Here is a 51,360-nt window from a genome sequence, read left to right on the forward strand (position 1 = left end):
TTGGCGAGGACGACGGAGTCCTCATCGACGACACCGGGTTCATCAAGAAGGGCACCACCTCCGCCGGGGTCCAGCGCCAATGAACCGCCCCGGGTCAGGTGGAGGCTCGATTTCATGAAAGGATCGAGTCATGGCACGACCTTCCCGTTACCCGCTTGAGCTGCGCCGACGTGCGGTGCGCATGGTCGCCGAGGTCCGCGGCGACCACCCGACCGAGACCGCGGCCTTGCAGGCGGTGGTCGAGAAGCTGGACATCGGCTCCCGCGAGACGCTGCGGAACTGGGTCAAGCAGCACGAGATCGACGCCGGGCAGCGGCCGGGGACGACGACAGAGGAGTCCGCCCAGCTCAAGGCGTTGAAGAAGGAGAACGCCGAGCTGAAGCGGGCCAACGAGATCCTGAAGGCCGCGGCGTCTTTCTTCGCGGCCGAGCTCGACCGGCCACACACACGCTCGTAGCGTTCATCGACGAGCACCGGGACCGCTTCGGCGGCGTCGAGCCGATCTGCAGGACGCTCACCGAGCACGACTGCAAGATCGCCCCTTCCACCTACTACGCCTACAAGAAACGGCTGGCCTCTCCGTCAACACGTTCGGTGCGGGACGCGGTGCTCAAGGAGCTGATCAGCCAGGTCCACACCGCCAACTACCGTGTCTACGGGGCCCGGAAGATCTGGCGCGAGCTGAACCGGCAGGGGCATACCGTGGCCCGCTGCACCGTCGAGCGCCTCATGCGCGAACTCCGCATCCAGGGCGCGGTCCGCGGCAAACGCGTGATCACCACGCTCCCCGGCGGGCAGGTCGACCGGGCTCCGGACCGTCTCGACCGTGACTTCGTCGCCCAGGCCCCGAACCGGTGCTGGGTGGCGGACTTCACCCACATCAAGACCTGGTCTGGCGTCGTCTATGCCGCGTTCGTCGTGGACACCTTCTCCCGCCGAATCGTCGGCTGGTCGGCCGCCACCGTGAAGGAGACCGTTTTCGTCCTGGACGCCCTGGAGATGGCCATCTGGCAACGCGATCGCGACCAACACCCCATACAGCCGGGCGAGTTGATCCATCACTCGGACGCCGGGTCGCAGTACACGAGTTTCAGGCTCGCCGAGCATCTGGACGCCGCCGGCATCGCCGCCTCCATCGGATCGGTCGGTGATGCCTACGACAATGCCCTGATGGAGAGCGCGATCGGCCTCTACAAAACCGAGTTGATCAAACCCCAGCGGCCCTGGAAGACGCTCTCCCAGGTCGAGCTCGCCACCGCCGAGTGGGCCGACTGGTACAACCATCGCCGGCTCCACGGAGAGATAGGGCACATCCCACCCGCCGAGCACGAAGCCAACTACTCCAAGGAACTCACGAAACCCCAGGTCACAACCACAATCTGAGATCTCTACCGAACCCGGGGCGGTTCATCGAGCACGCTGCCGAGCCTTGTGGTCAGCATGCTCACGCTGGGGGAGCTGTGGGAAGGACACCGCCTCCTCGATGTCGGGACCGGCACCGGCTACAGCTCCGCGCTGGCGTGCGCACGGCTCGGGGACAGCGCAGTGACCACCGTGGACGTCGACCGCTACCTGACCGAGTCGGCCGCCAGCCGGCTCGTCTCCATCGGGCGCCGCCCGATGGTGGTCACCCAGGACGCGACGGAGGAGCTGCCCGACGAGTACGACCGGATCGTGTCCATGGTGTCCGTGCCCCGCATCCCCGCGTCCTGGCTGTCCGCGTTGCGGCCCGGGGGGCGCCTGGTGACGACCATCGCGGAGACCGGGCTGATCCTGACCGCCGACAAGACCGACGACGGCGGGGCCTCCGGCCGGATCGAGTGGGACCGGGCGGCGTTCATGCAGACCCGGTCCGGCGCCGACTACCCGCCCCAGCTCGACGGGCTGTTCCAGAAGATCCGCGACCAGGAGGGCGAGGGCTTCGCTGTCTCGCCGTTCCCGGTGCTCGACGTCATGCAGGCCTGGGAGGTGTGGTCGGCTCTCACCCTGCACGCGCCCGGCATCGAGCACCGGACCGGTGTCGACGACGACGGCACTCGGACATCGTGGATGCTGCACCTGGACGGCTCCTGGGCGCGCGCCGAGACCATGCCGGGCGCCCGTACGTCGACCGTTCACCAGGGCGGCCCGCGCCGCCTGTACGACGTCCTGGACCAGATCCGCTGGTACTGGGTCGAGAACGGTGAACTGCCCGTGTACGGGGCGCGGGCGGCCATTGCGCCGGACGGGACAACGACTCTGTCTCGCGGGGGCTGGACCCTCACCTTGTGACCCGGCGGGGATTTTTTGTTGGCCCTGGACTGGGCAGACTGGGTGATTCAGGAGCAGGGAAGGGGAGCCCATGGACGATGAGCCGTTGGACGAGTGGGCTGCGCGTCGGGACGCCCACCGGCCCGCGCCCGGTGCGCGCAGGGCGGTTCCTCTCGGTGAGGGCCCCGCGCGGGGTGATCACGTTGACCCGGCTGCGACACGCGGGATGCTGGAGTGGGACGGGCACCAGTGGGTTCCTTCTGGCGTAGCTGAAGACCATGCTGCGGCTCTGAAGGAGACCGGCCCCCAGGACGCGGCGGAGTGTGTTCGTCTCCCGCCGTCCAGTGCGCTGCCCCCTGCTCCGGAGCCGTGGCGGCCCACCGAGGAGTGGTGGCGACCCTGATCCGACCGCACGAGAGGGCCCGCACAGCTTCGGCTGTGCGGGCCCTCTCGTCGTAATTTTTGCTTCTGCGTATTTGCTCCCTGGCCCTTTTTGCCCCTTCCTCTGGGAGAGGAGTGGGAGATGATCATGGCGCGCGGCTGCACGAAGGTGCTAGAAAACGCTAGATCGGGATGGAAGTGGATACCGAGTTAGCCTGCGGATTCGCCCGCGTGCGGGCTCAAGACCCCCGCGCCGACCAGGATGAACAGCAGAATGCCCAGAATAATCCGGTAGATCACGAACGGCATGAAGCTCTTGGTCGTGATGAACTTCATGAACCAGGCGATGACCGCGTACCCCACGCCGAACGCGATGACGGTCGCGAAGATGGTCGGCCCCCACGACACATGCCCCTCGCCCGCGTCCTTCAGTTCGAAGACGCCCGAGGCGAGGACCGCCGGGATCGCGAGCAGGAAGGAGTACCGGGCCGCGGCCTCACGGGTGTAGCCCATCAGCAGACCACCGCTGATGGTCGCTCCGGAACGGGAGACGCCCGGGATCAGCGCCATCGCCTGGCAGAAACCGAAGATCAGGCCGTCCTTCACGCCGAGTTCCTTGAGCGTCTTGCGCTCCTTGCCGGCCCGGTGCTTCCCGCCCACCTCGTCACGGGCGGCGAGACGGTCGGCGATGCCGAGGACGATGCCCATCACGATCAGCGTGGTGGCGATCAGCCGCAGATCACGGAACGGGCCCTCGATCTGGTCCTTGAACGTCACCCCGAGCACACCGATGGGGATGGAGCCAACGATGACCAGCCAGCCCATCTGGGCGTCGTGATCGCTGCGCATCGACCGGTCGGTCAGCGAACGGAACCAGGCCGAGACGATCCGGACGATGTCCTTGCGGAAGTAGATGAGGACTGCCGCCTCCGTGCCGATCTGGGTGATGGCGGTGAACGCCGCACCCGGGTCGTGCCAGCCGGCGAAAGCTGCGGTGAGCCGCAGATGTGCGCTGGAGGAGATCGGCAGGAACTCGGTCAGTCCCTGAACGAGGCCCAGGACGAACGATTCGAACCAGCTCATGGGGCTTTGGCCATCCCGGAGGTGATCGTGCATCGGCCGAGGGCAGCTAGGGCCGTCGGCAGTGTGCGCATTGCGGTCAATTGAGGGCAGGGCCGTGATGGGCCCGGAGATCTTCGGTCGGTCGCGGGCAGGGTACCGCCCTCAGATGAACAGCGTTACGCACGTCCCCCTGGGCCCGCCATCGCCTCGGGCCGGGCGCCGGGAGCCGGGCGCACCGGTTCACTCGGCGGCCAGCCGGTGGCGCTTGCGCCAGGCGACGACGGCCGCGCCGATCCCCGTCAGCACGATGAAGCCCATCGCGGCCAGGAACGCGGGCGACGTCGGTGAGGATGCCTCGCTGCCCGCGACGACATAGGCGGCGGTGTTCGGGATCGAGCCGAGCCCGGTGGCGACCAGGAACGGCGGATACCCCATGCGCGACACCGCCGCGCAGTAGTTGGCCGCCGCGAACGGCACTCCCGGGAACAGCCGCAGCGCCAGCATCGAGCGGAACCCGTGCCTGCTCAACTGGCCGTCCGCCGCCTTGAGCCAGCGCCCGCGCAGCAGCGTACGGAGCGCGTCCTGCCCCAGCACCCTGCCCAGCCCGAACGAGATGCCCGCGCCGAGCACCGTGCCCGCCAGCGCGGCGGCCAGCCCCGCCTGCGTACCGAAGAGCGCGCCGGCGGCGAGATTGAGCAGCGGGCGCGGAACGAAGGCCACGGTGCACACGCCGTACGCGACCCCGAAGAGGATCACCGCCACGGCGCCACCACTGAACCGGGCGGGCCAGCCGGTGGCGAGCAGCCGTTGGGGTTCGAGGAGGAGCATCGTCGCCGCGGCGCCCAGCAGCACGGCCACGAGCAGCGAGAACCGGGACCAGGGCGAGAGCAGGGCCCTTGTGCAGCGCACGGCGAGGCCGGTGGCGGGCCGGGATGCGGGGACGGGGTCGAGCATGCCGGGAGAGTAACCGACACCGGTGTGTGATCGCCGTAACGCACGAGGCGGGAACCGGTCCGCCGGTCCCGCGCGCACCGTCCGCACCGATCCCCGGTGCGGGCCGAATTTCCTTGGCGGAGCCGCGATGCGCGCCGGAAAACCATTCGACGCGGCCAGGCCCTTCGGACATGATCGGACCCATGTTCCGGTACGCCTTCCCCGCAGCGCCGTCCGCAGTCGCGGACGCGCCGAAGGCTGCCGTGAACCCCGTCACCGCGGCGGTTGTCGCAGCAGCGCCCACCGCTGCCGCAGCGTTCATCGGCGGCGCCCGAAGCTGACCCTCCCCCGACAGTCCGGCGGACCCCGCAAGGGGAGGGTCGGCCGGGCCCCGGGGTCTTCTCTCTCAGCTTCGAACACCAAGGAATGAACCATGCCCAAGACGGCATACGTGCGCACCAAGCCCCACCTCAACATCGGCACCATGGGCCATGTCGACCACGGCAAGACCACGCTGACCGCCGCCATCACCAAGGTCCTCAGCGACCGGGGGACCGGCACGTTCGTCCCGTTCGACCGGATCGACCGGGCGCCGGAGGAGACGCAGCGCGGCATCACCATCAACATCGCGCACGTCGAGTACGAGACCGACACCCGCCACTACGCCCACGTCGACATGCCCGGGCACGCCGACTACATCAAGAACATGGTCACCGGTGCCGCCCAGCTCGACGGGGCGATCCTGGTCGTCTCCGCGCTCGACGGGATCATGCCGCAGACCGCCGAGCACGTGCTGCTCGCCCGTCAGGTCGGTGTCGACCACATCGTCGTCGCCCTGAACAAGGCGGACGTCGGCGACCCCGAGCTGACCGACCTGGTCGAGCTGGAGGTCCGCGAGCTGCTCTCCGCGCACGGCTACGGCGGGGACGCCGTTCCCGTCGTGAGGGTGTCGGGCCTGAAGGCGCTGGAGGGCGACCCGCGCTGGACCGCGGCCGTCGAGGCGCTGCTCGACGCCGTCGACACCTACGTGCCGATGCCGGTCCGGTACACCGACGCGCCGTTCCTGCTGTCGGTGGAGAACGTCCTGACCATCACCGGACGGGGCACCGTCGTCACCGGAGCCGTCGAGCGCGGCACCGTGCGGACCGGCGACCGGGTGTCGGTGCTCGGGCCGGACCAGGACATCGAGACGGTCGTCACCGGCCTGGAGACCTTCGGGAAGCCGATGGAGTCCGCGGAGGCCGGCGACAACGTGGCCCTGCTGCTGCGGGGGGTGGAGCGCGACCGGGTCCGCCGCGGCCATGTGGTCGCGGCGCCGGGCAGCGTGACGCCCAGCCGCCGCTTCACCGCGCAGGTGTACGTCCTGTCGGCGCGGGAGGGCGGCCGTACCACCCCGGTCACCACCGGGTACCGGCCGCAGTTCTACATCCGCACCGCGGACGTCGTCGGCGACGTCGACCTCGGTGCGGTGGCGGTGGCGCGCCCCGGTGACACGGTCGACCTGACCGTCGAGCTGGGACGTGACGTCCCGCTGGAGAGCGGACTCGGCTTCGCGATCCGCGAGGGCGGCCGCACGGTCGGCGCCGGAACGGTCACCGGACTGCTCTGAACCGCCGCGCACCGAGGGCCCGCCTCCCGTGCCCCACGGGAGGCGGGCCCCATGCCGTGCGCAAGACTGACGGCATGACGGACACAGCGTTGGTGCTCGGTTCCGGTGGTGTCACCGGCAGTGCGTGGGAGACCGGGATCCTGCACGGGCTCGCGAAGGCGGGCGTGGACCTCGGTGCGGCGGATCTGATCATCGGCAGTTCGGCGGGAGCGGTGGTCGGCGCACAGCTGGCCTCGGGGCTGCTCGGCCTTCCCGGGCTCTACGAACTCCAGCTCGCCGACCCGCAGGACCTGATGGGCGGCAGGCTCGGCCCGGCCATGCTGCTGCGGTACACGGCGGCCGTACTGTCCGCACGGACCCCCGAGGCCTACGGCCGGAAACTGGGCCGGATCGCGAAGGACGCCCGACCCGGCGTCACCGGGGAGCAACGGCGCGCGGCGATCGCGAGCCGGCTCCTGTCGCCCGAGTGGCCGGAGCGCCCGCTGCTCGTCACCGCCGTCGACGCCACGAGCGGTGAACTCCGCACGTTCGACAAGGACAGCGGAGTGCCTCTCGCCGATGCCGTCACCGCGAGCTGCGCGGTTCCCGGCGTATGGCCCGTCGCCCGCATCGAGGGGCGGACCTGGATCGACGGCGGGGTGCACTCCACGGCCAACGCACAGCTCGCCGCCGGATACGGCCGGGTCGTCGTCATCGCGCCCTCGGCCGGCGGCAACCGGGCCATCGCCGCACCGCACGCGCAGGCGGCCGCACTCGCCGCGAACGGTGCCCGGGTCGAGGTCATCACCCCGGACGCGGCCGCGAAGAAGGCCTTCGGCCGCAACCCCCTCGACCCGAGCCGGCGCGCGGCGGCGGCCCGCGCCGGACTCGATCAGTCGGCGGCACACACCGAAGCCGTCGCCGCGGTCCTGAACAGCTGATCCGGCACCCCACAATGGGGGAGTGAACGACTCGATACCCGTCATCCGGGACGTGGACCAGGGCAGCGCCAGACTCCTTCCCGACGTGGACCGGGACCGGGCCTGGCTGCTCACGGTCGACGGCGCGCCCCAGTCCTACGTCGACCTCGACGCGCCGGACCACATCGAGTTCGAGTACGCGCGACGGCTCGCCCATGTCGTCGACTGCGCGGCGGCACCGGGCGCACCGCTGGACGTACTCCACCTCGGCGGCGGTGCCCTCACCCTGCCCCGCTACACCGCCGCGACCCGGCCCGGCTCCCGCCAGGACGTCGCCGAGGCCGATCTCGGGCTCCTCGAACTGGTCGCCGAACAGCTTCCGGTCCCCGCCGGCAGCGGCATCACCGTGCACGGCACGGACGCCCGGGGGCTGCTGGAACGGACCGCGCCCGGCTCCCTCGACATCCTGATCGCGGACGTCTTCGGCGGCTCGCGGGTGCCCGCCCACCTCACCTCCGTCGAGTACGCACGGGCCGCCCGGCGCTCGCTGCGGGACCACGGGATCTATGCGGCGAACCTCGCGGACGGTGCGCCCTTCGGCTTCATCCGCTCCCAACTGGCCACCTTCGCGGCCGTCTTCGAGGAACTCGCACTGATCGCCGAACCCGCGGTGCTGCGCGGCCGGCGCTTCGGCAACCTCGTCCTGGTCGCCTCCCCGAGCCCCATCGACACCGCTGCGCTGACCCGCCGCTGCGCCGCCGACGCCTTCCCCGCCCGGGTCGAGTACGGTGCCGCGCTGGACCGGCTGGTCGGTGGCGCCGAGCCGGTCGGCGACGGTGAGGCGGTCGCCTCACCCGAGCCGCCCGACGGAGCCTTCAGCATCGGCTGAGGCGGGCCCCCGCTCCTTCCCCGTCGCGACCTCGGCGGTCTCGGGGGCCCGGGTCAGCCGGCGTACCTCCGGTACGAACAGCACGGCCCCGGTGACCAGCACGATCAGCGCCGCGCAGCCCCACAGGGCCTCGCTCCGCCCGACCAGCGACTCCACCGGACCGGCGAGCGCGGTGGCCACCGGCATCATCGCCACCGAGCCGAACCAGTCGTACGCCGAGACGCGCGAGAGCTTCTCCTCCGGGATCTCCTGGTGCATGGCCGTCATCCAGGAGACCCCGAACACCTCGATGGCGACGCCGCTGACGAACATCACCACGCAGAGCCCGCCCACCGGCAACGGCACCGCGAGGCCCGCCGAGGGCAGCGCCAGCGGGAAGACACAGAACGTGCCGGCCAGCAGCAGCCGCCTGGGCTTCCAGCGCGTCATCAGCAGCGCCCCGCCCAGGGTGCCGGCCCCGAACGCGGCGAGCGCGAAGCCCCAGGGGCGGGCACCACCGAACTCGTCCCGGGCGACCAGCGGACCGTACACCGACTCGGCCGCACCCACCGCGGCGACCACCACCGAGAACTGCGCCACGATGCTCCACAGCCAGGGGCGGCCGATGAACTCGTGCCAGCCGTCCCGCATGTCGGCGAGCAGACCGCCGCCCGGCGCGCGCGGGGGAATGTGGCCGACATCCAGGAACGCGCGCAGCGCACCGGCCACCGCGAACGCCGCGGCGTCCACGGCCAGCACCCAGCCCGGGTCCATCGCCGCGATCATGGCGCCGCCGAGCGCCGCACCGCCGATCGTCGCGCCCTGCATGGCCATCCGGAACAGCGCGAAGGCCCGGCTCGCCTGCTCACGGCTGACGCTGGACATCAGCATGCCTTCGGCCGCCGGGTTGAAGAACGCCTGCCCGGTGCCGCACAACGCGGTGAGCAGCATCATCTGCCACAGCTTCGGATCACCGGCCAGGACCAGCCAGGCGAACGCGGCCTGTGAGAGGCAGTTGAGGGTGTTGGCCGCGACCATCACCCGGTGGCGCGGCAGCCGGTCCGCGATCGCCCCGCCGATCAGCAGGAAGAGCACCAGGGGCGCGGTCCTGGCGGCGGCCACCAGACCGACGTCCCCGCCGTCACCGCCCGCCTGCAGAACGGCGAACGCCGCCGCGATCAGCGCGCCATGGGTACCCAGGCCGGTGATGATCGCGGCGGCGGTCAGCAGACGGTAGTTGCGGCCGGGGTGAGGCGGGCGGGATGCGGCGGCGGTGGTCACCAGGGGACTATCGCCGCCGCACCCCCGCGGTGCCAACTGCTTTCCCGGGGGAGGGAACGGGTCAGGGAGCGGGGGTGACGTCCACCAGCCGCACGGTGCTCAGGATCTTCTGGATCGTCGTGTCCGGGAGCTCGTCCTTGACGGAGTCGGCTCCGTACAGGACCCAGGAAGCGAACTCACCCTTCTTGTTCTTGAAGGTGAAGGCGATGGCCTTGCCGTCGCTGTCGCACTTCTCCTTCTTCGTGACATTCGGAGCGGTGGCGGTGACGACCTGGCCGGTGAGTCCCGACTTGGTGGTGTACTGCTTGGCGTCGGTGAACTTGATGGTGCTCTCCGGCATGTGCTGTGCGTAGGCGGCCCACACCCAGGTGCCGGCCTCGCTGTGGGCGTTCTTGGCGGCGTCGGTGGCGCCCTGGGCGCCCCTGGTGCCGGCGCTGGCGAGGCTCATGTCCTCCTCGACGCCGTCCTTGTCGGGGTCGTCCACGCACCACTTCTTCTGGAAGAACGCCGGTGCGGAGAAAAGGATGAGGGGCGAGCCGTCACCCTTCTTCTCATCCTCGAAGTACGAGCCTGTGTCGGGCCTCCCGACCTCCCAGTCCCCGGGTACGTCGAACTGCGTGCCCCACTTGGGGTTGGTGACGACCTTCCAGCCGGGGATGAGGGGCTTGGGGTCCCCGTCGTCGCCGCGCGGGTTCGCCTCGGCGGAGGAAGCGGATCCGGACGGCTTGACCGGCGCGGACGACTGCTTGCCGTCGGCGACGTCCTTGCCCTTGTCGTCCTTGTTCATCACGACGACACCGGTCACCACGGCGGCCACGACCACGGCGGTGGCCGCGACGATGGCGACGGCGGTGGTCTTCTTCTTGTTGTTGTCGCCGGGCTGCGGAGCACCGGGCGGACCGGGCACCGCGTACTGCGGCACCGTCGGCTGCTGGTACGCGTTCGGCTGCGCATAGCCGGGCTGGTACCCCGGCTGCTGTCCGGGCTGTCCCTGCTGCTGATATCCCGGCTGCTGATAGGGATTCGGCTGCTGGTACCCCGGCTGCTGATACGGGTTCTGATTCTGGTCCTGCGGGTTTTGCTCGCCCCCGGGCGGCTGCTGTCCTGGCCACATGGCGAGTAACGATAGAGGGGTGGTGGCCGGTCTGCTACGCCCGCCCCCGTGTGCGGACGGTGAAGGAAGCGATCGGAGAGGTTTGCCGGGGGTTCCGGGGATGGCCAAAAAGTTCTACTCATGAGTAACATCTGGCCATGAGCGCTGAACAGATGACCGTGGGCGAGATGCTCGTCGCGACGGTCCCGATGGCCCGCACCCTCAACCTGGAGTTCCTGGAGACGACCGCCGAGCGCGCGGTGGTCCGCCTCCCGGACCAGGCCGAATACCACAACCACATCGGCGGACCGCACGCCGGAGCGATGTTCACGCTGGCGGAATCGGCGAGCGGAGCCATCGTCATCGCCGCCTTCGGCGACCAGATGTCGCGCGCCGTGCCGCTCGCGGTGAAGGCGGAGATCGGCTACAAGAAGCTGGCCAAGGGCGTCGTCACCGCGACGGCGACCCTGGGCCGCCCGGTGGCCGAGGTCGTCGCCGAACTCGACGAGGGCAAGCGGCCGGAGTTCCCCGTGGCCATCGAGATCCAGCGCGCCGACGGCGCCGTGACCGGAGAGATGACGGTCGTCTGGACGCTGCGGCCCAACGCCTGATTCCGGCCGGTTCCGAGAGGAGCCGCCACACGCCCCGGCAGAGGGCGCGTGGCGGCTTTTCGAGCTGTTCGGGCGCACAGCGGGACAGGTAGGCTTCCCGCCGTGCGCCGAGGAGTTGCCCGGCGGGTAACATGCATCAGCTACGGGAGGAACCGGCGTTGCACATCCAGGAATGGCTGGAGACCATCCCCGCGGTCAGCGTCTACGCCCTGGTGGCCGGGGTCATCGGGTTGGAGAGCCTCGGTATTCCGCTGCCCGGCGAGATCGTCCTGATCAGCGCGGCGCTCCTGTCCGCCGGACATGACGGAATCAACCCCTGGCTCGTCGGCGCCTGCGCCTCGGCCGGCGCGATCATCGGCGACTCGATCGGATACGCCATCGGCCGCAAGGGCGGACGGCCGCTGCTGGCCCGGCTGGGCGGGAAGTTCCCCAAGCACTTCGGTGAGAGTCAGATCGCCATGGCGGAGCGGTCGTTCGAGAAGTGGGGCATGTGGGCGGTGTTCTTCGGCCGCTTCGTGGCGCTGCTGAGGATCTTCGCGGGCCCGCTGGCGGGCGTACTGCACATGCCGTACTGGAAGTTCCTGATCGCCAATGTGCTCGGCGGCATCGTCTGGGCGGGCGGCACCACGGCCGTCATCTACTCGGTGGGAGTCGTCGCCGAGGCCTGGCTCAAGCGGTTCTCGTACCTCGGCCTCGTGGCCGCGGTGCTGATCGGCGTCGCCTCGATGCTGATCGTGAAGAACCGGGCCAAGAAGGCGGCGGCTTCCGCCGCCCGGGCGCCCGAGTCGGCGGCGGTCGCGGCCACCGACTGACCACACGGGGGCGGCACGGACCGGGCGGTGCGACCCCGCACCGCCCGGTCCGTCGCGCTCTCAGCCCTCGTGGGCCTGCCGGTGCGCCTTGGCCAGCTCCACATAGCCGACCGCGTTGAACTTGATGCCTTCGAGCTCCTCCTCGGTCAGCTGCCGCTTGACCTTGGCGGGGACACCGGCGACCAGCGAACCCGGTGGCACCCGCATTCCCTGCGGGACCAGCGCCTGCGCCGCGATCAGCGAACCGGCCCCGATGTGCGCGCCGTTGAGGACGGTGGCGCCCATGCCGACCAGGACGTCGTCCTCGACGGTGCAGCCGTGGAGCACGGCGTTGTGCCCGACCGAGACGCGCTCGCCGACCGTGACGGGGAACCCGGGGTCGACGTGCACGCTGCAGTTGTCCTGGATGTTGCTGTCGGCACCGATGACGATCGGGCCGCAGTCGGCGCGCAGTACGGCGTGGTACCAGACACTGGAGCCCGCGGCCATCGTGATCTCGCCGATGACGACCGAGGTCGGTGCCGTGAAGGCATCCACGTCGATGTCCGGCTCCTTGCCGCCCATACCCGTGATCAACGCCTGCTCTGCCATCGCCCGTTCCTCCGTGCTCAGGTGTGGTGCGGCCGTGGTCGTCCGGTCCCGGCGACCCGGCCGCGGCTGTTCCGTCGCGCCACAGGAACGGTAGGCGACGGCCGCCGGACCGGGGCCGAGTGGGGTGAACATCACAGCTCGCCGCGGTGATCGGCTCGGGCGCCGCCGACTACCGTGTGCGAGTGCCCAAGAACAGGAACGCGTTCTCTTCCCTCGCCGCCTGGCGGCGGCGCGCCCTGTCCCGGGCCGTCCACCGCGGCTGGCGCTGGGTGCAGGAGTCGGGCGCCGTCACCGCGGACCGCCCCGGCGCGCTGCGCTTCGGCCGGATCGGCGCGGGCACCCGGCTGGCCTTTCCGCAGGGCACGGTCTTCGGGGAGCGGTGGATCGAGCTCGGCTCGCACTGCGTGATCGGTGAACAGGTCACACTGACGGCCGGACTCATGCCCGACCTGGACCTCGGCCCCGATCCGATCCTGACCCTGGGCGACGGGGTGGTGCTCGGCCGCGGCAGCCATGTGGTCGCCGACACCACGGTGACCATCGGCCCGGACACGTACTGCGGGCCGTACGTCTACATCACGTCGACCAACCACAGCTACGACGATCCGCACGAGCCGGTCGGCCGGCAGTGGCCCCGCATGGAACCGGTCGCCATCGGGCCGGGCTGCTGGATCGGCACCGGAGCGGTGATCCTCCCGGGGGCCACGCTCGGCCGCAATGCGGTGGTCGCCGCAGGGGCGGTGGTGCGGGGCGAGGTGCCCGACCACGCGGTGGTGGCAGGCGCCCCCGCCCGTGTCGTACGCAGCTGGGACCCCGAGAAGGGCTGGCAGCCGCCGCTGCGCACCCCGGCTCCGGTGCCGATCCCGGCGGACGTCACGCCCGAGCAGCTGCTGGCCCTGTCGGAACCGGGCGAGACCGCGGGTCCGTCCGCCGGCTGACGGGCCTCATCCGGTCGCGAGCAGCACCGTGCCCACCAGGGCGAGACCGGCCCCGGCGGCCTGCACCCCGCGCAGCCGCTCCTTCAGTACGCCGCGAACTGCGGCAGCCCCGGCCGCTCCCCGGCCAGGAGTTCGATGCTCACCGGCACCACGACGCCCAGCGATCCGAGCGGGGAGACGACCCCCATCGGGCCGAGAGCCGGCGCCTGGTAGAAGCTCAGCATCGCGACCGGCCCGACCACACCCGCCGCGACCGCGAACCACAGCCGCGGTCCCGCTTCGCTCCAGCCGCCGGTCGCGACCACGACAGCACCCAGCACCACAGCCGCGACGGCCTGCGGGACGACGACCACGGTGAGCACGGGGACGCGCCGGGTGAGCAGCCCGCCGCCGAAGTCGGCCAGCCCCGGAGCAGGCTCGTGGCCGGCGCGAACAGTGCTGTCGTTGCAGGCCCCGCAGTACAGTGCGATGAACGGTGGGGTGCACCACACCTTAGTGCAGTTTATTCGACCCTGTCATTCAAAATATTGGACGGAATGTGTCCGACCTCGATCAGCTCACTCAATCGCTCGCGCGCAATCTCAAGCGCTGGAGGGGGGAACGCGGCTTCACTCTGGACGCCCTCGCCGCCCGCGCCGGAGTCAGCCGCGGCATGATCATCCAGATCGAACAGGCCCGCACCAACCCGAGCGTCGGCACCACGGTCAAGCTCGCCGACGCACTGGGGGTCAGCATCGCCACCCTGCTCGACTACGAGCAGGGCTCGCCGGTCCGGCTGGTGCCCGAGAGCCAGGCGGTACGCATGTGGTCCACCGACGCGGGCAGTTCCACCACCCTGCTCATCGGCACGGACGCCCGGGGACTGCTCGAACTCTGGTCCTGGCGCCTGATGCCCGGCGACAGCAGCGCCTCCGATCCGCACCCCGAGGGCACCGTCGAACTGCTCCACGTCACCGCGGGCGAACTCACCCTGGTCGTCGACGGCACCCCGTACGCCGTACCGGCCGGCGGCTCCGCCTCGTTCGAGGCGCACCACCCGCACGCCTACCGCAACGACGGCCCCGATCCGGTCGAGGTGACCATGGCGGTCTCCATCCCGCCCGTACGGTGAGACGAGCGGCCGAAGGGCCCAGGACCGCTGTTAGCGTGAGGCGCATGCGCGCTCCCATCGGCTCCTTCGAGAACGCCGCTCCGGCGGCCGACCGCTCCGGCCTGCTCACCGCCCCCGTCGCCGCGGCCGTGACCGAGGGCTGGGGCGGTTTCCCCGCCGAACAGATCATCCATGTCGACACGGACCCGGCCATCGCCGACACGGCGGTCTTCGCCGAGCACCACGGCGCGGACCTGCTCGACCGGTCGGCCAACTGCGTCGTGGTGGCGGGCAAGCGCGGCGGCGACGTGACCCTCGCGGCCTGCCTCGTCCTGTCCAACTCCCGCGTCGATGTGAACGGTGCGGTCCGCAAGCGACTCGGCGCCCGCAAGGCGTCCTTCGCCCCGATGGACACGGCGGTCGGCGAGACCGGCATGGAGTACGGCGGCATCACCCCCATCGGCCTGCCCGCCTCGTGGCCGCTGCTGATCGACCCGGCCGTCGTCGACGAGGAGTGGGTGCTGATCGGCAGCGGCAGCCGCCGGGGCAAGCTCATCGTCCCGGGCAAGGCACTGGCGGCGCTGCCGGGCGCGACGGTCGTCGAGGGACTCGGCATCAGGAGTTGAGTCCCCCGCGAGGGTCTCAGCCGGGCGAGTGGCAGAGTGCCCGGGACGGTGCGCCGGCCCGGTGGGACGTCAGCCAGCCGGACGCGAAGTCGACGGCGTCGTCGATACGGAAGAGCCGGCTCGTCGACGATCCCACCCGGCCCGTAAGGACCGTCGCTCCCGTCCCAGGCCGGGCGAAGTCCGCGCCCAGGGCTGCGAAGTCGCTGTCGTCCAGCGCGACGTCCTCGTACTCCCACCACCGGCGGCGGCCCCCGGCCGTCACCACGCAGCGGTAGCTCCGGCGCGGCGGGGCGGGAACCCGGTACTCGCCGAGGTGGAACGCGGTGCAGGTGTCGAAACCGGTGCCCAGCATGAGCACCTGGGCCCGCAGATCGTAGAGCCGGGCCAGCGGCGACTCCTCGCCGAGGTGGCAGTCGGGGCTGTGATCCGCCATCAGCTTCCGGGCCAGCGGACCGAGCGCGGCGAAGGACGTCTGCGGGTGCCCGCTGCGCGTCGCCCCCTCGGAGAGCCGTACGGCCTCCGCGAGACGGCCCATCGACGGCGCGGCCGAAGTCGCCGGGTCGAAGGGCGGCATGCTCGCCCGCACGGCTTCCCGGGCCCGTTCACCGAGCCCGCGCACCCGGTTCAGGTAGTGCGGAGAGGTGTCGGAGTTCTCGGGCGTGAAGGCGGGGACGACGAGCGTGCCGTACCCGAGAGCGTCCCGCAGCGCACCGGCCATCGCACGGACGCCGCCGCTCACCGGACCCACCGCGCTCATCGACGCGTGCACCAGGAGGACGCCGTCGCGTTCCACACCCAACTCGGTGAGCTGCCCGGCCAGCCGGCTGCGGCGGTGAACGTCGGTCGGTGCGGTGGTAGTGGTCACAGCGGGCCATTCTCCCAGCCGGACGCCGGGTGCGACACCACGCACACCCGCGCGAGGGACCCGGGTGCGGTTCAGCGGCCGAGGGCGGGAATCTCGATGGCGGGGCACCGGTCCATGACCATGTCGAGCCCGGCCTCACGCGTGCGGGCGTACGCCTCCGGGTCGACCACACCGAGCTGGAACCAGACGGCCCGGGCGCCCGCCGCGACCGCCTGGCCGGCCACCGCGCCCGCCTGCTCGCTGTTGACGAAGACGTCCACCACATCGACCGGGAACGGGATGTCGGCCAGCGAGGCGTAACCGTCCTCGCCGTGCACCCGCTCCGCCTTCGGATGCACCGGGACCACCCGCTTGCCGAAGCGCTGGAGCACCTCGGCGACGCCGTAGGCCGCGCGCGACCGGTTGTTCGACAGGCCCACCACGGCCCAGGTGTCGCCGCTGTCCAGGAGAATCCTGCGGATCGTCTCTTCGTCTGCGTACATGATCCGCACAACGGGCCGGGGCCCCGGACCATTCCCGTACGGGGCATAGGGTGGCCGGATGCAGGAGCAGTACCGGACAGTCGCCCGAGCGGGCGTGCACGAGACCGAGATCAACCGGTCGCGCTTCATCTGCGCGCTCGCCCCCGCCGCCACCGAGCAGGAGGCGCAGGACTTCGTCGCACGCGTCCGCAAGGAACACCCGACCGCGACCCACAACTGCTTCGCCTATGTGATCGGCGCCGACGCCTCCGTACAGAAGGCGAGCGACGACGGGGAACCCGGCGGCACCGCGGGCGTACCCATGCTCCAGATGCTGACCAGACGTGAGATGCGCTACGTCGTCGCCGTCGTCACCCGCTACTACGGCGGGGTCAAGCTCGGCGCCGGCGGACTGATCAGGGCTTACGGGGGAGTGGTCGGCGAGGCCCTCGACGCACTGGGCACCATCACCCGCCGGCGCTACCGCCTCGCCACGATCACCGTCGGCCACCAGCGCGCGGGCAAGCTGGAGAACGACCTGCGCGCCACCGGCCGCACCGTGCGCGAGGTGCGTTACGCGGAGGCCGTCGTCATCGAGATCGGACTGCCGGACGCCGACGTCGAGGCCTTCCGCGGCTGGCTGGCCGACGCGACCGCGGGCGAGGCCGGGCTGGAGCTCGGCGGCGAGGCGTACGAAGACGCCTGACCCGGTCACGCGCCCGTACGGCGCCTTCCCCGCCCGGATCGATCTTCCGGGGCGAAGGCCCGGACACGGCCGTCGGTGATGCGAGACTGTGATGGGTGGGAAGCGAGGGACCCACCACCGCCGATGCGGCCGGCAACCGGACTCCGGGCCGGCCCGGCGCGGTCACGGAGCACGGCCGACAGCGGCCCCGGGGGCGGAGGAAGAGAACGATGCAGGTCGGAGCCGGCTCTTGAGAATTCTTCACACGTCCGACTGGCACCTGGGGCGCTCCTTCCACCGGGTCTCCCTGCTCGAAGCCCAGGCCGCCTACCTGGACCACCTGGTGGCGACGGTGCGCGAGCACGAGGTGGACGCGGTCCTCGTCGCAGGCGACGTGTACGACAGGGCCGTACCGCCCCTGGCCGCCGTCGAGCTCTTCGACGACGCGCTGCACCGGCTCGCCGCCGCCGTGGTGCCCACCGTGATGATCTCCGGCAACCACGACTCGGCACGCAGGCTCGGCGTCGGCGCCGGACTGATCGGGCGGGCCGGTATCCACCTGCGGACCGACCCCGCCGGCTGCGCCACCCCCGTCGTCCTGCCGGACGCGCACGGCGACGTGGCGTTCTACGGGCTGCCCTACCTGGAACCGGCCCTGGTGAAGGACGCCCTCAAGGCGGAGCGCGCCGGGCACGAAGCGGTACTGACCGCGGCCATGGAACGGGTACGCGCGGATCTCGCGGAACGCCCCGACGGCACCCGCTCCGTCGTGCTCGCCCACGCCTTCGTCGCGGGCGGCGAGCCCAGCGACAGCGAGCGCGACATCACCGTCGGCGGGGTGGCCGCCGTGCCCGCCGGAGTCTTCGACGGCGTCGACTACGTGGCGCTCGGCCATCTGCACGGCTGCCAGACCGTCACCGAACGCGTCCGCTACTCGGGCTCGCCGCTCGCGTACTCCTTCTCCGAGGTCCACCACCGCAAGACCATGTGGCTGATCGACCTCGACGCCTCGGGCACCGTCACGGCCGAGCGCCTCGACTGCCCGGTGCCCCGCCCGCTCGCCAGACTCCGCGGCCGCCTCGACGACCTCGTCGACCAACCCGCGCTGGAGCAGCACCGTGAGTCCTGGGTCGAGGCCACCCTGACCGACCCGGTGCGCCCGGCCGAGCCGATGGCCCGGCTCGTCGAGCGGTTCCCGCACACCCTCAGCCTGGTCTTCGAACCCGACCGGGCCCCCGACGACCCGCACGCCTCGTACGCCCGGCGCCTCAAGGGGCGCGACGACCAGCAGATCGCCGAGGACTTCGTGGCACATGTGCGGGGCGGCTCCGCAGCCGACGAACAGGAACGCACGGTGCTGCGCGGCGCCTTCGACCACGTCCGGGTGGACGACGGCGTGCGCGAGGTGAACCGTTGAGACTCCACCGGCTCACCCTCACCGCCTTCGGGCCGTTCGGCACCACCCAGACCATCGACTTCGACGCACTCTCGTCGGCCGGCCTCTTCCTGCTGCACGGGCCGACCGGCGCCGGGAAGACCTCCGTCCTCGACGCGGTCTGCTACGCCCTCTACGGTGCGGTGCCCGGCGCCCGTCAGAGCCCGGGCACCTCCCTGCGCAGCGACCACGCCCCGGCGGACCTCGCCACCGAGGTCGGACTGGAACTGACCGTCGGCGGCCGCCGCCTCGAAATCACCCGGAGCCCCGCGCAGCCCCGCCCCAAGAAGAAGGGCAGCGGCTTCACGACCGAGAAGGCACAGAGCCGGCTGCGGGAGTACGACCCCGACGGCGGCTGGCGGCCGCTCAGCCGCTCGCACCAGGAGATCGGCGAGGAGATCACCCAGCTCATCGGGATGAGCCGGGAACAGTTCTGCCAAGTGGTGCTGCTGCCGCAGGGCGACTTCGCGCGCTTCCTGCGCGCCGATGCCGAGGCACGCGGCAAACTCCTCGGCAGGCTCTTCGACACCCGCCGTTTCGCCGCCGTCGAGGAGCGCCTGGCAGAGCTGCGTCGCGGCGCCGAGACCAAGGTCAGGGCCGGGGACGAACGGGTCCTCGCGGTCGCCCAGCGCATCGCCCAGGCCGCCGGAACCGCCGGCCGCGAAGCGCCGCTCCCCGGCATCCAGCCCGGCGAACCGGGCCTCGCCGAGGGCGTGCTGGAGTGGGCCGCCACGGCCCGCAGCGGCGCCCGCGAACGTCTCGACATCGCCGCCTGTGTCCTCGCCATGGCCGAGGGCCGGCAGTCGGCCGCCCGCCAGGCACTCGACAGCGAACGCGAACTGGCCGCACTCCAGCAGCGGTACGAGGAGACGCGCCGCCGGGCCGCCATCCTCGAAGACCGCCGCCCCGACCGCGACCGCTGCCACGAACGACTCGCACGGGCCCGCAAGGCGGACCTCGTCGCACCGGCGCTGGACCTGCGCGACGAGGCCGAGCGCGCCTACCGCATGTCCTGTCAGGCCCGTGACCGGGCCCGCGCGGTGCTGCCCGGCACTCTGGCGGACGCCGGTGCCGAACAACTGGCGGAGCTGGAGCGACGGCTCCGCCAGGAGCTCGGCGGGCTCGAAGCCGCGAAGCGGGCCGAACTGCGCAGCGCGGCGATCGACGCCGAGCGGGCCGGACTGGAGCGCCAGGCCAGGGCCGACGACGAGCTGATCCGCGAAGCGGAAGTCTGGCTGGCCGACTGGGAGTCCACCCGCGACGGACTGCGGGCCCGCATCGAGGCGGCCCAGGAGGCCGCCACCCACGCGGAACAACTGGCCGGCCGACTGGAGCCCGCCCGTGCCCGGCTGGACGCGGCCCGCCGCCGGGACGCGCTGGCCGACCGGGTGTCGGCCGCGGCCGAGCGGCTGGCCGCCGCCCGGGAGAACGCCGCCGCGGCCCACGAGTCGTGGCTGGAGCTCCGCGAACGGCGACTGCGCGACATCGCGGCGGAGCTGGCGGCCGAGCTGGTGGACGGCGAGGACTGCAAGGTGTGCGGATCGGCCGACCATCCCCACCCCGCCCGCGCGGCCGACGGGCATGTCGACCGGGCCACCGAGGAGCGGGCGCTCGACGCCCACCGCCGGGCCGATCAGGCACGTACACACGCGGACCGGGAGCTGGGCGTCGTACGCGAGCAGCACGCCGCCGCCCGCGCCGCCGCACAGTGGGCGGTGCCGCAGCCGAGGGACGGGGCCGATGCCACCGACCCGGCAGTCGCGGCACATGTGAGCGCCGCCGCCGGTTCGGCGGGGGCGCCGGCCTCCGGCACCGGTGCCGTCGCCGCAGGCCCGGCCGGCACCGGGTCGGACGCCGACCCCACCGTCGCCGAACTCGCCGCACTCGTCGACCGGTTGACCGGCTCGCACGCCGATGCGTACCGCACCGCGGCGGGCATGCACGCCGCGCGCGAGGCCCTCGCGGCCACCGAGCGGGAACAGGCCGAACGCCTCGAAGGCCGGCAGCTGGCCGAGCGCCGGGCCGCGGCCCGCACCTCCCTGCGCGAAGGGCTGGACCGCGAACAGGCCGCGCTGGAAGCCGAACTGACGGCCGCCCGCGGCGACAAGGGCAGTGTGGCCGAGCACGCCGCGCTGCTGGAGCGCCGGGTCGGGCTGCTCGCCGCGGCCGCCGAGGCGGTACGTGAGGAGGAGACGGCCGCACAGCACCGCAAAGTGGCCGACGACCGGCTCGCGGACGCCGCGTTCCGGGCCGGGTTCGACACCCCTCAGGCCGCGGCCGAGACCCTTCTCCCCGATGCCGAGCAGCGTGAACTCCAGCGGCTCGTCGATGCCTGGCAGTCCGAGGCGGCGGCGGTGGCCGACCGCCTGGCCGAGACGGAGACCCGGGCCGCCGCCGAACGCCCGCCGGCCGCGGTGGACGCCGCGCGGACCGCGTACGACACGGCCGAACGCCTGCTGCGGGACGCCTCCGCCGCACTGGCGGCCGCGCGCGAGCGCTGCGCCGAACTCGGCAGACTCTCCCGCCGCGCCGCGGACGAGGTACGCGGACTCGGTCCGCTGCGCGAGGAGTACGACCGGGTGGCACGGCTGGCCGGACTCACCGCCGGCACCTCCGCGGACAACGAACGCAAGATGCGGCTGGAGTCGTACGTGCTCGCCGCCCGGCTCGAACAGGTCGCCGCCGCGGCCACCGCACGGCTCCAGCGCATGTCGTCCGGCCGCTACACACTCGTCCACTCCGACGCCCGCACCGGAGGCCGCAGATCGGGCCTCGGACTGCACGTCGTCGATGCCTGGACCGGCCGCGAGCGCGACACGGCCACGCTCTCGGGCGGCGAGACGTTCTTCGCCTCGCTTGCCCTCGCGCTCGGCCTCGCCGATGTCGTCACCGACGAGGCGGGCGGGGTACGGCTGGACACACTCTTCATCGACGAGGGCTTCGGCAGTCTGGACGACCAGACCCTCGACGAGGTGCTCGACGTGCTGGACTCGCTGCGCGAGCGGGACCGCAGCGTGGGCATCGTCAGCCATGTCGCCGATCTGCGCCGTCGTATCCCCGCACAGCTCGAAGTGGTGAAGGAACGGCACGGATCGGCGGTGCGGCACCGCACCACCGGCGAGGTCAGCGGCTGATGGCGCGGCGGGGGAGCGGCGAGGAGTAGACGACACTCGTGGTCACCGAACCGAGGGCGCCGATCCTGCCCGCGACCTCCTCCAGATGACTCATCGAACGGGCGGTGACCTTCAGTACGAAGCAGCCGTCACCGGTGACATGGTGGGCCTCCACGATCTCCGGGGTGGTGTCGAGCAGATCGTGGAACGGCTTGTAATGGCCGTTCGGATAGCGCAGCCGTACGAGGGCGAGAATCGGCAGCCCGAGCCGCTCCGGATCGACCACGGCGGCGTAACCGCTGATCACCCCGGCCTCCTCCAGCCTGCGCACCCGCTCGGTCACGGCGCTGGGGGACATCGCCACCGCGCGTGCCAGCTCGGCGAACGACGCGCGCCCGTCGCGCTGCAGGACATCGAGGATGCGCCAGTCGGTGGCGTCCGGGGAATAGTCGGTCATGCCCGGGACACAACAGGGAAATCCCCGGCAGGGCAAGCATTGTGCCGGGGATCTCGTCTTCCGGGGGCGGATCACCGGCCGTAGATTTCTGGGCATGACCTCCCAGCTCACCGCCGTCGCGGCCCATCCCGTCCTGCGCGTCCCGCCGGCCTCCCCGGCCGCGGCCGCCGCCTACTTCGGCGCCTCGCTCGCCTTCCACACGGACGTCTCGGACGTCGCCGCCGCGCTCGCGGCCGACGGCGATCCGGGCTTCGTGCTCCTGGACTCCCGCTCCACCGGATCCTGGAACCAGGGGCACGTCCCCGGCGCGGTCCATCTGCCGACCGCGCTCATCGCCGAGCAGGCCCACCACCTGCTCGACCCGGCGGTTCCCGTCGTCACGTACTGCTGGGGCCCCGCCTGCGACGGCGCCACGCGTGCCGCGCTCGCCCTCGCCGAACTCGGCTACCGGGTCAAGGAGATGCTCGGCGGCTTCGAGTACTGGGTGCGCGAGGGCTTCGAGTTCGAGACCCGGGAGGGGCGGGAGCGGCGAGCACCGGATCCGCTCACCGCACCGGCCGGCTCCGAGGACTGCGGCTGCTGACCGGCCCGGCCGTACGGGCTGCGGAGGTGCCCGGCGGCCGGACCCATGGGGCGAACGGGCCCGGCCGCCGGGCTGTCGCCTCAGAGCCTGGACAGCTCGTCGACGAGATCGTCGAGACCGAGCGGCCCCTGCGACAGGGCGGCCATGTGCCAGGCCTTGGCGTCGAACGCCTCGCCGTGGGCCTTGCGGGCGTTCTCCCGGCCCAGCAGCCAGGCGCGCTCGCCCAGCTTGTACCCGATGGCCTGTCCCGGCATCGAGAGATAGCGGGTCAGCTCGCTCTCCACGAAGTCGGCGGGGCGGCCGCTGTGATTGCCGAAGAACTCCTGCGCCAGCTCCGGGGTCCACCGCTCGCCGGGGTGGAACGGGGAGTCCGCCGGGATCTCCATCTCCGCGTGCATGCCGATGTCCACGATCACCCGGCAGGCACGCATCATCTGCGCGTCCAGATAGCCGAGGCGGCGCTCGGCGTCGGGCAGGAAGCCCAGCTCGTCCATGAGCCGCTCCGCGTACAGCGCCCAGCCCTCGGCGTTGGCGCTGACCCCGCCGATCGACGCCTGGTAGCGGGACAGGCTGTCGGCGACATGCGTCCACTGCGCGATCTGGAGGTGGTGGCCCGGCACACCCTCGTGATACCAGGTGGACACCAGGTCGTACACCGGGAACCGGGTCTCGCCCATCGTGGGCAGCCAGGTGCGGCCGGGGCGCGAGAAGTCCTCGGAGGGGCCCGTGTAGTACGGGGCCGCGGCGCCGCCGGGCGGGGCGATACGGGACTCCACCTTCCGCACGCGTTCGGCGAGCTCGAAGTGCGTACCGTCGAGAGCCTCGATCGCCTCGTCCATCAGACCCTGCAGCCAGGCCTGGACCTCGTCGACCCCCTCGATGTGCTTGCCGTGCACATCGAGATGGGCCAGCGCCTCCCACGGGCCGGCGCCGGGCAGCACCTTCTCGGCCTCGGTCCGCATCTCGGCGAGCAGCCGGTGGTACTCGGACCAGCCGTACGCGTAGGCCTCGTCCAGGTCCAGGTCGGTGCCGTTGAAGTAGCGCGACCAGCGCGCGTACCGCTCACGGCCCACCGTGTCCGGCGCGCCCTCGATCGCGGGGGCGTACACATCGCGCATCCAGTCGCGCAGCGCCACGACCGACTCGGTGGCCACCCGGGCGCCTTCGTCCAGCTCGGCACGGAGCGACGCGGGTCCGGCGGCCGCGAACACCTGGAAGAACCCCGGACCGTCCTGGCCCGCCCACTCGTCGAGCTGGCCGATGAAGGTGGCGGTGGCGCGCGGACCGCCGTAGAGCTTGCGCTCCAGGCCGAGCGCCAGCGACTCGCGGTAGCCCTCGAACGCGGCGGGCACCGCGTGCAGCCGGTCCACGACCGCCGCCCAGTCCTCGTCGGTCTCGGTCGGTGTCACGGTGAACACCTCACGGACACTGTGCGCCGGGGAGGCGAGGTTGGAGACCGTGCGCAGCTGCTCCTCGGCGTCGTGAACGGCGAGTTCCGCAGTGAGGCGCTCGCGCAGCAGGCGGCCGCAGCGGCGCTCGGCGTCGCTGTCCGCGCCGGGCAGCCGTTCGGCGGCGTCGAGCTTCGCCAGGGTGGTGCGGGCCAGCTCGGCAAGAGCTTCCTGACCTGCGGGGGAGAAGTCGGGAAGGTGGCGCGAGCTCTCCGCGACACCGAGATAGGTGCCCGAGATCGGGTCGAGTTCGATGAAAGCGTCGACATAGGTGTCGGCGACCTGGCGGGGCAGCGCGCTGCTGGAAGTGTCTGACATGCGGACATCCTCGTACGGCGGGGGCCTCCGCGTCACCATCATTCGGTCTCAGGGGCCGGACTCCGCCGATTCTGCGGAGGGCGGCAGCAGCGGCCCGCACTCCCACTGCTGGAATATCAGCCTGGTCTCGACCCGGGCCACTTCGCGGCGCGAGGTGAATTCGTCCAGCACCAGGCGTTGCAGATCGGCCGTGCCCGTGACCGCGACATGGACCAGATAGTCGTCCGGGCCGGTCAGATGGAAGAGCGCACGGGACTCCGGCAATGTCCTGATGCGTTCGACGAACGGGCCGATGAGCTCCCTGCGGTGCGGCCGGACCTGCACGGAGAGCAGCGCCTCCAGGCCCCTGCCGAGCCTCGCCGGGTCGAGCCGCAGCTGGTGGCCGAGAATCACACCGGAGCGGCGCAGCCTGGTCACCCGGTCCAGGCAGGTCGACGGTGCGACGCCGACCTCGGCGGCCAGCTCGCGGTAGGTGGTCCGGGCATCGTTCTGCAGCAGTCGCAGAATGTGCAGGTCCACCGGGTCAAGAGCGACAGAATCGGCCATTCGCCGAACGTAGCACGGGAGATCGCCGCCGAATCCCGGTGGTTGTTCAGAGTGGTGGCATGGACACCGAATCCTCGATGGCGCCCCCGACCACAACCCGGTCCAGGGCGCTGGCCACCGATGCCGTGCACGCCGGCCGCGACGATCTCGCGGCCCTCGGACTGCACACTCCGCCGATCGACCTGTCGACCACCTATCCCTCGTACGACTCCCGGGGCGAGGCGGAGCGGATCGACGCCTTCGCCTCGACCGGTGCGCGGCTCGAAGGGCCGCCGGTCTACGCCCGGCTGGACAACCCGACGACCGCCCGCTTCGAGACCGCACTCGCCCGGCTCGAAGGCACCGCGAGCGCCGTGTCGTTCGCCAGCGGCATGGCGGCGCTCACCGCCGTTCTGCTGGTCCGGGCGAGCATGGGGCTGCGCCACGTGGTCGCCGTCCGGCCGCTCTACGGTTGCAGCGATCATCTGCTCGGTGCCGGGCTGCTGGGTACGGAGGTGACCTGGACCGATCCGGCGGGCATCGCCGACGCGATCCGTCCGGACACCGGTCTGGTGATGGTGGAGACCCCCGCCAACCCGACGCTCGCCGAGGTCGACATCCGGGCGATCGCGCACTCCTGCGGTTCGGTGCCGCTGCTGGTCGACAACACCTTCGCCACTCCGGTACTGCAACGGCCCGTCGAGCACGGTGCCCGGATCGTGCTGCACAGCGCCACCAAGTACCTGGGCGGGCACGGCGATGTGATGGGCGGGGTCGTCGCCTGCGACGAGGAGTTCGCGGGCCGGCTGCGGCAGGTGCGCTTCGCCACCGGCGGGGTGCTGCACCCGATGGCCGGGTATCTGCTGCTGCGCGGCCTGGCGACGCTTCCGGTACGGGTACGGGCGGCGTCCGCGAGCGCAGCCGAACTGTCCCGCAGGCTGACCGCCGACCCGCGCATCGCCCGGGTCCACTACCCGAAGCTGGGCGGGGCGATGGTCTCGTTCGAGGTGTACGGGGATCCGCACCGGGTGATCTCGGCCGTACGGCTCATCACGCCCGCGGTGAGCCTCGGCAGCGTGGACACCCTGATCCAGCACCCGGCCTCCATCAGCCACCGCATCGTGGACGAGGGAGACCGGCAGGCCGCGGGAGTCGGGGACCGGCTGTTGCGGATGTCGGTCGGGCTGGAGGACGTCGAGGACCTGTGGGCCGATCTGTGCCAGGCGCTCAGCTCCCAGGAGGCCGGACGGCAGCCGTCCCCGGCCGGTGAGTCCTCCCGGGCCGGAGAACCCTCCGGACCCGGAGGGCCTTCCGCGGCCGAATGGCCTTCCGCGGCCGGGGAGTCAGCGGCCGGCCTGCTCGTACGGGGGCAGTGACCGGACCGGCGTCGCGTCCAGGCGGGCGGTGATGACCAGGGTGCCCTCCTCGATCTGGTAGTCCAGCGGCAGGGACAGGGCGCGCATGGCCGCGACCATGCCGGTGTTGGACGACTGGGTCACGGCATAGACGCTCTCGCAGCCCGCCTCGACGGCGAGCGCCACCAGGCGGCTCAGGAGCTCGGAGCCGATGCCGCGGCGCTGCCAGTCGTCCTCGACGAGGAGGGCGACTTCGGTCTCGTCGCCGTCCCAGAGGAGGTGACCGAGCGCGACCAGCCGGCCCGAGGCCGTCTGCACGGCGAGCGTGCGGCCGAAGCGAGGGCTGAGCAGGTGGTCCAGGTAACGGTCGGCGTCGTGGACCGGCCCGTGGTAGCGCAGCCGCAGCGTCCGGTCGGAGCAGCGGTCGTGCATCGCACGTGCTGCTTCGAGGTCACCGCCGTCCGCGCGCCGCACGGTGATCTCGTTGCCCTCGGGCAGGGTGAGCACGTCCCGGCTGCGCGGCACGCGGGGGCCGAGCCTGGCGTCGAGCTCGACCAGGGCACGGGCCCGGGCGAACTCGGTGGGCGTGAACGGGAGATAGGGCCGTTCGATGGTGATGGCACCTCCGGACGGATCACGCAGCCGCATCACCGTCTCCTCCAGCACTCCTTCGACGGGTGCGGTCTCGCCCGTCGCCCGGCCCGTGACCGAGACGGCGGGCAGCGAGTGGATGGTGCAACGGCCGAGCAGCTGCCGCAGTGCGAGGGGCAGCTCGGCCGCGTCCAGCGCGGTACGGGTGGCGAGGCTCAGGACGCGCGTCGGGGCGTCGACCAGATCGTGCGTGTCGGCCCGCTCGATCCAGGTCGAACTTCCCCCGGCGGCGGAGATCGCCCGGCTCAGCTGCTGTGCCTGGAGCCGGGAGGGCGCGCGCAGCAGGAATTCGTCGACCGTGCCCCGGGCCAGCGGGTGCGTCTGCAGGGTGAGGATGTCGACCCGGTGCCGGGCGAGGGCTCCGCACAGCGCCGCCAGGCTGCCGGGGATGTCCCGCACCGTGGTCCGCATCCGCCACAGCGCCGTGTCCTCGGGTGAGGCGTCCGGACCCGCGGCGGTGGGCGTGTCCACCGCCGCGGGCCCGGCGACGTAGATGCCGAGGTCCGTTGCGACGCCGTCCCCCTCGGCGACGGCGCCGGAGCCGGTCGGAGGCGGGGCGTGGCTGTGCCGCCGGGCCCACCAGGTGTGGAACGCGGCCGTGACCGCCAGGGCCACCGCCGAGGCGATCAGCAGGTACGGCCCGTCCGGCTGGTGCCCGATCAGGTTCGCGATGGCGTCGGCCACCGCGACCGCGGTGAACAGTGCGGCCAGCTCGATCATGTCCCGCCGCCAGTGGTGGGGGCGGCGGGCGGTCTTCGCGGATGTCACATCGGTCATGGCTTCACTCTGACCGAGCGTTGTTGCCTGACCGCAAACGCTCTGTGACTGATGGGTTAAGTGTGGATCTAGTCCCTTATCAACCACTTTCTTCCTATTGAAGGGCTGCGGTGCGGCCTTGTTCGAGGGCTGCGAGGCGGACGCATCGGAGGGCTGCGGTCCGGCCGCACAGATGGACTGCGGTGCGGCCGCTTCGACGGACTGCGGTGCGGCCGCACCGGTCCCGGGCCGTCACGCCCGTCCCGAGCCCTGCTCCCAGGCGGCATTCAGACGTACCGCCTGACGTACCAACTGCGACGACCCGCCGCGCCCGGCCGCTTCGGCGAGGCCGGGTATCGGCTCCCCACCGCCCACCGCACCGCAGTGCTCCACGCACTCGGCGGCCACGGAGAGCAGGTCGCTCAGTCCGCGAGGCGCCTTCTCCTGCGCCAGCAGTCCTGGGAGGGCGCCGGTCAGCGCGGACAGCACCGTCCGGTACGCCCCGGTGGCGGCGGCGGTGCGAGCGGAATCCGCGAGGCGATTGGGCTTGATCAGACCGCTTCCGAGGAGGGTCGCCAACTGCTCGCCGAGCAGCGCCGCGTCGAGCTGCTGCCGGGCGGCCAGTATCAGCAGGGCGTCCACCGCCAGCAGCCGGTCCTCCGGATGCCGGGCCCCCAGCCCGTACGCCACCATCAGACGGACGGCCTCTCCCGCGGGTGCTTCGTGTTCGGCCAGCAGCAGGAGCGGCCGGAGGGTGTCGCGTATCTCCTCGACCACACCGGTCGCGATGTGCGGCAACAGCCAGGCGGCCAGTGTCTCGGCGTCCTCGGGCAGGGTGGCGGCCCACTGGTCCGGGTGGTCGTCCCAGTGGTAACAGTGGCTGTGCGCCGGGACCTGCGGTCGGCCGAGCCAGTGGAAGGAACGGGGGAACTCCTCCTCGATGAACGGGCGTTCCCGGCTGGCCATCAGCGCGCGCGACGACCGGACGACCGTCTGCCCCTGCCGGACCTTCTTCTCCAGATCGAAGCGGTACACCCGCGCGAGCGGTTCGTCGGCCCGCAGCCATGCCGCCAGCCGGTCGCCTTCAGGGGTGCCGAGCAGCGCCGCCGCCTCGGCGGCCCCGGGCTGGTCACCGCGCCGCACACGCAGCAGGGCCTGGGCGAAGTCGGCCTCGCCGGGCCGGGACCCGAGCCGCCGGCAGGTGCGCAGCCGCTCGACCAGCACGGCCGGGTCGAGCGAACCGGTGTGCCAGGTGGGGACGGCCAGCAGGAAGGGAGTGCCGCCGGTCAGCACCGCGTCGGCCGCTTCCCACAGCCGGGCCTTCAGGATGCCGTTCAGCGCGGCGTGGACGCAGGTCCCGGTGCCGGTCCAGGACTCACGTTCCTCCTTAACCGCCCGTGCCGACACCCGTCCGAGCAGCGTGGCCACGACGACCTTGATGTCCGTCGCCGAGCGGAGATGCCGCTCGCTCTGCGAGGGCGGTTCGCCGTCGACCCACCACTCACCCGCCAGCGCGTCACGCAATGCGTCGGTCAGGGCCGACCGGTCGCTGTGGGCATGGCGCACCAGCCCGTCCAGGGCCCGCTCGAAGGCGGTGACGTCCGGCGTCGCCGATCTGATCAGGGCCACCACCTCCTCGACCAGCTCGGGCAGCGTCGCAGGCGCAGGATCGAGGGGATGCGGCACCGGTACCGGGGGCAGCAGCTCCTCGTAATCCTGCGTCCCGGACCGCCCGACCGCCGGACCGCCGAAGACCTCGGCCACCATCGTGCGGTGGGCCGGGCCCAGCAGCGCGGCCGACAGGGCGAGTTCTTCCCGGACCGGGGCCCCGGCGGCGGGCAGGTACCGGGCCACGAGCTTGAGCGCCCGCTCCTGGATGTCGATGTCCTCATGCTCGAAGGCACCCGTGACGACGGGCAGCAACTCGTCGACCGCCGACGGATCGCGGCGCAGTGCCTTGCCGAGCAGCACGAGCTGGGACCGGACCAGCTTCTTCTCGGTGCGGAACAGCACAGACGCCGAGATGTCCGCCAGGGACCGTACGGAAAGCTCACCGCGCCCGTCCAGCCGGGCGAGCACTCCCTGGGCGTGACCGGCCACGGTGGAGACGCCGTCCGCGGCCATCCCGGTCCAGTCCGCGACCCGCTCGGTCTCCTCCTGCTCGGTCAGTTCGAGCTTGCGCAGAAGACCGAGGAAGAACCGCAGTTCGTTGAGCTTGCCACCGCGCAACAGCCGGGTCACACAGGCTTCTACGAGCGCCGGCCGCTCCAGCAGGCCCTCCTCGGGGAGAGCGGCCAGCGTGGCGGACCACCTGCACGGATCGCTCGCATCGTCGGGCCAGAGCATCTGTGACGGCAGCTCCGTCACCTCGAAGATCCGTGGCAGCAAGGTGGCCGCGAACGGGTCGGTACGGAGCGTCTCGATGAGGGGCCGTGTCTTGTGACGATGCCACTGCGCGGTCGAGATCGCCTCGGCCCAGCCCCGCACGAAGCCTTCCGTCGTGGGCACGGGGCACTGAGCCTTCTTCACCAGCCCGGAGATCAGCTCGTACGTGGTCTCCGCGGTCGCGGGCCGGGCCGCCAGCCGGTGCGCGACATCACCGAGCCATTCCGGGTCACGGTCCGACAGGACCGCGAGGACCAGTGGGAAGGGTGAGCGGCCCCAGCCGGCCAGATCCCGGCTGCCGATCCAGGCGGCGCACGCCGCGGCGCCCGTGTGGCAGCCCGCACCGGCCACCAGCAGGGCCTTGCGGACCTTGTCCTGCTTGTCCCAGGACCAGTTCCGCAGCTGCTTCCGGATCGCCTTCAGCTCGGCCAGCGCCGCCCTGCGTTCCGCCCGGTCCATCCCGGCCAACAGGTCCGGCACGTCGTGCGCACGCGATTCCCGTACCGCGGTGAGGAGCTCGTTCATCGCACACCTCCGGCGACCGGCGCACCGCGACGGACCATACGGACGGCCAGCGCGTGCTTGCACGGGCCCCGCCGCCCGCGATAGTCCGCCCACCACTGGCAGGTACAACTCAGCATGCCGTCCTGCTCCCTCACCTGATAGCGGCGTTCTCCCGAGATCACGGTCGCCACGTCCCCGTCGAGCACCACCGCACCCGAGCCGGCCAGCTGCCGGGCCGCCACCAGGCGCGGATTGTGCCGCTCGGCCCGGTCGGCGTCGTACGGCAGCTCGCGGTGGAAGTAGGCCGCGTCGGCGAGGTCGTAGCCGACCCGGCCCGCCGTCCCCAGCCGGGTGAGCGCGGCCCGTACCCGCTCCACCGTGAGACCCGACTGCTCGGCCAGGTCGGCGGTGTCGATCCGGGGATCCCAGGCCAGCAGCACGGACACCAGCTCGGCGTCGGCCGCGGTGTCATCGGTGGCCAGCGCGTCGAGCACGCCGCCCTCGCCCGAGAAACCGCGCGAGGCATCGGGCGAGAGCGTCAGCGTGAGACGCATGCCCGGCAGCACGACTTCCCAGGCGCTCGCGGTCGCCGCCCCCTCGGCGACCGGCCCGTACACACGCAACGACGTGGCATGACGCAGCACCCGCTGCAACGCCACCAGCCGCTCCGGTCCCGGCAGACACACCGCCCCGGCCACCGGCCGGGTAGTCGGCCGCAGCGTCTTCCCGGCAGGAACCACCCACCGGGCACCACGCGAGGCGTTTCCCGACGAACGCGGCAGCGAGCGGAGGAACCGGACGGCCTCGGCGGCCGGCAGCTCGGCCCGCAGATCGAAACCGGCCGACACCACCTGGGCCTCGGCGAAGCCGCGCAGCCACCGGTCGGGCAGCGGCACCTTCTTCTCCACGACCGGGCCGTCCAGAGTGGTGACGGCCATCTCGTCCGGGCCCACCCGCAGATGCAGCGGATCGTCCCCCGCAATCCGCGAAAGCGCCTCCCGCAGTGGATTGTTGACATCCACATTCGTCGTGCCGTGACCCGTCCGCGCACCGTCCAGACCGTCCTGCAGCACGTCGAGGCGTGCGTACACCCCGCAGCAGCCGGAGAACGACTCGAAGCGCAGCCGGTCGCCATTGCCCGTCACGACCGGATCGAGCGACGAAGTCAGGGTGCGTTGGTAGTAGCGCGTGGACGCCACGTCCGCCACGGCCAGCAGGCCCCGGGCAGCGATCCCCGGCGACGTGAGAAAGCCGGAGAAGAACCGGGGATGGGGCTCGGCGCCCCGCGGCGTGAGGCCACCGGAGGTCTGCAGCCCGAGGAGCTGCCCCGTCTGCGAGGACTCCAGGGCTGACGGGCGTGCGTAGGCCAATGCCTGAACGGATCGGGTCATGGAAAAACCGTAGATCCCACCACTGACAATCGGCCCCCGGCCATCACCCGGGGGCCCGTCGCCGGGCGTCGGTTCACTGCCCGACGCGCCCCGGCTGCAGCACCTTGCTGAACAGTACGGAGCCGCCCTGCGCCCGCAGTCGCACGGTCAACTCGCCGCTGTCGCCGTCGATGTCGACCTCCCCGAAGTACTGCGGCGACTCCATCGGCGACACGTTCGCCCGGTCCGGCGCCCGCACGAAGACCCGGTCGGGACCGAACGTCGCGTCGAGCTCGTTCGCCTGGAACTGACCGGCGGCCAGCGGCCCCGACACGAACTCCCAGAACGGCGCGAAGTCCTTGAACGCCGCACGCTCCGGTTCGTAGTGCTGCGCCGACGTGTAGTGCACGTCGGCCGTCAGCCAGAGCGTGCCGGTGATGCGGTGGTGCTTGATGTACCGCAGCAGTTCCGCGATCTGCAGTTCACGGCCGAGCGGAGCCCCGGGATCGCCCTGCGCGACCGCCTCGAAGTCCGTCGCACCGTCGGTGACCACCAGTCCCAGCGGCATGTCCGCGGCGATCACCTTCCACACCGCGCGGGACCGGGACAGCTCGTGCTTGAGCCAACGCAGCTGCTCGGCACCGAGGATGCCCGTCGTGTCGTCGGGCTGACGGCCGGGGGAGTTGGCGTTGCGGAAGGACCGCATGTCGAGGACGAACACATCGAGCAGCGGGCCGTGCCGCACCACGCGGTGCATCCGGCCCTCCCCGGAGGAGGCATGCAGCGTGGACACCGGGAAGTACTCGCAAAACGCCCGCGTCGAACGGGCCGCCAGCACATCCACGTTCTTCTCGGTGTACCTGGTGTCGTCGAGGATCTGCCCGGGATACCAGTTGTTGCGCACCTCGTGGTCGTCCCACTGAACGATCGAGGGGACCTGGGCGTTGAACTCACGGAGGTTGTGATCGAGCAGGTTGTAGCGGAAGTTCCCGCGGTACTCGGCAAGGGTCTCGGCAACCTTCGACTTCTCCTCGGTGGTGACATTGCGCCAGACCCGCCCGTCGGGCAGCGTCACGCTGGGCTCGATCACCCCGTCCGCGTAGATGTTGTCACCGCTGCACAGGAAGAAGTCCGGATCGAGGCGGCGCATCTCGTCGTACACCGCGTAGCCGCCGATGTCCGGGTTGATCCCCCAGCCCTGCCCCGCGATGTCGCCCGACCATAGGAAGCGCACCCCGTCGCGGCGCCGGGCGGGCGCCGTCCGGAAGGTTCCGTGCACCGGCTCGCCGGTGCGGCGGGGGTCGTGGGGATCGGCGAGCGTCACCCGGTAGTGCACCTGCTCGCCCGGCGGCATCCCGTACAGCGGTGTCGTGCCCGTGAAGTCGGTGCCGGATCCGACGAGCGGACCGTGCCAGGTGCGGGCCCGCCGGAACGACTCCGTCGCCGAAGTCTCCACGATCATCCGGGCAGGCCGGTCCGACCGCACCCAGACCAGCGCGGACGACGAGGTGACATCACCCACCTGCACACCCCATGCCGCGCGCGGCCGCCCGGACAGCGCGAAGGCGGGGGCCGCGGCACCCACCGCGGGGAGCGCGAGCGCGGCCGACGCGGCGAGCGAACCGCGCAGCACGCTGCGGCGGTCGGGGGACGGGAATCGCGGACGGTACGACATCGAGGCGCCTCCGGGGCAGTGGTCAGCGGAACGAACGGGTGACCGGTCTGGCGTCCCCACCCTCGTTCCCGTCGGCGGCGGGCACACCAACCTCAGATGAACACCCGGCCACCGCCGCCGGCCCGTCCGTTCGCGCCCCGGTGCGCCGCCGCCAGCAGGCGTACGCCCCGTTCGATGTCGGGCGGAGCCAGATGCGCGTAACCGAGCACCAGACGCACCGCCCCGTCGTCGCCGGGCAGGGTGCCGCAGGCACCGAGCGGCCGCAGAGCGACACCCGCACCGGCCGCGCGCGCCATGAACACCGCCTCCGGGCCGTACCGCTCGGGCAACGCGGCGATGATGTGGAGACCCGCCGCGATCCCGCTCACCTCGGTTCCGGGGAAGTGCTCCGCCAGCATCGATGTGAGCGTGTCACGGCGCTCGCGATAGGCGCGCTGACAGCGGCGCAATTGCCGGTCGTAGCCGCCGCGGGTGATGAAGTCGGCGAGGACCGCCTGGTCGACGGCCGGATTGCCCAGATCCATCGTGCGCTTGCGGGCGACGATCTCGTCGGTCATGTCCGCCGGCGCGAGAAGCCAGCCCAGCCGGAGCCCGGGGGCCAGCGACTTGCTCACCGAGCCGGTGTACGCGACGTGCTCCGGATCGAGCCCCTGAAGCGCGCCGACGGGTGCGCGGTCGTAGCGGAAATCGCCGTCGTAGTCGTCCTCCACGATCAACCCGTCCGTGGCGCGCGCCCACTCCAGGAGCCGGCCGCGGCGGGCGGCCGAGTAGGCGATCCCGGTGGGGAACTGGTGCGCCGGCGTGGTGACGACGGCGCGCACGCCCGAGCGTACGAGGGGCTCGGTCGCCAGCCCCTCGTCGTCGAGCGGCAGGCCGATGGTGGTGATGCCCGCGGAGGCGAACAGCGCGGAGTGTTCGGGGCTCCCGGGATCCTCGACGCCGACGGACCGCATCCCCCGCCCGTGCAGCACGAACCCCAGCAGAGTCGTCGCCTGAGCCACGCCGGAGCACACCACCAGGCGCTCCGGATCGGCGACCACGCCACGGCGTCTGGAAAGCAGCGCGGCCAGGGCCTCCCGCAGGACGGGCAGCCCGCGCGGATCGGGGTAGCCGAGCGCGCCGTGCGGCAGCCGGCCGAGCACCGAGCGATGGGCCGCGGCCCAGGCACTGCGCGGGAAGAGCGACAGATCGGGCGTGCCGGGCCGGAAGTCCACGCACACGTCCTCGGCCCGCGGAGCGAGATCACGCGCCCCCGGCACCGGAGCCCGGACCGCCTCGCTCACCCAGGTGCCCGCGCCACGTCCGCTGCGCAGATAGCCCTCGGCCGTGAGCTGCTCGTACGCCTCTGTGACCAGCCCACGCGACACCCGCAGATCGGCGGCCAGTGCACGGCTGGACGGCAGCCGCGTGCCCGGAACGAGACGACCGGAGCGTACGGCTTCGCGCAGGGCCGACTGAAGGGCACGGCCACGCCGCCGGGGCGGCGCCGAGGCGGCCGGAAGCAGCAACTCCCAGGCGGCGGCGCCGAACTCCTCCCCTTGAGAGCGGTCCGGCCGCGAATTGGTCCCCGAAGACATCATGAAAGTGGACCTTAAACCGGACCGCCCGGCTGCCTAGCGTCGATGCCATGAACATCAGCTCTCTGCGCGGGGCGCTCCTGACCGCCTTCGCCTGCATCCTCGTGGGTGCGTCCTTCACCGCCAACAGTGTTCTGGGCGACTATCCGTACGCGGGCGGCCAGGCGCTGCGCTACGGCCTCGCGGCACTCCTGCTCGTACTTCTCCTGGCCCGCGACGAGCGGTCCCGGCCGGCCGCCGTGCTGCGCACCGTGACCCGGCGTCAGTGGGGACGGCTCGCGCTGCTGGCAGCCATCGGGATGGTCGGCTTCAACCTTGCCGTGCTCGGCGCGGAACGTTCCGCGGAACCCGCCGTTCCAGGGGTGTTCGTCGGCTGCGCACCGATCTTCGTCGCGGTACTCGCACCGCTCATGGACCGCCGCCGGCCCACGCGCACGGTGCTGTGCGCGGCCGCGCTCGTCGCCGCCGGGGCCTTCGTCGTCCAGGGCTGGGGCCGCACGGACCTGGCGGGCATCCTCTGCTCGGTCGGCGCGCTGGCGGGCGAGGTCGGCTTCGCCGTCATCGCCGTGCCGGTCCTGCGGCCGCTCGGACCGAAGCTGCTGTCCGCCACGGTCTGCGGCCTCGCCGCCGCCGAGTCGGCCTGCCTCGGCCTCGTCCTGGACGGCAGTGAGGTCCTGCGGACGCCCACCGGGGCGGAGGCGATCGCACTGCTGTGGCAGGCGGCCGTGGTCACCGTCATCGGTTTCGTCTGCTGGTACATGGGCATGCAGCGCATCGGCGCCGAGCGCGCCACACTCTTCTCCGGCCTGATCCCGGTCTCCGCAGCCCTCACCGCACCGCTCGTCGACGCCGGTTCGTACGGCGTCGCACAGGTCGGCGGCAGCCTTCTGGTCGGGCTGGGGGTCGCCCTCGGATCGGGTGTGCTGTCCCGGAGCGCGGCGACCGGGCGTACGGATCCGGTGCCCGGTGCGCCGTCAGCGGCTGGTGTCGAGAATGACGCGAGCCACCCGCGCCGGATCGTCGTTCATCGGCACATGACCGCAGCCGGGAAGCCGGACCAGCCGGGCGTCGGGGATGGTGTGCTTGGCCCTGACTCCCTGCCGGCGCAGCAGTATCCGGTCCCGGCTGCCCCAGGCGACGGTCACCGGCAGCCCCGGGACGTCGTCGGTGAACGCGACGCTTCCCCCGGAGGCGAGCGTCCGGTGGAATCCGGTCGCCTCGCGTAGTGCGAGGGTCTCCGCGACGACGGCACCGGGTGAACGGCGGCCGGGCCGGGCGTAGATGGTGCTGGTCAGTGCCGTGCGCCCGGCGGCGCTGTGCGAGAGCCGCTCGATCAGCGGCACCGGCATCGACAACGCGGCCCGCCGCATGGCCCGCAGCGTCCCGAACGCATAGCGACGCTCGCCCTCGGTCCAGAAACCGGCGGGCGATAGCGCCGTCACCGACCGTACGAGCTTCTCCCGTCCGAGCGACAACGCCAGGAGTCCGCCCAGTGAATTGCCCGCCACGTGCGGCCGGCCCAGACCGATCTCCTCGCAGAAGGCGCCGAGCACCTTGACCATTGTCGGCAGGTCGTACGTCAGTCCGTCAGGCAGCTCCGGCGAGACGCCGAAGCCGGGGAGATCGATGGCTGTCACATCCCGTTCCACGGCGAGCACGGACAACACCGGGTCCCAGGCCTGACGGTGGTGGCCGATGCCGTGGAGCAGGAGCAGCGGCTCGCCGGCGCCGGTCCGTTCATACGCCACAGACACCGTCCGAGGCCCTTGCGGTGAGTCGACGCTGAACGAGACCGTGGTGGCCATGCTGGTGCTCCCGGGTTGATCCGGCATGAAGGGGCCATGCCTGAAGGCGATTTAGACGTCTCGTCAATAACAATTACCGTTCAGTAGTCGGCACTTCAAGAGGGGCGGGCGATTCGCGCTGGACAGGGTGGGGCGGGTCGGCTGGGATGGAGGAGTGACAGCCGACACCGCGACCGATGTCTTCGAGAGCCACCGCCCCGTGCTCACCGGCGTTGCCTACCGCATGCTGGGCCGGATCGCCGATGCCGAGGACGTGGTGCAGGAGGCCTGGCTGCGCTGGTCCTCCGCACCCCGCGAGGACGTGCGGGAGCCGCGCGCCTTTCTCGTGAGGATCATCACCCGCCTCGCCATCGACCGGCTGCGCCAGGTGCAGTCACGGCGCGAGTCGTACGTCGGGCCGTGGCTGCCGGAGCCGGTCGTCACCGACTTCGGACCCTCCGTTCCCGACACCGCGGAGCAGGCGGTGCTGGCCGACTCGGTGTCGGTCGCCGTGCTGGTGGTCCTGGAGTCCCTTTCGCCGCTGGAGCGAGCCGTCTTCGTGCTGCGCGAGGCCTTCGGTTTCCCGTACGCGGAGATCGCCACCGCCCTGGACCGCACCGAGGCCGCGGTGCGCCAGCTGGCAGGACGTGCGCGGCGCCATGTGGAGGAGCGCAAGCCGCGGTACGACGTCGACCCGGCGCACCGCCGTGACCTCACCGAACGGTTCCTCGCCGCGGCGGCGGGCGGCGACATCGAGGAACTGCTGGCCCTGCTCGCGCCCGACGCGCGGCTCGTCGGGGACAGCGGCGGAAAGTCCAGGGCGCCGCTGCGGATCATCGAGAGCGCCGACAAGGTCGGGCGCTTCCTCTTCGCCGTCGCCCACGAACAGGTCGAGGACCTCGACTTCCGGTTGCTGGAACTCAACGGGGGGCCGGGCCTGCTGCTGTTCCTGGGCGGGAAGGTCGACTCGGTCGTTCAGCTCGACATCGAGGACGGGCTCATCCGGTGCGTATATATCGTGCGGAACCCCGACAAACTCACTCGCTTCACCGACCTCCCGGAGAAGTCCGGAGGAGCGGCGAGCGCCTGACCGCCGGTCGCCGCGCCGTCCCCGGTTCGAAGCCCCATGTCCTGCCCGGCCGTGGGGCTCTTTGCTGCGCCCGCCTCACGGCACCACGAACGTCCTGTGAACGCTCTGCGGCAGAGACCCGTTTCGCTGTGTCACCGACCGAGGATTGGTCTTGACCAAGGGTGTGTACCGTCCTATGGTCTCAACGTTAAGACAGGAACCTTTAATAAATAACGTCGCGGAATAGCCGCTGGGTGATTGCGGAGGACAGGGTGGGGACCACGCAGCTGGAATCGGTGCAGGAGCCGAAGTACTGGCACCTCAAGACCGTGCTCAGTGAGGCACTCGACTCGGACTTTGCGGTGGGGGAGATCCTGCCCAACGAGCGCGAGCTCGCCGCCCGGTTCGGAGTCGCCCGAGCCACGCTCCGGCAGGCTCTGGAACAGCTCGAACTCGAAGGAAGGCTGCAGCGCCGCCGTGGCGTCGGGACCACCGTCGCCCCGCCGCGCGTCGGGGTCGCCGTCTCCACGGCGCAGCGGGACTGGTCCGGTGGCGGTCCGGCGGAGGCCTGGCAGCCGGTGGACTGCTCGGTGGCGGTCGCGCCGCAGTCAGTGGCAGCCGTACTCGACGTGGAAGCCGACGAGCCGGTGCACATCGTGCGCCGGATCCGGGTGACGAACGGGCAGGCCGTCGCGGCGGAGCTGCTGTACGTCCCGTCCTCGTCCGTGCCCGAACTCTCCGCGATCGACGCCCCGTCCGGTCCTGCCCGGGCCCGCTGTGTCCTGCGCGAACTGCACCGCCTCGGCCTCGACGGCCAGGACCGGTCGGTGGAGCTCGGCTCGGCCCGCGTGGACGACGCCAAGGAGCTCGACCGGCTGCCCGGCGCTCCCGTGCTCGTCGTCACCACCCGCTACCTCGCGGCGGGCGGCACCGCCGCGCTCTCCGTCGCCACGTACCGGGCCGACACCTGCCGGCTCACCTTCGGCGACTCGGGCGACCTGGAGATCAGCCACCACGACCAGGAGCGCCAGGCCTCCTGACCGAGGCCGGTTCCACCGGTGGGCGCCGGTTCCACCGGTACACGCCGGTACGAACCATCCGTCGGTACGAACCATCCGTCGGTACGCACGGCCCGTCGCACTCAGCGGCGGGCCGTCACCGTTCCGTCCACCGCGAAGAGCTGCTCCTCGACGTGGTCGAGAGCCAGCCGCAGCGCACCGGTGGCCACCGCCGCCTCACCCAGCAGCGACAGCGTGACCCGCGGCGGCCGGAGGCAGTAGCGGGCCAGCTCGCCGTGGAGCGGATCGAGCACGTCGTCCAGCCCGGTGGCCCAGCCGCCCACCACCACCAGCTCGGGGTCCAGCGCCAGCACCAGCGCCGCCACATCGTGCACCAGGCGCTGAATGAACCGCTCGACCGCCGCCTGTGCCCGGACATCGCCGCGCCGGGCCTCCGCGAACACATCGGCGACCGCGACCTCGTCCAGCGGATCCAGCGGAGTGTCCGTCGTGGACAGCAGCCGCTCCGGGGTCACTTCTCGCCCGAGCAGGTGCAGCGCGCCGATCTCGCCCGCCGCACCACCGTATCCACGGTGCAGCCGCCCGCCGATCAGTGAACCGGCACCCGGGCTCAGCCCCGCCAGCACGAACACGATGTCGTCGGACTCGGTGGCCGCACCCTTCCAGTGCTCCGCCACCGCCGCGGCATTGGCGTCGTTCTCCACCAGGACGGGGCAGCGGAAGGACCGCCTCAGCCGCTCGCCCAGCGCGAGACCCGTCCAGCCGGGCAGGGCGGTTCCCAGCCGGACCGTGCCGTCGGCCTCCACGATGCCGGGACTGCCCACCCCCACCGCGCGCAGACTGCTCCTGGCCACGCCTGTCCGCCGCAGGAGGTCCGCCACCACGGCCCTGACCTTGTCGAGCCGGTCGTCGGCACAGGCGGTCTCCGACACCTCACGGGCGCCCGCGCCGATGATCCGGCCGTCCAGCCCCGACAGGAGTGCGGAGACGCGGTGCGGGCCGATCTCGATGCCGAGCAGGTGCCCGGCCTCGGCACGGAACCGGAACCGGCGGGCCGGCCGCCCCTGACGTCGGGTCTCGCCCCCGTCGGGCACCGACTCGACGACCAGTCCGGCCTCGAAGAGCCCCTCCATGACACCCTCGACCGTCGGCCGGGACAGCCCGGTGATCCGGGTCAGGTCCGTCAGCGTCGGGGAGTCGGCGCCACGCAGAGCGTGCAGCACCACCGCGGAATTGATGCGTCGCAACAGTGACGGATCCCCACCGGTCAGCCGGCCCACGGTGTGTCCTCCCAGCTCTAGCGCATGTCAGGCGGATGGTACTCGTTGCCCCGGTGCGGGGCGACCGTGGGCCGCGGTGGTTTCTCCGGGCGGGGACTTCAGCCCGGGGCGACGAACCCGGATTCGTACGCCGCGATCACCGCCTGAGTGCGGTCCCTGGCACCCAACTTGGCCAGCACCGCACTGACATGGGTCTTCACCGTCTCGACGCCGACCACGAGTTTGGCGGCGATCTCGGCGTTGGACAGGCCACGGGCCATCAGCCTCAGGACCGCGGATTCCCGCTCGGTGAGCGCTGCCCGGTCCATGGCCGCACGCGCCTTGCTCGTCCCGTACTCGGCGGCGAGCTGCCGGACCGCCGCCGGGAAGAGCAGCGACTCACCCTCGGCCACCAGACGCACCGCATTCACGATCTCGGAGGGCCGGGCACGTTTGATGAGGAAGCCGTCCGCACCGGCACGCAGCGCCTCGTAGACGTACTCGTCGTTCTCGAATGTGGTCACCACGAGGATCTTCGGCGGATTCGGCACCGTGCGCAGCACCACCCGCGTGGCCTCGATACCGTCCATCAACGGCATCCTGACATCCATGGCCACCACGTCCGGCCGCAGCTGGTGCAGCAGCGGGATCACGGCGGCGCCGTCGCCCGCCTCGCCCACCACCTCGATATCGGGCTGAGCCTCAAGGACCGCGCGCAGCCCCGCGCGGACGAGGGGTTCGTCGTCGACCAGAAGTACGCTAACCGGCATTGGGCCACCCTAAGGGCTGTCCCGTGACCTCCGGTGTGCGTACGACGACAGCTGCGCCACCTCCCTCTGTTGTCGCAACAGCTGCTCGCATCCGGTGCGCCGATCTCCACCGCCTCGCGACGTGTGGCATCCGGTGCCGTGCTGATTGACCAAGGACTAGGGGGCAGCCCTGATGCCGTCCAGCGGGAGCCTCGCGCGAACGCGCCATTCCCCCTCGTGCGGACCGGTCTCGGCCCTTCCGCCCAGCAGCGCCGCCCGCTCCCGGATGCCCCGCAGCCCGCTTCCGCTCCCCGGAACGGCTGCCGGATCAGCTGCCGGGTCATTGAGCGGATTGGTCACCTCCAACTCCAGCCGGCCGCCGGTGACGGCGATCCGTACACGGACGGGGACCGTACCCGAATGACGCAGCACATTGGTGAGGGACTCCTGGAGGATGCGATACCCCTCGCGGGAGACCGCTCCCGGAACCTGCTCCAGCGGACCGGACACGTCCGCGTCGATCTCCGCGCCCGAACCGCGCGCGGAGTCCAGGAGCCGGTCCGCCTCCACCAAAGTCGGCCGCTGCCCCACCGGCGTCCCTGATTCGCGCAGCACCCGCAGCACCCGCTCCAGGTCGTCGAGCGCATCCCGGCCAGTCTCCTCGATCGCGGCCAGAGCCCGTTCGGTGAAATCCGGGTCCCGCGCCGCCCGGGCAGCGCCGGCCTGCACGACCGCGACCGTCAGCGCATGCCCGATTGAGTCATGCAGCTCACGTGCGATGCGGTTGCGCTCCAACAACTGCTCTGTGCGCTCCTCCAGAGCGGTGAGCCGCTGCACCGGAGAGGGGCCGAGAAGCCGCTCGGCGGCCTTGGTGATCAGCCGGCCGCTCAACACGACAAGGGCGAGCAGCGCCACGAGCGGCAGGGGCGTGAGCAAGGCATACCACCAGTGCGGCTCCACTCCGCGGACCAGCCATTCATCGCTCGGCCCGTTGCCGGCGGCGGTGAGAACGAGGTCCGCCGAGGTGGCCGACAGCCACACCGTCGCGAGCCACACGGGAACGGCGAGCAATATCCGAGTCTCCAGCCACAGCACGGTTCTCCAGCGGTCGGCCCAAGTGGCCGCAGTGGCCGCGGAGATACTGGCATCGGCTCTGCCTCTCTGCTCCGGAGCGAGCAGAAGTTGCGCCTGCACCCCCTCGGCCAGCCGCATACCGGGCAACAATCCGACCGGAACGGCGAAGAGCACGGGCACCCATGGGGAATCCGGCGAGATGAACAGCCACACGCTGTAGCCCGCACCCGGGATGAGGAGATGCAGCCACCGGGTGTAGGTGACAGACGCGGCGAGCGGGCGCAGGAGGCGGAACATGAGGCCATCGTGTCAGCCCGCACGTGCGCGGCGGCTCCCCCGTGAGAGGGAGACGATCCCCACCAGCGGGGGAGGCGACGACCCGGGAGCGGCCGCCAGGCTGAGGACATGACCAGCATCGACGTCCAGGAACTCACCAAGGAATTCGGTACGACCCGTGCCGTGGACAACCTCACGTTCAGTGTGCGACCGGGGCGCGTCACCGGCTTTCTCGGCCCCAACGGCGCAGGCAAGTCCACCACCATGAGACTCGTCCTCGGCCTGGACCGGCCCAGCGGTGGCACGGCCACGATCGGCGGGCAGCTCTACGCCACCCTCGACGATCCGCTGCGTCGGGTGGGCGCCCTGCTGGACGCCCAGGCCGCCCACGGCTCTCGCACCGCGCGGAACCACCTGTTGGCCCTGGCGGTCAGCAACGGCCTCGGTGCGCGCAGGGTCGATGAGGTTCTGGAGGAGGCCGGACTCGGCGCGGTCGGCGGAGCCCGGATCAAGACCTTCTCCCTCGGCATGCGACAGCGACTGGGCATAGCGGCCGCACTGCTGGGTGACCCGGAGGTCGTGATGCTGGACGAGCCGTCGAACGGCCTCGATCCCGAAGGCATCATCTGGATCCGGGAGCTGATGAAGCGGCTTGCCCGTGAGGGCCGAACGGTCCTGGTCTCCAGCCATCTGATGAACGAGACCTCGTCGTTCGCCGATCACCTTGTGATTCTCGGCCGGGGACGGCTCCTCGCCGACCTGCCGATGCAGGAATTCCTGGATTCCCGCAGCAGGCCCCGTGCGCGAGTGCGTACGACCGAGTCCACGCGGCTGCGTGACGTCCTGATCCGCAAGGGATATGAGCCTGCGCAGGGTGACGACGGCTCCTGGACCATCGACGGCGCGAAGGCCGGGAAGATCGGTGCGATAGCCGCGACCGAAGGCATTCCGATCCTCGAACTCATCGACGAGCAGGCCACGTTGGAGCAGGCCTACCTCGACCTCACCGCCGACGCCGCGGAATTCGCATCGGCCTCGGCCTCGTCCGCCAACCGTCAGGAGCCCTGACCATGCCGACCACAGCAGTGCTGCACTCCGAGTGGATCAAGATCAGATCGGTCCGGTCCGTACTGGGATCACTGATAGCCGTCCTCCTCGTGACCCTGGCCATCACCGTGCTCGCCTTCTCCACCGTCGGCCAGGCCGAGGCGGACAATGTCGATGCCGAGCCGGTCTTCGACGCCTTCTACGCACTGAACTTCGGCCAGATCGCCGCCATCAGCTTCGGTGCGACCGCGCTCTCCTCCGAGTTTCTCAACGGAGCCCTGCGCATATCGCTCGCCGCCGTTCCGCACCGCAACCTCTTCTACGCCGCCAAGATCGCCCTCGTCGGGGCCCTGGCACTGGCTGTCGGTCTCGTCGCCAGTTTCGGAGCCTTCCTCGTGGGACAACTGTTCATGGGCAAGTACGCGATCGGCCTGGGGGAGCCGGGCGCTCTGCGGGCGGCCTTCGGGGGAGGGATCTATCTGGCGCTGATGGCCCTGTTCGCGGCCGGATTGACTGTGGTGCTGCGCAGCGCCGTCGCCGTGCTCAGCCTCCTCATCCCGTTCGTCCTCATAGTCTCCTTCGTGGTCGGCGACGTCGCAGGCGGTGCCGCGCAGTATCTGCCGGACCGGGCAGGACAGTTGGTGCTCCACCAGAATCCCGAGGGAAGTCTCGGACCTTGGGGCGGGCTCGCGGTGACGGCGGCCTGGGCGGCGGCCGCACTCCTGGCAGGCTGGTGGGCGATCCGGCGAAGGGACGCGTAGCCGGCTGTTCGACTGCCCAACCGCCACGAATTCAGTACGGGTGAGGGTGGCTGAAAGTGCCTCAAAGGTCATGGCGAGGAGCGGCTTGTCAGTGCTGCGCGGTTTACTGGCGGCATGACCACCGCACATCACCTCCGCCTCATCGATGCGATGCGCACCTCGGCCTTTCCCACGGAACGCACCCGGTCAGGCTCGGGTGCCAGCGGGCCCGGCTACCACACGGCGTCACTGCACGCGGAAGTCGATCATTGGGACGACGATGAGGCGCGGCGACTGGAACACCGGGCCCAGTGCCTCGCAGAGCATGACGCCCTGCTGACGCTGCTCGCCGGTCGCTGGGGGGAGCCGCAGTCGATCAGCCTGTGGAGCGCGCAGGAGCGGATGATCGTCGGTGAGGAGATACCGGAGGCATGGGCCGATACGGTCGCGGGCTGCGAGTTCCTCCAGCTCTGGAGGGTCGAGGGCCGATGGATCGGCATCGGGCTGTACCTGGAGGAGGAGGGACCGGGGTGCGAGCTGAACGTCGTGGTGACGGAGATCGACCCGCCGTGACATGAACAGGCTGTTGTCGGGCAGTCGGGCAGTCGGGCAGTCGGGCAGTCGGGCAGTCGGGCAGTCGGGCAGGCGGATGGGCCAAGGTCCGTGTGTGGTGGTGGTCGGGTTGTGCCCATCGGATCCGGGCCTGGTTCATGGCCGCAAGTGGGCCTGCGAGGCGATGAGCGCGGAGCGCTCGGGGCGGCGCAGGGGGCGTCAGCGGTCTTCCGTGGGGACAGCGGGGACAGCAGGCACGCCGGGGGTGCCGGTGTTGTGGTCGACGCAGGCCAGGAGGCGACCGTACTCCTCGGCCATTGTCTGGGCGGTCCAGTGGGCGTTGAGGCCGCTGGGGTTGGGCAGGGCCCAGACGCGGGCATCGCCGATCGTGTGGTCCTGCGGGCCGATCCGGGCGGTGCGCCTGCCGAAGGCCGTGCGGTACGCCGTGACCCCCACGACCGCCAGCCACTGCGGTCGTAGCAGTTCGACCTTGGCGGCCAGGATCTGTCCGCCCTCGCGGAACTCCTCGGTGGACAGCTCGTCCGCCCGGGCGGTGGCCCTGGCGACCACATTGGTGATGCCGAGGCCGTATCGCAGCAGTTCGGTCTGTTCGGCCGGCTTCAACTGCCGGGGTGTGAAGCCCGACCGGTGGAGTACCGGCCAGAACCGGTTGCCGGGGTGGGCGAAGTGGTGGCCCGTCGCCCCGGTCATCAGGCTCGGGTTGATTCCGCAGAACAGCACACGCAGACCGCCTGCGACCACATCGGGAACGGTGCGGTCGCAGGCGGCCTGGAGCTCTTCGGGCGTCATCCGGCTGAGGTCGTGGCCGTCAGAGGATGGAGCCCGGTGTGTACGCGGCGGCCTCGGGGTGCTGCTTGGCGATCTCCTCGATGCGGGAGATCAGTGCCGTGACCTGGTCGCTCGCGGCACCGGTGAAGGAGAGCTTGTCGGCCATCAGCGCGTCGAGCTGCGCGCGGTCCAGCGGGATGCGGTCATCGGCGGCCAGCTTGTCGAGCAGCTCATTGCGCTCGGCGCCCTGCTCGCGCATGGCCAGGGCCGAGGCAACGGCGTTCTCCTTGATCGCCTCGTGGGCGACCTCACGGCCGACACCCGCGCGCACCGCGCCCATCAGAACCTTGGTCGTAGCGAGGAACGGGAGGTAGCGATCCAGCTCACGGGCGACGACGGCCGGGAACGCCCCGAATTCGTCGAGGACCGTCAGGAAGGTCTCCAGCAGACCGTCGAACGCGAAGAAGGCGTCCGGGAGCGCCACCCGGCGGACCACGGAGCAGGACACGTCGCCCTCGTTCCACTGGTCGCCCGCCAGTTCGCCGGTCATCGACGCGTAGCCGCGCAGGATCACCATCAGGCCGTTGACGCGCTCGCAGGACCGGGTGTTCATCTTGTGCGGCATCGCGGACGAGCCGACCTGACCCGGCTTGAATCCTTCGGTCACCAGCTCGTGCCCGGCCATCAGGCGGATCGTCTTGGCGACCGAGGACGGAGCCGCGGCGAGCTGGACCAGCGCGGTCACCACGTCGTAGTCGAGCGAGCGCGGGTAGACCTGGCCGACCGAGGTGAAGGCCTGGGCGAAGCCGAGGTGCGCGGCGATGCGCTGTTCGAGGTCGGCGAGCTTCCCGGCGTCGCCGTCCAGCAGGTCGAGCATGTCCTGCGCCGTGCCGACGGGGCCCTTGATGCCCCGCAGCGGGTAGCGGCCGAGCAGGTCCTCAAGCCGTCCGTACGCCACCAGGAGCTCGTCGGCCGCGGTCGCGAACCGCTTGCCGAGCGTGGTCGCCTGCGCTGCGACGTTGTGGGAGCGACCGGCCATGACCAGCTCGCGGTACTCGCCCGCCAGCTTGCCGAGCCTGGCCAGGACCGCCACCGTACGGTCGCGCATCAGCTCCAGGGAGAGCCGGATCTGCAGCTGCTCGACGTTCTCGGTGAGGTCCCGGGACGTCATGCCCTTGTGGACCTGCTCGTGGCCGGCGAGGGCGTTGAACTCCTCGATCCGGGCCTTGACGTCGTGCCGGGTGACCTTCTCGCGCTCGGCGATCGAGGCCAGGTCCACCTGGTCGACGACACGTTCGTAATCGGCGAGCGCGGCGTCCGGTACCTCGATCCCGAGGTCCTTCTGAGCGCGCAGCACCGCCAGCCACAGCTGGCGTTCCAGCTTCACCTTCTGCTCGGGGGACCAGAGGACGGCCAGCTCCGTGGAGGCGTAGCGGCCAGCCAGGACATTGGGGATACGAGGCTTTGCAGACACAGCAGTCACGTGTCCAGAGTTTACCTGTCGTTTTGAGCGGTTCGTGAGCGGCCACCAAGGCCATGAGTTCCAGGTCAGAGGCGCCCTTCCGGCCGACGGCCCGGGTCACCTCGGCGGCCCGGCTCGGTGCACCGGCCACGCCGGGGCCGAGGGCGTCATGATCCACGACGCCCGGACACCGGCGCCGGCCGCGGGGCTCTTCGATCACGCCGTGTTGAAAGGGTTGTTGCTGAGGTCATGCTGATGACGCTACGCAATGATCATGCCGACTACAGTCCGTCATGAGGCCATGAGATGTCGGGTTGAGGCCATGCGCCGCGGGGCGGCTCCGGGCCGTTACGAGAGCGGCGCCGAGTCGACCCTGCGCCAGGTCGCCACGGGACCTGGGTCACGGACGTCGTGCGGGGTGACCCAGAACGCCCTTCCCAGTTCGGCGCTGTACTGGGCACCCGTCCGGCCGTCCCCGGAGGAGCGGCCGGTCAGACGGCGCCCGATCCAGGGCATCAGGTGCTCGCGGGCGAAGCGGAGGTCGTCGACGCGCCGCCTGGCCCACCTGGGCGGGACGGCGGCCGGCAGCGGTGTGCGCCAGTCGTTCTCCGGCGGCAGCCCCAGCGTCTGCCAGACCGCCTCGGCGACCCGCGAGTGCCCGTCGGCCGTCAGATGCAGCCGGTCGACGTCCCACAATTGGGGATCGCCCAGCACGGGTGTCCCGTACAGATCGACGACCAGGGCTCCGTGCCGGGCGGCCAGGTCGTCGATCAGGGCGAACAGCTCCTCCATCCGCGGACGGAAGCGCTCCATCACCGGACCGATACGTCCCGGGCTGCGCATGAGCACAAGCGTTCCGCACGAGGGCGCGAGACGCTCCACGGCCTCTTCGAGCCGTGCGCGGACCATGCCCATGTCGCACTTGGGCCGCAGCGTGTCATTGAGTCCGCCGACGAGTGTGACGACGTCCGCACGCATGGCGGCGGCCACATCGACCTGCTCGTCGACGATCTGGCCGATCAGCTTGCCCCGTACAGCGAGATTCGCGTAGCGGAAACCCGGGGCGTGGGTGGCGAGCCGGCCGGCGAGGACATCGGCCCAGCCGCGGTACGAACCGTCGGGCAGCAGGTCCGACATGCCCTCGGTGAACGAGTCGCCGACCGCGACAAGACTGTTGTAGGAAGCAATTGTTTCCATGGCGATGCGATCGTATCGCGGCCGGTCCGGCCCCTTCCGGAGCCCGCCACCCGCACACAGGCAGGACCACGGCCCGGTCATGGCAGGGGCCGCGGCCGGAAATCCGTACCGCGGCCCCCGTGCGGGTCAGCGCGTTTTCGGGCGCCCCACCAGCTCACGGAGCACGTCCTCCATGGTGACCATTCCGGCCAGCCGGTCGTCCTCGTCGAGAACCGCCGCCAGATGCGTACGGCTGCGCCGCAGTGCGGTCAGGACATCGTCGAGCGGTGTACTCGCCCGGACTCGGGCGATCGGGCGCATCGCCGTCACCGGGAAGGGCACATCGCGCGGGGTGGCATCGAGGGCGTCCTTCACATGGAGGTAGCCCAGGATCCGTTCCTCGCTGTCCATCACCGGGAAGCGCGAGAAGCCCGTCTCGTACGAGAGCCGCTCCAACTGCTCCGGCGTGGTCCCGACCTTGGCGTACACGACCCGGTCCACCGGCATCACCACATCACGCACCGGGCGACGGCCCAGTTCCAGGGCGTGGTGCAGTCGCTCGGCCGAGCGGTCGTCGACCAGTCCGGCGTCGCCCGCGTCCGTCACCAGCCGGGCCAGTTCGTCGTCGGAGAACGTGGCGGACACCTCGTCCTTCGTCTCGACCCGAAGGATCTTGAGCAGCGCGTTGGCGAAGGCGTTGATCGCGAAGATCACCGGGCGCAGCGCCCTGGCGAGGGTCACCAGCGGCGGCCCGAGCAGCAGCGCGGCGCGCACGGGCTCGGCCAGGGCGATGTTCTTCGGCACCATTTCGCCGAGCAGCATGTGCAGATACGTCGCCACGGACAGCGCGATCACGAACGAGATCGGATGGATCAGTCCGTGCGGCACGCCCACCGCGTCGAAGACCGGCTCCAGCAGATGCGCGAAGGCCGGCTCGGCGACGATGCCGAGCACCAGAGTGCACAGGGTGATGCCGAGCTGCGCCGCCGCGAGCAGCGCCGATACGTGTTCGAGGCCCCAGATGACGCTCCGTGCCCGCCGGTTGCCGGCCTCGGCCTCGGGCTCGATCTGGCTGCGACGCACCGAGATCAGCGCGAACTCGGCCCCGACGAAGAAGGCGTTGACGACCAGGGTCATCAGGCCGATGAAGAGCTGGACGGCGATCATCGTGCGTCCTCCGTCCGCTCGTCGTCGCCCGGCAGCGGCGCGTGCAGCAGGGCCCGCGCGGCGCGGCGGCCGGACGCGTCGACCACATCGATCCGCCAGCCCGCCAGCTCGACCGCGTCACCCACGGCGGGGATGCGGCCGACCTCGGTGGCGATGAGCCCGGCGAGTGTCTCGTACGGTCCGTCCGGCACCCGCAGTCCGATCGTCTTCAGCTGGTCGATGCGGGCGGCGCCGTCGGCCGACCAAAGGGTCCGCCCGTCGGCGTCCTCGCCGGCCGGTGCGAGGTCCGCGGTCTCGTGCGGGTCGTGCTCGTCGCGCACCTCACCGACCACCTCCTCGACGATGTCTTCCAGCGTCACGACTCCGGCTGTGCCGCCGTACTCGTCGATGACGACGGCCATGGCGAGCTTGCCGGACAACCGGTCCAGGAGCCGGTCCACCGTGAGCGTCTCGGGAACGAGCAGGGGTTCGCGCAGCATCTCCGACACGCGGGTGCGGGAGCGCTGCTCGGCGGGGATGGCCAGCACGTCCTTGATGTGCGCCACACCGACGACGGTGTCCAGGCTGCCGAGGTAGACGGGGAAACGGGACAGGCCCGTCGCCCGGGTGGCGTTCGCGACGTCCTCGGCGGTCGCCTGCGCCTCCAGCGCGGTGACCTGGACCCGGGGGGTCATCACGTTCTCCGCCGTCAGTTCGGCCAGGTTCAGCGTGCGGACGAACAGCTCCGCCGTGTCGGCCTCCAGCGCACCCTGCTTCGCGCTGTGCCGGGCCAACGCCGCCAGCTCCTGCGGGCTGCGCGCGGAGGCCAGTTCCTCGGCGGGTTCCAGGCCGAAGCGGCGCACGATCCGGTTGGCGGTGTTGTTGAGGTGACTGATGAAGGGCCGGAAGACGGCGGTGAACGCCCGCTGCGGGGTGGCCACGGTCTTCGCCACGGCGAGCGGGGAGGAGATCGCCCAGTTCTTCGGGACCAGTTCACCGACGATCATCAGGAACACGGTGGACAGCGCCGTGCCGAGGACAAGGGCCACGGAGGACGCCACGCCCGGGGAGAGGCCCACCGCTTCCACGGGACCGCGGATCAGTTTCGCGATGGACGGTTCGGAGAGCATGCCGACCACCAGGTTGGTGACGGTGATGCCGAGCTGAGCGCCGGAGAGCTGGAAGGTGAGGCTGCGTACGGCCTTCATGGCGCTCGCCGCGCCCCGCTCGCCCTGCTCGACGGCGCGTTCGAGCTGTCCGCGCTCGACCGTCGTCAGAGAGAACTCGGCCGCGACGAAGGCGCCGCAGGCCAGCGAGAGCAGTACTGCCACGAGCAGCAGAAGCACTTCGGTCATCGGTTCACCTCCGTCCCATGATCGGGCAGGGACAGAAGGATCGCTCGGTGCCGACGATGTCGACTACTGGGAGGCTCGCCCATGGGCGGACGCTCACACCTTTCGGAAGGATCGGACAGGAGGAGAACCATAGTAAAGGATCGGCAAAGTCGACCGATCTGTCGGTGATCTTCTCAGTCCGAGAGCGGCTTCACCCAGCGCCGCCAGTGGTCCTCGCGGTGGTATCCACCCGCGGCCCAGGTGTGATGCGCCCGTTCGTTGGCTTCCAGGACCATGGCATCGGCCCGTCGCCCGCCCAGGGAGAGGAATCGCTGTTCCGCCGCTTCCATGAGGGCGGTGGCGATCCCCTGTCGGCGGAAGTCGGGGTGCACGGCCAGCCGGTAGACGGAGCACCGCCAGCCGTCGAAACCGGCGATGACGGTTCCCACGGGACGGCCGTCCCGGTCCGCCAGCAGCAGGGCTTCGGGATCTCTCGAAATGAGCTGGGCCACACCGTCGTGGTCGTCGCTGATGCTCGTTCCCTCTGCGGCCTCGCGCCAGAACCGCAGCACGGTGTCGATGTCTGTGAGGCCGGCGGGGCGTATGTGGAGATCACTCATGGGCCGAGCCAAGCAGAGCGTTTGCCCGCCCGGCCAGTGATTTCGGCATCGGACCCC

At 71.2% G+C, this 51,360-nt stretch carries 46 protein-coding genes and 2 pseudogenes; 22 read left to right on the top strand and 26 right to left on the bottom strand.

Annotated features, from left to right (window positions below; all coding sequences use genetic code 11):
• Positions 1-130: 130 nt before the first annotated feature.
• The 3 genes from EES42_RS17235 to EES42_RS46170 all read left to right on the top strand — a co-directional run bounded on the left by EES42_RS17235 (position 131) and on the right by EES42_RS46170 (position 2,653).
• Positions 131-1,383 (top strand): IS3 family transposase gene (locus tag EES42_RS17235; RefSeq protein ID WP_241196426.1). Its coding sequence is split into 2 segments (ribosomal slippage): positions 131-413 and positions 413-1,383, totalling 1,254 coding nucleotides; the frame shifts between segments, so codons are not numbered across the junction.
• 36 nt (positions 1,384-1,419) lie between these two features.
• Positions 1,420-2,271, top strand: a complete 852-nt coding sequence (locus tag EES42_RS17240; protein ID WP_277426130.1) for a methyltransferase domain-containing protein — start codon at positions 1,420-1,422, stop codon at positions 2,269-2,271.
• Between the two features lie 70 nt (positions 2,272-2,341).
• The gene (locus EES42_RS46170; protein WP_241196427.1) at positions 2,342-2,653 is read left to right on the top strand and encodes a DUF6087 family protein; all 312 of its coding nucleotides are present in this window, start codon (positions 2,342-2,344) and stop codon (positions 2,651-2,653) included.
• A gap of 188 nt (positions 2,654-2,841) precedes the next feature.
• On the opposite strand, the gene EES42_RS17245 is transcribed toward EES42_RS46170, so the two are convergent.
• Both EES42_RS17245 and EES42_RS17250 read right to left on the bottom strand, forming a co-directional pair.
• On the bottom strand, positions 2,842-3,714 hold the full coding sequence (locus EES42_RS17245; RefSeq protein WP_124719080.1) for an undecaprenyl-diphosphate phosphatase: 873 nt from the start codon (positions 3,712-3,714) through the stop codon (positions 2,842-2,844).
• 219 nt (positions 3,715-3,933) lie between these two features.
• The gene (locus EES42_RS17250; protein ID WP_124719081.1) at positions 3,934-4,647 is read right to left on the bottom strand and encodes a TVP38/TMEM64 family protein; all 714 of its coding nucleotides are present in this window, start codon (positions 4,645-4,647) and stop codon (positions 3,934-3,936) included.
• Positions 4,648-5,059: 412 nt separating this feature from the next.
• Between EES42_RS17250 and tuf the strand changes: the two genes are divergently transcribed.
• From tuf to EES42_RS17265, 3 genes are all read left to right on the top strand, one after another.
• On the top strand, positions 5,060-6,235 hold the full coding sequence (gene tuf / locus EES42_RS17255; protein ID WP_124719082.1) for an elongation factor Tu: 1,176 nt from the start codon (positions 5,060-5,062) through the stop codon (positions 6,233-6,235).
• Between the two features lie 74 nt (positions 6,236-6,309).
• Complete coding sequence (locus EES42_RS17260; RefSeq protein WP_124719083.1) at positions 6,310-7,155, top strand: patatin-like phospholipase family protein; 846 nt, start codon at positions 6,310-6,312, stop codon at positions 7,153-7,155.
• A 22-nt stretch (positions 7,156-7,177) separates the two neighbouring features.
• Positions 7,178-8,023 carry a spermidine synthase gene (locus EES42_RS17265; protein ID WP_124719084.1) on the top strand — a complete coding sequence of 282 codons (846 nt, stop codon included), beginning with the start codon at positions 7,178-7,180 and terminating at the stop codon, positions 8,021-8,023.
• Here the strand turns inward: EES42_RS17265 and EES42_RS17270 are convergent.
• On the bottom strand, positions 7,985-9,283 hold the full coding sequence (locus EES42_RS17270; RefSeq protein WP_124719085.1) for an MFS transporter: 1,299 nt from the start codon (positions 9,281-9,283) through the stop codon (positions 7,985-7,987). The genes EES42_RS17265 and EES42_RS17270 overlap by 39 nt on opposite strands.
• Before the next feature lie 61 nt (positions 9,284-9,344).
• Positions 9,345-10,397 (bottom strand): hypothetical protein, encoded by a 1,053-nt coding sequence (locus EES42_RS17275; RefSeq protein ID WP_124719086.1) that lies wholly within the window; start codon positions 10,395-10,397, stop codon positions 9,345-9,347.
• A 152-nt stretch (positions 10,398-10,549) separates the two neighbouring features.
• Here EES42_RS17275 and EES42_RS17280 point away from each other — a divergent pair, with 152 nt between their 5' ends.
• Both EES42_RS17280 and EES42_RS17285 read left to right on the top strand, forming a co-directional pair.
• Positions 10,550-10,987, top strand: coding sequence for a DUF4442 domain-containing protein (locus EES42_RS17280; protein ID WP_124719413.1), 438 nt, complete (start codon positions 10,550-10,552; stop codon positions 10,985-10,987).
• Positions 10,988-11,145: 158 nt separating this feature from the next.
• Positions 11,146-11,799: a DedA family protein gene (locus EES42_RS17285; RefSeq protein ID WP_124719087.1), complete on the top strand. Its 654-nt coding sequence runs from the start codon at positions 11,146-11,148 to the stop codon at positions 11,797-11,799.
• A 60-nt stretch (positions 11,800-11,859) separates the two neighbouring features.
• On the opposite strand, the gene EES42_RS17290 is transcribed toward EES42_RS17285, so the two are convergent.
• Positions 11,860-12,390, bottom strand: a complete 531-nt coding sequence (locus tag EES42_RS17290) for a gamma carbonic anhydrase family protein (RefSeq protein ID WP_124719088.1) — start codon at positions 12,388-12,390, stop codon at positions 11,860-11,862.
• Between the two features lie 182 nt (positions 12,391-12,572).
• On the opposite strand from EES42_RS17290, the gene EES42_RS17295 reads away from it, so the two are divergent.
• The gene (locus EES42_RS17295; protein ID WP_124719089.1) at positions 12,573-13,328 is read left to right on the top strand and encodes an acyltransferase; all 756 of its coding nucleotides are present in this window, start codon (positions 12,573-12,575) and stop codon (positions 13,326-13,328) included.
• Positions 13,329-13,420: 92 nt separating this feature from the next.
• On the opposite strand, the pseudogene EES42_RS17300 reads toward EES42_RS17295, so the two are convergent.
• Positions 13,421-13,764: pseudogene (locus tag EES42_RS17300) on the bottom strand (hypothetical protein); the annotation flags it as partial.
• 102 nt (positions 13,765-13,866) lie between these two features.
• On the opposite strand from EES42_RS17300, the gene EES42_RS17305 reads away from it, so the two are divergent.
• Positions 13,867-14,439: a helix-turn-helix domain-containing protein gene (locus EES42_RS17305; protein ID WP_124719090.1), complete on the top strand. Its 573-nt coding sequence runs from the start codon at positions 13,867-13,869 to the stop codon at positions 14,437-14,439.
• A 44-nt stretch (positions 14,440-14,483) separates the two neighbouring features.
• Positions 14,484-15,044 (top strand): YbaK/EbsC family protein, encoded by a 561-nt coding sequence (locus tag EES42_RS17310; protein WP_124719091.1) that lies wholly within the window; start codon positions 14,484-14,486, stop codon positions 15,042-15,044.
• A 16-nt stretch (positions 15,045-15,060) separates the two neighbouring features.
• Here EES42_RS17310 and EES42_RS17315 read toward each other — a convergent pair whose 3' ends face one another.
• Complete coding sequence (locus EES42_RS17315) at positions 15,061-15,909, bottom strand: AAC(3) family N-acetyltransferase (RefSeq protein ID WP_241196428.1); 849 nt, start codon at positions 15,907-15,909, stop codon at positions 15,061-15,063.
• A 71-nt stretch (positions 15,910-15,980) separates the two neighbouring features.
• Positions 15,981-16,391 carry a CoA-binding protein gene (locus EES42_RS17320; RefSeq protein ID WP_124719092.1) on the bottom strand — a complete coding sequence of 137 codons (411 nt, stop codon included), beginning with the start codon at positions 16,389-16,391 and terminating at the stop codon, positions 15,981-15,983.
• 58 nt (positions 16,392-16,449) lie between these two features.
• Between EES42_RS17320 and EES42_RS17325 the strand changes: the two genes are divergently transcribed.
• The 3 genes from EES42_RS17325 (at position 16,450) to EES42_RS17335 (ending at position 21,624) form a co-directional block, all read left to right on the top strand.
• Positions 16,450-17,076 (top strand): YigZ family protein, encoded by a 627-nt coding sequence (locus tag EES42_RS17325; RefSeq protein ID WP_124719093.1) that lies wholly within the window; start codon positions 16,450-16,452, stop codon positions 17,074-17,076.
• A gap of 229 nt (positions 17,077-17,305) precedes the next feature.
• The gene (locus EES42_RS17330) at positions 17,306-18,472 is read left to right on the top strand and encodes an exonuclease SbcCD subunit D (protein ID WP_124719094.1); all 1,167 of its coding nucleotides are present in this window, start codon (positions 17,306-17,308) and stop codon (positions 18,470-18,472) included.
• Positions 18,469-21,624 (top strand): AAA family ATPase, encoded by a 3,156-nt coding sequence (locus EES42_RS17335; protein WP_124719095.1) that lies wholly within the window; start codon positions 18,469-18,471, stop codon positions 21,622-21,624. The genes EES42_RS17330 and EES42_RS17335 overlap by 4 nt, the downstream gene beginning before the upstream one ends.
• Here EES42_RS17335 and EES42_RS17340 read toward each other — a convergent pair.
• Positions 21,614-22,060, bottom strand: a complete 447-nt coding sequence (locus EES42_RS17340; protein ID WP_124719096.1) for an Lrp/AsnC family transcriptional regulator — start codon at positions 22,058-22,060, stop codon at positions 21,614-21,616. The genes EES42_RS17335 and EES42_RS17340 overlap by 11 nt on opposite strands.
• A gap of 94 nt (positions 22,061-22,154) precedes the next feature.
• Here EES42_RS17340 and EES42_RS17345 point away from each other — a divergent pair, with 94 nt between their 5' ends.
• The gene (locus EES42_RS17345) at positions 22,155-22,643 is read left to right on the top strand and encodes a rhodanese-like domain-containing protein (protein WP_124719097.1); all 489 of its coding nucleotides are present in this window, start codon (positions 22,155-22,157) and stop codon (positions 22,641-22,643) included.
• An 80-nt stretch (positions 22,644-22,723) separates the two neighbouring features.
• Here EES42_RS17345 and EES42_RS17350 read toward each other — a convergent pair whose 3' ends face one another.
• Positions 22,724-24,409: a DUF885 domain-containing protein gene (locus EES42_RS17350; RefSeq protein ID WP_124719098.1), complete on the bottom strand. Its 1,686-nt coding sequence runs from the start codon at positions 24,407-24,409 to the stop codon at positions 22,724-22,726.
• 48 nt (positions 24,410-24,457) lie between these two features.
• On the bottom strand, positions 24,458-24,955 hold the full coding sequence (locus EES42_RS17355) for an Lrp/AsnC family transcriptional regulator (protein ID WP_124719099.1): 498 nt from the start codon (positions 24,953-24,955) through the stop codon (positions 24,458-24,460).
• 59 nt (positions 24,956-25,014) lie between these two features.
• On the opposite strand from EES42_RS17355, the gene EES42_RS17360 reads away from it, so the two are divergent.
• Complete coding sequence (locus EES42_RS17360) at positions 25,015-26,310, top strand: trans-sulfuration enzyme family protein (RefSeq protein WP_124719100.1); 1,296 nt, start codon at positions 25,015-25,017, stop codon at positions 26,308-26,310.
• On the opposite strand, the gene EES42_RS17365 is transcribed toward EES42_RS17360, so the two are convergent.
• From EES42_RS17365 to EES42_RS17385, 5 genes are all read right to left on the bottom strand, one after another.
• Positions 26,278-27,708 (bottom strand): GNAT family N-acetyltransferase, encoded by a 1,431-nt coding sequence (locus EES42_RS17365; RefSeq protein ID WP_124719415.1) that lies wholly within the window; start codon positions 27,706-27,708, stop codon positions 26,278-26,280. The genes EES42_RS17360 and EES42_RS17365 overlap by 33 nt on opposite strands.
• Before the next feature lie 240 nt (positions 27,709-27,948).
• Positions 27,949-30,606, bottom strand: coding sequence for a DUF6493 family protein (locus EES42_RS17370; protein WP_124719101.1), 2,658 nt, complete (start codon positions 30,604-30,606; stop codon positions 27,949-27,951).
• Entirely contained in the window at positions 30,603-31,976 is a 1,374-nt protein-coding gene (locus EES42_RS17375; RefSeq protein WP_124719102.1) for an SWIM zinc finger family protein, read from the bottom strand. The genes EES42_RS17370 and EES42_RS17375 overlap by 4 nt, the downstream gene beginning before the upstream one ends.
• A gap of 73 nt (positions 31,977-32,049) precedes the next feature.
• Entirely contained in the window at positions 32,050-33,630 is a 1,581-nt protein-coding gene (locus EES42_RS17380; RefSeq protein WP_124719103.1) for an alkaline phosphatase D family protein, read from the bottom strand.
• A gap of 92 nt (positions 33,631-33,722) precedes the next feature.
• Positions 33,723-35,210, bottom strand: coding sequence for a MocR-like pyridoxine biosynthesis transcription factor PdxR (locus EES42_RS17385; RefSeq protein ID WP_124719104.1), 1,488 nt, complete (start codon positions 35,208-35,210; stop codon positions 33,723-33,725).
• 47 nt (positions 35,211-35,257) lie between these two features.
• Between EES42_RS17385 and EES42_RS17390 the strand changes: the two are divergent.
• Positions 35,258-36,106, top strand: a pseudogene (locus EES42_RS17390) (DMT family transporter); the annotation flags it as partial.
• A 75-nt stretch (positions 36,107-36,181) separates the two neighbouring features.
• Here the strand turns inward: EES42_RS17390 and EES42_RS17395 are convergent.
• Positions 36,182-37,012: an alpha/beta fold hydrolase gene (locus EES42_RS17395; RefSeq protein ID WP_124719105.1), complete on the bottom strand. Its 831-nt coding sequence runs from the start codon at positions 37,010-37,012 to the stop codon at positions 36,182-36,184.
• Positions 37,013-37,166: 154 nt separating this feature from the next.
• Between EES42_RS17395 and sigJ the strand changes: the two genes are divergently transcribed.
• Together sigJ and EES42_RS17405 are read left to right on the top strand one after the other, a co-directional pair.
• Positions 37,167-38,081 (top strand): RNA polymerase sigma factor SigJ, encoded by a 915-nt coding sequence (sigJ, locus tag EES42_RS17400; RefSeq protein WP_124719106.1) that lies wholly within the window; start codon positions 37,167-37,169, stop codon positions 38,079-38,081.
• A gap of 251 nt (positions 38,082-38,332) precedes the next feature.
• Positions 38,333-39,100: a GntR family transcriptional regulator gene (locus EES42_RS17405; protein ID WP_124719107.1), complete on the top strand. Its 768-nt coding sequence runs from the start codon at positions 38,333-38,335 to the stop codon at positions 39,098-39,100.
• A gap of 101 nt (positions 39,101-39,201) precedes the next feature.
• Here EES42_RS17405 and EES42_RS17410 read toward each other — a convergent pair whose 3' ends face one another.
• The 3 genes from EES42_RS17410 to EES42_RS17420 form a co-directional block, all read right to left on the bottom strand.
• Positions 39,202-40,359 (bottom strand): ROK family protein, encoded by a 1,158-nt coding sequence (locus EES42_RS17410; protein WP_124719108.1) that lies wholly within the window; start codon positions 40,357-40,359, stop codon positions 39,202-39,204.
• A 98-nt stretch (positions 40,360-40,457) separates the two neighbouring features.
• Entirely contained in the window at positions 40,458-41,108 is a 651-nt protein-coding gene (locus EES42_RS17415) for a response regulator (RefSeq protein WP_124719109.1), read from the bottom strand.
• A gap of 156 nt (positions 41,109-41,264) precedes the next feature.
• Positions 41,265-42,458 carry a sensor histidine kinase gene (locus tag EES42_RS17420; protein WP_124719110.1) on the bottom strand — a complete coding sequence of 398 codons (1,194 nt, stop codon included), beginning with the start codon at positions 42,456-42,458 and terminating at the stop codon, positions 41,265-41,267.
• A 108-nt stretch (positions 42,459-42,566) separates the two neighbouring features.
• Between EES42_RS17420 and EES42_RS17425 the strand changes: the two genes are divergently transcribed.
• From EES42_RS17425 to EES42_RS17435, 3 genes are all read left to right on the top strand, one after another.
• Entirely contained in the window at positions 42,567-43,505 is a 939-nt protein-coding gene (locus EES42_RS17425; RefSeq protein ID WP_124719111.1) for an ATP-binding cassette domain-containing protein, read from the top strand.
• 2 nt (positions 43,506-43,507) lie between these two features.
• Positions 43,508-44,245, top strand: coding sequence for an ABC transporter permease (locus EES42_RS17430; RefSeq protein WP_206433488.1), 738 nt, complete (start codon positions 43,508-43,510; stop codon positions 44,243-44,245).
• 114 nt (positions 44,246-44,359) lie between these two features.
• On the top strand, positions 44,360-44,797 hold the full coding sequence (locus EES42_RS17435; protein ID WP_124719113.1) for a hypothetical protein: 438 nt from the start codon (positions 44,360-44,362) through the stop codon (positions 44,795-44,797).
• A 198-nt stretch (positions 44,798-44,995) separates the two neighbouring features.
• On the opposite strand, the gene mug is transcribed toward EES42_RS17435, so the two are convergent.
• The 6 genes from mug to EES42_RS17465 all read right to left on the bottom strand — a co-directional run bounded on the left by mug (position 44,996) and on the right by EES42_RS17465 (position 51,303).
• Positions 44,996-45,586 carry a G/U mismatch-specific DNA glycosylase gene (mug, locus tag EES42_RS17440; RefSeq protein WP_124719114.1) on the bottom strand — a complete coding sequence of 197 codons (591 nt, stop codon included), beginning with the start codon at positions 45,584-45,586 and terminating at the stop codon, positions 44,996-44,998.
• A gap of 19 nt (positions 45,587-45,605) precedes the next feature.
• Positions 45,606-47,048 (bottom strand): adenylosuccinate lyase, encoded by a 1,443-nt coding sequence (purB, locus tag EES42_RS17445; RefSeq protein WP_124719115.1) that lies wholly within the window; start codon positions 47,046-47,048, stop codon positions 45,606-45,608.
• Between the two features lie 327 nt (positions 47,049-47,375).
• The gene (locus EES42_RS17450; RefSeq protein ID WP_124719116.1) at positions 47,376-48,224 is read right to left on the bottom strand and encodes an SGNH/GDSL hydrolase family protein; all 849 of its coding nucleotides are present in this window, start codon (positions 48,222-48,224) and stop codon (positions 47,376-47,378) included.
• 126 nt (positions 48,225-48,350) lie between these two features.
• Entirely contained in the window at positions 48,351-49,370 is a 1,020-nt protein-coding gene (locus EES42_RS17455; protein ID WP_124719117.1) for a hemolysin family protein, read from the bottom strand.
• The gene (locus EES42_RS17460) at positions 49,367-50,704 is read right to left on the bottom strand and encodes a hemolysin family protein (RefSeq protein WP_124719118.1); all 1,338 of its coding nucleotides are present in this window, start codon (positions 50,702-50,704) and stop codon (positions 49,367-49,369) included. The genes EES42_RS17455 and EES42_RS17460 overlap by 4 nt, the downstream gene beginning before the upstream one ends.
• A 173-nt stretch (positions 50,705-50,877) precedes the next feature.
• Complete coding sequence (locus EES42_RS17465) at positions 50,878-51,303, bottom strand: GNAT family N-acetyltransferase (RefSeq protein WP_124719119.1); 426 nt, start codon at positions 51,301-51,303, stop codon at positions 50,878-50,880.
• Positions 51,304-51,360 lie beyond the last annotated feature (57 nt).

Source organism: Streptomyces sp. ADI95-17, assembly GCF_003846175.1.
GTDB classification, from domain to species: domain Bacteria; phylum Actinomycetota; class Actinomycetes; order Streptomycetales; family Streptomycetaceae; genus Streptomyces; species Streptomyces sanglieri.

Coding starts and splice junctions, on each gene's coding strand:
- EES42_RS46170 (WP_241196427.1), top strand. CDS start 2,342: ATGGACGATGAGCCGTTGGACGAGTGGGCTGCGCGTCGGGACGCCCAC.
- EES42_RS17245 (WP_124719080.1), bottom strand. CDS start 3,714: ATGAGCTGGTTCGAATCGTTCGTCCTGGGCCTCGTTCAGGGACTGACC.
- EES42_RS17250 (WP_124719081.1), bottom strand. CDS start 4,647: ATGCTCGACCCCGTCCCCGCATCCCGGCCCGCCACCGGCCTCGCCGTG.
- tuf (WP_124719082.1), top strand. CDS start 5,060: ATGCCCAAGACGGCATACGTGCGCACCAAGCCCCACCTCAACATCGGC.
- EES42_RS17260 (WP_124719083.1), top strand. CDS start 6,310: ATGACGGACACAGCGTTGGTGCTCGGTTCCGGTGGTGTCACCGGCAGT.
- EES42_RS17275 (WP_124719086.1), bottom strand. CDS start 10,397: ATGTGGCCAGGACAGCAGCCGCCCGGGGGCGAGCAAAACCCGCAGGAC.
- EES42_RS17280 (WP_124719413.1), top strand. CDS start 10,550: ATGACCGTGGGCGAGATGCTCGTCGCGACGGTCCCGATGGCCCGCACC.
- EES42_RS17290 (WP_124719088.1), bottom strand. CDS start 12,390: ATGGCAGAGCAGGCGTTGATCACGGGTATGGGCGGCAAGGAGCCGGAC.
- EES42_RS17310 (WP_124719091.1), top strand. CDS start 14,484: ATGCGCGCTCCCATCGGCTCCTTCGAGAACGCCGCTCCGGCGGCCGAC.
- EES42_RS17320 (WP_124719092.1), bottom strand. CDS start 16,391: ATGTACGCAGACGAAGAGACGATCCGCAGGATTCTCCTGGACAGCGGC.
- EES42_RS17325 (WP_124719093.1), top strand. CDS start 16,450: ATGCAGGAGCAGTACCGGACAGTCGCCCGAGCGGGCGTGCACGAGACC.
- EES42_RS17340 (WP_124719096.1), bottom strand. CDS start 22,060: ATGACCGACTATTCCCCGGACGCCACCGACTGGCGCATCCTCGATGTC.
- EES42_RS17345 (WP_124719097.1), top strand. CDS start 22,155: ATGACCTCCCAGCTCACCGCCGTCGCGGCCCATCCCGTCCTGCGCGTC.
- EES42_RS17350 (WP_124719098.1), bottom strand. CDS start 24,409: ATGTCAGACACTTCCAGCAGCGCGCTGCCCCGCCAGGTCGCCGACACC.
- EES42_RS17355 (WP_124719099.1), bottom strand. CDS start 24,955: ATGGCCGATTCTGTCGCTCTTGACCCGGTGGACCTGCACATTCTGCGA.
- EES42_RS17360 (WP_124719100.1), top strand. CDS start 25,015: ATGGACACCGAATCCTCGATGGCGCCCCCGACCACAACCCGGTCCAGG.
- EES42_RS17370 (WP_124719101.1), bottom strand. CDS start 30,606: ATGAACGAGCTCCTCACCGCGGTACGGGAATCGCGTGCGCACGACGTG.
- EES42_RS17375 (WP_124719102.1), bottom strand. CDS start 31,976: ATGACCCGATCCGTTCAGGCATTGGCCTACGCACGCCCGTCAGCCCTG.
- EES42_RS17380 (WP_124719103.1), bottom strand. CDS start 33,630: ATGTCGTACCGTCCGCGATTCCCGTCCCCCGACCGCCGCAGCGTGCTG.
- EES42_RS17385 (WP_124719104.1), bottom strand. CDS start 35,210: ATGATGTCTTCGGGGACCAATTCGCGGCCGGACCGCTCTCAAGGGGAG.
- EES42_RS17395 (WP_124719105.1), bottom strand. CDS start 37,012: ATGGCCACCACGGTCTCGTTCAGCGTCGACTCACCGCAAGGGCCTCGG.
- EES42_RS17415 (WP_124719109.1), bottom strand. CDS start 41,108: ATGCCGGTTAGCGTACTTCTGGTCGACGACGAACCCCTCGTCCGCGCG.
- EES42_RS17420 (WP_124719110.1), bottom strand. CDS start 42,458: ATGTTCCGCCTCCTGCGCCCGCTCGCCGCGTCTGTCACCTACACCCGG.
- EES42_RS17425 (WP_124719111.1), top strand. CDS start 42,567: ATGACCAGCATCGACGTCCAGGAACTCACCAAGGAATTCGGTACGACC.
- EES42_RS17430 (WP_206433488.1), top strand. CDS start 43,508: ATGCCGACCACAGCAGTGCTGCACTCCGAGTGGATCAAGATCAGATCG.
- EES42_RS17435 (WP_124719113.1), top strand. CDS start 44,360: ATGACCACCGCACATCACCTCCGCCTCATCGATGCGATGCGCACCTCG.
- mug (WP_124719114.1), bottom strand. CDS start 45,586: ATGACGCCCGAAGAGCTCCAGGCCGCCTGCGACCGCACCGTTCCCGAT.
- EES42_RS17450 (WP_124719116.1), bottom strand. CDS start 48,224: ATGGAAACAATTGCTTCCTACAACAGTCTTGTCGCGGTCGGCGACTCG.
- EES42_RS17455 (WP_124719117.1), bottom strand. CDS start 49,370: ATGATCGCCGTCCAGCTCTTCATCGGCCTGATGACCCTGGTCGTCAAC.
- EES42_RS17460 (WP_124719118.1), bottom strand. CDS start 50,704: ATGACCGAAGTGCTTCTGCTGCTCGTGGCAGTACTGCTCTCGCTGGCC.
- EES42_RS17465 (WP_124719119.1), bottom strand. CDS start 51,303: ATGAGTGATCTCCACATACGCCCCGCCGGCCTCACAGACATCGACACC.